This window comes from Legionella donaldsonii, from assembly GCF_900452385.1.
GTDB lineage: Bacteria > Pseudomonadota > Gammaproteobacteria > Legionellales > Legionellaceae > Tatlockia > Tatlockia donaldsonii.
In genome coordinates, this window is the sequence record NZ_UGOA01000001.1 from 230,686 (window position 1) to 288,356 (window position 57,671).

The window sequence follows — 57,671 nt, forward strand, 5'->3', positions numbered from 1 at the left end:
TGGCATTTAACCAGGCAAAGGGTTGTACGCAATGGGGATGGGAGCCTAAAATAGCCAGAGCACCAGCTTCTGCTAATTCTTGGGCAAATCGTTGCTGGATTTTATTGGGACGGCTTTGATATTCGATACCCCAGTGGGGAGTCACAATAACGGCATCATGTGTTTTAGCAAGTTCTGCTACCAGTTGTAACACCAGTTCTTTATCGCGCTGACATAGCAAGACTTGACGATGTTTATCAGCAATACCATTGGTGTCTTGGGTACAAGCTAACCAGGCTATTGAAAGATCGTTTGTTTTGGTTTCTGTATACCAGGCATCTTCGCTGTTCTGCCTGCGAGTGCCTGTAAAAGCCAGTTCGCTCTCATGGAGGGCCACAATGGTTTTGTTAATGCCGATAGCGAAGCGATCCAGAGTATGGTTATTGGCTGTGGAAACAATATCAAAGCCAGAGGCTTTTAAGGCACCAATCAATGCTGGGGGGTAATTAAACATAGGATAGGCGGTATAAGCTTTGCTGATACTGGTTGTTGTTTTGCCGTGCTGGTCAACCATTTCCGCCGCAGGTCCTTCTAAATTCCCATAAGTCAGATCAGCTTCTTTCAAGGCAGGTATTACCGGCTCCCAAAGCGTACTAAATCCATCAGCAAGACCTTTGTGTTGTAAAGGAGGGTGTAAAAGCACATCCCCTACGGCAATAATATGGACCTTGGTTGCATGTAAAGAAGAAATTAGCAACAGGTTAAGCAAAGCATAGCGCATCTGCATAACTGGCTCTCGGCAATCGATAGGTAAATTAATTTTTATACAAGCAATATGCCAAGGTTTAGAACATTATCTTTTAAATCAGGCGGTAGAGGCCAATTATCAACACACCCTCGTACCGATCCTGTTGAAAAGCGCTTATTTGCGAAATAGTAGTGTAATATCAATGGCATCAAAGCTGTAGTGCTTATTACAAAAGTCACAACTGACTTCTATTTTTCCTTGCTCTGCCAGTAATTGCTTGGTTTCTTCTTCACCAAGAATAGTTAAAACCTGTTTCATTTTTTCTTCGCTACAGCGGCATTTGAAGTACACGGGACGGTTGTCAAAAAGGCGTAATTCGGTTTCATGATAAAGACGATATAACAGGGTTTGATTATCGAGTGTTAAGAGCTCTTTATCGCTCACGGTTTGACCCAATTGGACGGCATACTCCCAAAATTGTTCACGTTGGACAGTATCTTGTCCTGGCATTAATTGCAGCAACATACCGGCCGCCATGTCATCACCAATAGCCAACCAGACTCGACTGGCAACCTGTTCTGATTGCGCAAAATAATGCATTAAATTTTCGCTCATTGAGGTAGCCTGAATAGGGACAACACTTTGATAAGTTTGAGTTTGCTTGTATTGATTAATGGTTAATACCATCTGTCCATTTAAAAAGGCCTCAGCATAATCACTTATCTCAAGATTTTCTTCATACTTGGCAAAAGCACGCAGCTGTAATTGATTATCACACTGTACTAACAATAGCGGTAAACGCTTGTCACCTTGGAATTGTAAACTTAATTCCCCTTCGAATTTGATACTGCCTGCCAAAAGCAGGCAAGAGATCAAGGCTTCGCCGAGTAAGTGTTTTACCATAGCTGGATAGGGGCGCTGAGCCATGATGGTTTGATAACTTTCTTTGGCGTGGGCTATTTCACCGCGAATACTGGCATGTTCAAATAAAAAGCGTTGAAGAGAGTCAGTTTCTTTCATCTTGGACCTTAAGGGCAACAAATCGATTAATTCTACCATAAAGTAGATTGCTTGCCTGCCTGCGAGTGACAAGCGATAATAGCCTTTTTCGAAACGCATTGGTTTCGAAGGATCTAAATGTTTCATTTTTGTTCGAGAATAACGCATGCTTAATCCACAGCAAAAGGCGGCTGTCCGATATATTGATGGGCCTTTATTAGTGCTGGCTGGTGCTGGTAGTGGTAAAACGCGAGTGATTACTCAAAAAATAGCCTATCTTATTGAACACTGCGGTTATACAGCCAACACGGTCTGTGCAGTTACCTTTACCAATAAAGCGGCTAATGAAATGCGTGCGCGAGTCGCTGCTGTCTTGCCAGCTGCTAAGCGGCATGGTTTAAGAGTAGCTACCTTTCATACCCTGGGCTTGAGCATTATTAAACGGCATGTGGCCTTATGTGATTTAAAAACCGGATTTTCCATTTTTGATAGCGAGGACTGTCTGCAATTGTTGCGTGGATTTTTACCGGTTGGTAAAGCCAATGAGCGTGATTATCTTATGCAGATACAACAACAAATTTCACGTTGGAAAAATGATTTACTCGAGCCTCATGAGGTGAGTGGTTGTACTACCGATTTGCCGATTTACGAAGAAGCCGCTTTAATTTACCCTCGTTATCAACAAGCTTTAAAAGCCTATAATGCCGTCGATTTTGATGATTTAATTCGTTTGCCGGTCCGTCTTTTAAGTCATCATGCTGAGTTACGAGAATATTGGCAAAATAGAATTCGTCATTTACTGGTAGACGAGTATCAGGATTCTAATACCAGTCAGTACAGTCTGGTCAAGCTTCTGGTTGGTGTACGTGCGCACTTTACGGTAGTAGGTGATGATGATCAATCTATTTATGCCTGGCGGGGGGCTAAGCCAGAAAACCTTGCTCAGTTACAACGCGATTACCCCCAATTAAAACTAATAAAATTGGAACAGAATTATCGTTCCACTAGCCGAATCTTGCATGCCGCCAACCATTTAATTGCCAATAATACGCATTTGTTTAGTAAAAAATTATGGAGCGAATTGGGGCATGGTGAACTGTTACGTGTTTTGTGTTGTAAGGATGAAAATGATGAGGCCGAGCAGGTGGTCGCGGATTTAATCAGTCAAAAATTACGTCAGGGCACTCAGTATGGGGATTACGCTATTTTGTATCGCGGGAATCATCAATCACGAATTTTTGAAAAAATGTTACGTCATCATGGTATTGCGTACCATATTAGTGGAGGGCAATCCTGGTTTGCACGCCCGGAAGTTAAGGATATTTTTGCCTACCTTAAATTACTTTGTAATGAGGCTGATGATGCGGCTTTTTTAAGGGTAATTAATACGCCCAAACGGGGTATTGGTGAGACAACCTTGGATGCCTTAGGGCATTATGCTCAAACACGAGGTCAAAGTCTTTATCTCTGCTGTGATCATCTGGCACTGAGCAGCCAGATTGCCGATAAGCCACGGATGGCTTTACAAGTATTTAAAGGATGGATGGATACCATAAAAACACGTATTCAAACCGAGCCAGTATTGGAAGTTTTACGTGAAATGATAGAGGACAGTGGTTATGAGGCTTATGTTTATGAGCAAAGCGATACACCGGCCAAAGCTCAAAAACGCATGGACAATGTTTGGGAGTTAATAGAATGGGTTGGACGTTTACTGGCTAAAGATGCTACCCAGCAATTAGCGGATGTTATTAATAAATTGATTCTTATTGATATTTTAGAACAAGCAGATGAACACGATGCTAATACAGTGCAACTAATGACGCTGCATGCTTCAAAAGGTTTGGAGTTTCCTTTTGTGTATCTGGTCGGTATGGAGGAGGAATTATTGCCACATCGGGTGAGTATCGATACGGAGCAAATAGAAGAAGAGCGGCGTTTAGCTTATGTCGGTATTACCCGTGCACAAAAGAGCCTCTGTTTAACGTTGGCTAGACAGCGTCGTCGTGTCGGTGAATTGCAGGAATGCCAACCCAGTCGCTTTTTGGATGAATTACCGCAAGATAGCCTGGAATGGTATGGTAAGAGCGGTGAGCGTAACGAGGCCAAATCAAAGGCCCTGGCGCAGTCTCATTTGGCAGGATTAAAAAACTTATTGGCTTAATTCTTAAATAATCTTACATTGGTTATCAGTCTTATTATTTCAGGGCTTACAAAAATTTGAGGTCGAGGCAACATTTGCTTTTAATGAGAGAGTTTAGTCATTACGAAATGACCTAATTAAAAGCGAATTTTAACGAAGGGATCGGAGTTTTATAGAAGCCCGGTATTCTTAATAATTACTGTGAAAAGAAGGACCTGATCAATGAAGCAAAGCGCGAATTCGACGGATTTATTTCAGCCTACTGGTTTAGGCTCACTTAAGCTAGCTAATCGTATTGTTATGGCACCGCTAACACGTAGTCGTGCAGGTAAAGGGGATGTGTTAGGTCCGATGAATGCGGAGTATTATGCGCAGCGAGCCAGTGCAGGGCTAATCATCAGTGAAGCAACTCAAATTTCACAACAAGGTAAAGGTTATGCCTTTACTCCGGGTATTTATACTGAAGAACAGATTGCCGGTTGGAAATTGTCTACTAACGCCGTGCATGCCCAAAAAGGCCTTATCTTTGCGCAATTATGGCATGTGGGGCGTATTTCCCATCCTGATTTGCAGCTTGACCATCAATTACCGGTTGCCCCTTCTGCAATCAAGCCTGAAGGAAAAGCGTTCACGGAAACTGGGTTTAAAGATCTTGTTACCCCTCGTGCCTTGGAAACAGAGGAAATTCCGGGCATCGTCAAAGACTATGTCCATGCGGCTCGCTGTGCCAAAAAGGCAGGCTTTGATGGGATTGAAATTCATGCCGCCAATGGCTATCTCATCGATCAATTTATGCGCGATAAAACCAACAAACGAACGGATCGTTATGGTGGTAGTTTGGAGAATCGCGCTCGCCTCTTATTAGAACTGGTCGATGCCCTCAAAGAGGTCTGGCCAGGGGATAAAATAGGTATTCGGTTCTCACCAGTTAGCCCGGCTAATGATATTGCCGATAGTAATCCAATGGCTACTTTTTCTTATATGGTCAGTGCGCTTAATGAGTTTGCTTTGGCTTATATCCATTGTGTTGAAGGCGTTACTATTGGGCCGCGTACTATCCCTGCAGATTTTAGCTTTGCTACCCTGCGCGCTTTATTCAAAGGCCAGTATATGGCCAATAATGGTTATGACTTGCCGCTTGCCGTGCAAGCTCGCGAGAAAAATCTGGCTGATTTAATCTGTTTTGGTCGCCCTTTTATCGCCAATCCTGATTTAGTTGAACGTTTGCAAACTGGAGCAAGGCTGAACGAAGCGCCCCGGGAGTTATGGTATGGCGGTGGGGAACATGGTTATACCGATTGGCCGACCTTGGCTGAGGAGTTAGCTAAAAAGAAGGCTGAATGAAAGTTAAAGGGCAGTATTGGTTTACCATACTGCCCTTTAATTGTTATGCGGCTGGGGAACTAACTCGGTGAGATAAATCGGTCAGGAAATCTTCCGTGGTTGTCGTTTTATGGGAAAATAATCCAAAAATACCATTCGTGCGATGGATCTTATAGATAGGTTGTTGGGCTTCCTCTCTAATGATTGCTGCCGCAGTCTGATCGCCTCCCTTTTGACGTAACTTGTCATGTTGTAATGAGGTCAACTGCTCAGCTTTGCCTTTGGCTAGGGTTTGTCCCATCACAACATGACTCAAATGTGCATCTTTGAAGCGTTTAATGCGGAAATCAGCTTGATGACGGCGCCAGTCTTCCGAAATTGTGTCAACATCTTTTTGATCCAGTTCCACGCGGGGCGCAACAGACGGTTGGCCAGTTTGTTTATCCCAGGCTGTACCTAGCCCTAATCGTTGCTTAGGATTGTTGAATTGGCTGAATGCACTATCCCAGAGTGTTGCTAAACCATAGATTGGAAGAGTAATTAATTTGAGTATGCGTGTTGGTAGATCAGCACTGTGATCATGGCCATGGCCAGCTTCCAGGCGCTCTTCTAAAAGCCCTTTGGTGGAGTGGCTATGTACATGCTCATGAGGGAGGAAATAATGGACATCTTCAAAGCCCTCGCTGACAATGCCCAGAATTGCAGAGACAATTTCTGGAACCCCTGGCATCCTATCAGCAGTCACTCCGATACTGACTAAGTGACCAAGGAATAGCAGAACACGTAGAGGTGTGATAGTAACGGCTAATACTAAGCGAGCAGGGTTAACTATTTGCCCCCAGTTTTCTCGTTCTCTAAAGGCCTTAAACGCTTGAACGATTTTTTCCCCTCTGGTTTTTAGAGGATGTTCCCTTAACCATGTACGTAACTTTTGTTCATCCTCATTCACCAGCTCACCTTCCGTTGGAGCCAATTGTTTGGCAAGAAAGGTTTCCAGTCTATTCAATTCGTTAATAATTTGCTTCTTTTGAACCAGATCTTCTTGGCTTAGATGTTTGTAACTGTAATGGTGCAGTAATTTCAATTGAGCTTTATAGTCTTTGAAAAATTGTGGGCAATCCTTGTCTTTAGTGTTGGGGAAATTTTCCAACAGATAGGCGTTTCTCGGGAATTTAGACTCCGTCATTTCCTCAATCATTTCTAGCGATTCGCTAGTATTTTCCATATTAAAAACAAGCGCGGACATACTGGTAATTAGGGGATTGAGAAAACCCATTACATAGCTGGGTACGTTTCCCATCCATGCGAAAAGAGGGCGTGTATTTTGCGCAACGGTCCACCAGGTACCTGCCGTGCAAGCAGTCAGAGCCAGTGTAAGACTAAGAAGAAAGAGTGCAGTTGCCGTAATAAATAGGTTGCGTGGCGTGAATCCTTCTTCCTGAACATTTCGTTTAATTTTATGATACCACTTACGCACAGTGTCGTTATTAATCATATCGGTAACAGCGTTAAAGGTTAGAAAACCATAGGCACTACCAGCAACGATAGCCATGGGAACGATCAACATCGGTAAGCTTGCAGCCGGGATAGCAACCAGGAATGGAATGACCTCAAAGGCTTCGACGAGCAGGTAAGTTGTGCCATAGCCCATAAAGAAGCCGGCAAATAGACTGAATATCTTTACTGTATTGTAGGTAGCGCGGCGCTGTTCTAATAACTCAATTTGTTCGGCTTGACCATTCAGAGCCAACCAATCACGTAGCTCTTGCTCATACTCGCTGAGTTCCCTGCGGTCACCTGCCTTGGGGAATAATTGGGTAGCGAACCATTTTTCCATGTCACCTAAGGTTTTCTCGATCTGTTTTTTTCTGGCTGCATCTTCTTTGCTTAGCCGTTTATGACCGAATGTGTGTAATAAATGTAATTGGGCTTCGTAATCCTTGAAAAATTGTGGACATTTTACTTTCGTATCAGGGAATTTTTCTAAAAGGTATTCGTTGGCGAGATGATTTTGTAAATAATCGTTTTTAAAAAATAATTTTTTTAGGGCGCCACTGATGTTTTGTAAATAAATTTCACCCTCGTAAGCGACTGATAAAGTAAGCGCCATTCCTGCAACAGTCAGAGTGGGGAATAAAACAAACATACCACCAAAGCTTAATAAGCCTAAAATCAAGCTCGCGCCGGTAGCAAGAAGGAGGAGGAGGAGGTAATAGGGAATTTTTTTTGCTTTTACTTTCATTGTTCACCACACAAGCAAACCAAAGGAAGTGGAACTTTATAACAAATGAAAATGATTATCAATAACCTTACGAACAAAAAAAAATCATATTGTTTTATAGAGAGATTTATCCCGATAAAAAATGGGTATAAAAAATAACAGATGACCAATATTGCTTGTTATCGATCATAAAAATAACAGTTGCATCCTGGGAACCTTTCTGTAGGATCTAGCCTGTTAGACTTAACAGGGAGTTACTATGCGTTTTTATTCGCGGATGATTTTTCTGATAGTTGTCTTTATTTTCTCGGCCAATCCGTTGTTTGCGGAAGCCAAGCCTGTACTGGAGCAGCTACAGATACCTCAATGCTTGGCAGCCAAATTATCTGCAGAGTTCAGCATACTCGCTCAAAATAGGCATTTTAAAATTATTGAGCTTCATACAAAGGAATTGGATAAACTTGCTTTATTAGCTGATGAAGCACATTGTGGTCGTTTTGTGAATGTGAGTCACTATTTTGTTAACAGCAAAGCGACTGACAAACAAAAAATTTCCCGGCAGTTATTAGCAAAACCGCCAGTCTTTAAAACAGCGTTTCTCTCTTCGCCGCCTTATAAAATAAATCAGGAAAGAAAAGTTAATGACGCTTTGGCAAGAATTGATGCTGACCATATTATTCAAGTCGTATCCCATTTGAGTAACTATTACAATCGTTCTGCAAGTGGGGATAGCGGCGTACAAACAGCAAAATGGTTACAGACACAATTTGATGGATTAGTACATGCCTACGGTCGCAGTGATACGAAAAGTTATTTTGTAAAGACAGGAAATTACATTCAACCTTCCTTAGTTACTGTAATAGGCAAGGATATCCACGCGCCCGCGATAGTACTTGGTGCGCATATGGATACCCTGGACGGCTTTATGCCAGGTGCTGGCGATGATGCAAGTGGCTCTGCCTCACTGATGGAAGTGGCCCGAGTGCTATTGGCCTCATCGCTGACATTTGAGCGGCCAATCTATTTGATCTGGTATGCAGCGGAGGAGCGTGGTTTGGTTGGCTCCCAATATGTAGTGCGAAAGTTCCTGCGTAAAAAGATTCCGGTTAAAGCAGTCATTCAATTCGATATGACAGGGTTTCGTAATGATGCCAATGATCCCACCATGTGGGTCTTTCGTGATTATACCGATAAGATGTTGAGTGATTACATTGCTGAACTTATCAAAACCTATATCAAGGTCCCTGTCGCTTATTCCCGTTGTGGCTATGGTTGTAGTGATCATGCCTCCTGGATGTCTGCGGGTATTCCCGCTGCTTTTCCCTGTGAAACCAGCTTTGAACGGCATAATCCTTATATCCACTCTGCAGCAGATACGATGGATTTATTGAACACCGATCATATGGTTAATTTCACTAAACTGGGATTAGCCTTTGCAATAGAACTGGCAAGCGATTAGGCGTGGCATCTGGAGGCGAGGTGAAAATAACCTTGCCTTTATGGATTCAACTGCTCAAGCGATGAATCCATAATAACCGATTCCGCAGATGACTGCCAAAATCAAGACTCTCAGGTAGACACCAGAACGGGGGTTTTTATAGAGCGCTGCTAAATAAGACAGCGGATGACGGTAAATAAGACGGCGCATGATTTTTTTACTGACATTAACTGGAATGCCCGATACAGGTGATTCATGAATGCGGATACTGGGGCCTGCGTTAGCCTCAATAATAACACCAGCGGTAGATTGGATGGGTCGGTTAATATCCGCACATTGTACATCAAAGCCTACAAGCTCGAGACATAAGGCTTTCGCTGCAGCAGCCATTAGGCGACGATTTTCTTTGCATATTTTGTTGCCTAAAGAAGTGTAGGTACCTCCCCGTGTGGCATTACAGGTATAACCTAAGGTAAGCCATTCACCCTTGTAGGGGACATAGTCCACGGTGAGCCCCAGCTCATCGAGCCTAATCAAACACTCCTCATCAACAGTAATTGGACCGAATGCATCGCTGATTTGTGTTCGCTCAAGGTTCGTTATTTCGATCAGTTTTTGAATAGTATGAATTCCATCACCTATTATATGTGCTGGATAGCGTTGGATAACTCCTAGTACACGGCCGTTCAGTACCAAGACACGGTAAGAGTTTAAATTGCCATGAAACTCCTCGATCAGGAGATAGTCATCAGACTGGAAACCTTTAACCATATAATTCTTTAACTGGGTGAGTGTTTTAATATTGCATAAAACGCCTCTGCCTAGTTTACCTTCTTGAGGTTTTGCTACGAGAGGAAAAGAAAGGGGAGCTATTTTTTTTTCCATTTTTCCCTGGAGGTATTCATTAACATGAACGAAGTCACTTTTGGGAACAGGTAAGCCGGCTTGCTCGAGAATTTTGTTCATACAATATTTATGACGTGCCACATGAGCACTACCGCTATTATTAAGTGGAGAACTACTGCCATAAAAAAAGTAATTTTTTTTACCTAGCTTTAAAGTAAACCCTTCTATTTCAGGTGTTTCTTCAACAGGAAGAAGGAGTTTTAAGGCGGCCTCATAGTAACAACGCGCATTTTTGTTCATAACAGTTCACAAGCCAGGTTATCCTCACTCCTTTATACTGGATTATTGTGCAAATTCGGTAAAGGAGCAAGGTACTATTAATTACTGTTCTGCCCTATCAGAACAGAGTGACACAGATATAAATCAAGCCTAAAAAGATTAGTAATAGGGCACTTTTTATAGAGATAGCTACATGACCCTCTTTACACAGAGTATTTAAATATGCAAAAGGATGTCTATAGAGGATACTGAGTATTATTTTTTTAGAAACCATAACCGGTGTTCCCTCCATTGGCTTTTCGTGGATCCTGATGCTCGGAGTTGGGTTAGCTTCAATAATAACGCCTCCAGAAGCCTGTATAGGAATATCAATATCAGGACATTCAACATCAAATCCAACGATATTCAAATTTAATGCTTGGGCAGCACGGAGAAAAAATTGCTTGTTCTCTTTACTAATTTTTTTATATATTGTTTGATATACTCCGCCGCGAGTTGCATTCGATGCATAGCCTAAAGTAACTCTTTCATCCACTGCAGGAATATATCCCAAATCAATCTGGAGTTCTTGCAAGCGAATGTGGAGTTCTTCGTCAATACAAATGGGCCCTAAAAAATCACGGAGTTTATTTCGATTAATATTAGTGATTTCGATAAGCTCATGCAAAGTATGGCTACCATCACCTATAACAAAAGAGGGCTCACGAATAACAACACCAATTATTTTGTTGTAGAGAACAAGAATACGGTAGGATTTTAAATTGCCATGAAATTCTTGTACGATTAAACAGTCATTCGTTGCAAATTTATTGTGGAGATGTGTCTTTAACGCCGTTAAATTTTGAATATTACAGATGACATCCCTGCCTAGGGTCCCATCTCTGGGTTTTATCACTAATGGAAAAGTCAAATTCTTGATACAGGTTTCTAGTAGTCCTTGATTGAATTCCGAAGCGTATATTGCTATCGATTTAGGGACAGGAAAACCTGCTTTCTCCAAAACTTTATTTGCAGTATGTTTATCATGTGCTATTAAAGAGCTCGTATTCAGGTTTAGTGGAGTTCTGGGGCCATAAAAAAAATATTGGCGCTTCCCGAGTAATAGTTTAAACCCGTCGATTAAGGGTTCCTGTTCTATGAGAAGATTCAGTTTTTTAGCGCTTTCATAGTAGCATTCTGCATTCTTATTCATAATATAAAAAATTTTTCTTCCTATGTTATTGTTACTATTATCGTGGCTTTATTGCAACAGTGAAGTAACCTTCCCGACCATCTAAACGCAAGCCTTCGGGGAGATCCGCCCGAGCAAAAACATAGCTTTCTTCAATTACAAAACCGACTCGACCTAACTCTCGTGAGAGTACTTTTTCGTCAAGAAAGTTAAGTGTATCAGGAATAAAAGCAGCATATTTTTTCTCCACCAATTTTTTCAAATTAGGGAAATAGCCCGGCCATAACTCATTATATAATAATCGTTGTTCATAAACAGGAATAAGATTTTTGAATACTCTAGTATAAGGAGTGCCGCTGATAATAAACAATTTGGAACCAGGACACAGGGTAAAAAACAGTTTCTCAAATCCCTGTCGTAGGGCCATGAAATCCAAATGTCCAAGAGTACGAGAAGCAAAAAATCCTCGTAAACTGTTCGCAGGCAGTTGTAATACTTCGGGGAAGCAACCGGGAAGTATTGTTAAGCGTGAGCGGATTTCCTGAGGAGTATTATTATAGAGAATTTTTAAATGTTGCTCTTCAATATCGTTGGCAATCACTGTGGCGCCAGCCTGTAAAGCAGCTAGAGTTACTGTACCATAAGCGGCTCCAATTTCTAAAACGGGGCCTGGTTGATTTGCGGCATATTCGATAAATTGTTGCGCGCGGTTATCAATATAAATAGACGTTACGCCCTGGTTATTGATTGTATAACGTAAATGAATTTCTCTGCGTCTATGTGTATTGCTCATAGGTAAGCTCTTTTTTAATGCTGTTAATCTAAGTTTACAATAATAGAGTTAAAAAGCAGGAGATTATCTATCAGAACCTGTGGTTTATTTATACTATATTTACATGAGCGAATGGATACTTATGAGAGTAGTCCCTGGTTGATGCCAGCTTTGTATAATGGATAGTTTTCTTCATGATTCATATGGATAATTTATGGCAAATTTTGATTTCACGTATACCTTCTTAAACAGAGAAAAATTACCTCTATTAATTCAGCCCACATCTGAGAGACAGGCAAATGTGGATACATTAATCCACTTTCTTAATGAGGAAAATGCATTTTTTAAAGAACAATTGTTGCAATATGGAGCGATTAGGTTTCACGGATTTCATGTTAATTCAGCCGAGCAATTCGCAGCTGTTATTAGTGCCTGCTCCTTAGGTATGCTTTTCAATTATGATTTGTGTGCAGTTCCTCGCACTAAAATTCAAGAGGGTATCTATACTTCAATCAACATCCATGAAAGTTTTAGTGTTCCTATGCATAATGAAAAATCTTATGATCCTGAATTTCCAAATTACATTTTTTTTAACTCCTTAAAAACGCCTGGGTTCGGAGGAAATACTCCTTTAGCTGACGGACATAAAATATGGCTTTCCCTTCCGGATTCTTTACAGCAAAAATTAGAAGCCAAAGGGATGTTATATCGCCATTTTTTTTATGGTAAAGGTCTTAGGCAGAGATTCGTTCGACTCATCGGTAAAGGCCTGAATTGCAGAACATGGATGAGCGCATTTCAAACAGAAGATAAAAACGAGCTCGAGAAGATTTTGCATAATCTGAATTTACAATTTAGATGGACGTCTAAAGGGAATGGCTTAATTACAGAAAGAGCGCTACCTGCTTGCCGCCGTCATCCTATTAATAATAAAGTGGTTTGGTTCAATCAAGCCGCTCACAATAACTTGTATTATAATAAGAGCTTTGTTGCCATAAATCGTACAGTCAAAAATCCTATTGCACGCTTTATTCTGTCACATAGAAATTTTCTGCCCTATGTTGTTTTTTATGGCGATGGTGAGCCTATATCAAAGGAAGAAGCGGATTTAATGCATTTTGCCATTAAGAAAAATATTGTATCTACTTCTTGGCAAGTCGGTGATCTTATGGTTGTTGATAATTACTCATGCATGCATGGTAAGGAGCCGCATAAGGGAGAGCGATTACTCTTGGCAGCGATGACAAAATAGTTGCTCCCAGTGATAAACCAAGCTATTGTTTTGCTTATATTTTAATTAATAAGAAACAATAATCTTTATGCCTATAAAAAATCCTGAGCGATACAGCCATGTTGTAGTGCAAAAAGAATCTATAGTCGAAGAGCGCCTTCATCGCAAACAACGATTAGCCGCAGCCTTTCGTATTTTTGGCAAGCTAGGTCTAAATGAAGGTGTGGCTGGGCATATTACGGTTAGGGATCCCGAATATATCAATTATTTTTGGCTTAATCCTTTAGGTATTTCTTTTAACCAAATCAAAGTATCCGATTTAATCTTATGTAATGATGAAGGTCAAATTATTGAGGGCAAGCATACTCGACTTAACCGAGCTGCTTTTGCTATCCATTCAAGTATCCATAAAGCAAGACCTGACGTTGTCGCAGCTGCTCACTCGCATTCGCTCTATGGGACAACTTGGTCTACAACAGGGCGGTTATTGGAACCGCTTAGTCAATCTGGCTGTGCTTTTTATGAAGATCATAGTCTATTTGATGATTATACCGGAGTAGTTGTTCAACTCTCTGAAGGTGAGCGTATAGCCAAGGCGCTCGGGGATAAGAAGGCTATTATTCTGAAAAATCATGGCCTGCTTACTGTTGCTGATACGGTTGAAGCGGCAGTTTGGTGGTTTATTTCCATGGAGCGCTGTTGTCAAATGCAAATACTGGCTGAATCAACCAGACAAGCGATTGAGCCTATTAAGCGAGAGGTAGCGCTAAGAACTCGCAATAATGCTGTTGGATTTCCCTTGGCTGGATGGTCTAGTTTCCAGCCTCTATGGCAGGATATTATTACTGCTCATCCCGAGTTGCTGGATTAAAACAAAATATTAAAAAGACGCCGATTTAAAATCGGCCTTGAATTTACCTTGTTTACGCAATAAAAATTTTTCCCTTGATGGGCTTTTTGTTTAAGGATATTAGTGTTTGCTACGAGCCAAATTTAAATTATTTCCTTAGGACTGTGTTTATTGCTTGGCAGAGGAGGGCAGTGGTATTCCGCGGTAATTTGTCCTTGTGTATCGACAGCCTGCATAATGACTGGAAATTTCCATAGCGAATGGAGATGCCTTAATACCTCATTGGTATTTTCCCCGAGCGGGGTGCGATTTTGCTGTTTGTACTGTAAAGTCAACGAACGATTTCCTTCCATATCAACGGAGTAGACTTGAATGTCTGGCTCCAAATAGCTCAGATTATACTGGCGAGAAAGGGCTTCACGGATCATTTGATAACCTTGTTCATTATGAATGGCGCCGACCATTAAATCTGGATGTCTGTCATCATCCACAATATGGAATAATTTCATTTCGCGTATTAGACGCGGTGATAAATATTGGGCGATAAAACTTTCATCTTTAAAATTACGCATAGCGCTGTCAAGACTACCTAGCCAATCGGTATTGGCTAGGTAGGGGAACCACTGTTTATCTTCAGCAGTAGGATTTTCACAAATCCGTTTAATATCTTGCATCATATGATAACCGAGCGTGTAAGGATTAATGCCACTGAAATAAGGGCTATTGAAAGCTGGTTGCATGATAACATTGGTGTGATTTTGCAGAATTTCCAGCATAAATTCATCGGTTACTAAACCTTCGTCATAGAGGGCATGTAAAAGCGTGTAATGCCAAAAACAAGCCCAACCTTCATTCATAACCTTGGTTTGCCCTTGAGGGTAAAAATATTGCGCAATTTTTCTGACAATACGAACAATTTCACGCTGCCAGGATTCTAGTAGTGGCGCATTTTTTTCAATGAAATAGAGAATGTTTTCTTGCGGTTCTTCCGGAAAGCGTTTTTTGCGGCCATTGGCATCAATTTGTTTGCTTTGTGGAATAGTGCGCCATAATTCGTTGACCTGGGATTGCATATACATTTCGCGATTTTGTTGGCGAATTTTTTCTTCTTGAATTGATAAACCGGTTGGGTGTTTGTAGCGGTCGACACCATAGTTCATTAAAGCGTGGCAGGCATCAAGAATTGCTTCTACTTCGTCAATGCCGTGACGTTCTTCGCATTCGCTAATATAATTTCTGGCAAAGACCAGGTAATCAATGATGGCATCTGCAGAGGTCCACATTTTAAACAGATAATTATTTTTAAAAAAGGAGTTATGTCCATAGCAGGCATGAGCTATCACAAGAGCTTGCATTGCCATGGTATTTTCTTCCATCAAATAGGAGATACAAGGATCGGAGTTAATAACCAGTTCATAAGCTAACCCCATTTGTCCTCGTTTATAACTCTTTTCCACCCCAACAAAGTGTTTACCAAAAGACCAGTGGTGATAACCAATGGGCATGCCTACTGACGCGTAAGCATCCATCATTTGCTCGGCAGTGATGATTTCAATTTGATTGGGATAGGTATCTAATTTGAATTCTTTGGCCAGGCGCGCAATTTCTTTATCATAGGCTTGAATCAATTCAAAGGTCCATTCAGCGCCGGTGGATAAAGGTTTCTTTCTCATGCGGTTTTCCTTTTGAACAATTCGCGAAATACAGGATAAATATCAGCGATATTATCGATATTTTCCATGGCGAAATTAGGGTATTGATTACGTACTTGCTGATAAACCTCCCACAGGCTTTGATGATGGCGAGGCATAATTTCAATGTAAGCGAAATATTGCAGCAAGGGCATGATTTTTTCTTGTAGTAATTCCTGGCAATAGGGCGAATCAGCGTTCCAGTTATCGCCGTCAGAGGCTTGCGCAACGTAAATATTCCAGGAGGCAGCCGGATAGCGTGAGTCAATAATGGCACTCAATAATTCCAGGGCACTGGAGACGACGGTACCGCCTGTTTCACGTGAATAGAAAAACTCTTCTTCATTCACTTCTTTGGCAGAGGTATGGTGACGAATAAAAACCAGTTCAATTTTCTCGTAATTTTTAGTTAAAAATAGATACAACAAAATGAAAAAACGTTTAGCGATATCTTTTTTGGCTTCATCCATAGAGCCTGAAACGTCCATTACACAGAACATAACGGCTTGTGTTGATGGGGCAGGAATTCGGACTCGATTATTATAGCGTAAATCAATTGTATCAATGAAAGGGACAGCACCGATTTTCTTTTTTAAAAACTCAATGTCGCTTTGCAAACGCAGCAACTCTAATCTATCTGGATTAGGGGATGCTTCCAGACGTGCTAATTCTTCTTCTGCACGGCGCAGATCACGTTTATAGGGCGATGCTAAAGCCACCCGCCGCCCGGTCGCTTGCCGCATGGAGCGGACGACATTAATATTGGAAGGAATACCGCTGCTAGTCACCCCGGCACGTATGGTTTTGTAAGTAGTCATGCGCGCCAATTCTTTTTTTACAAGATCAGGGAGCTCTAAATCTTCAAAATATAATTCCAGGAACTCTTCTCGTGATAATTGAAAAACGAATTCGTCTTCACCCTCACCACTATTAGAGGCTTGGCTGCCACTGCCGCCATCGCTGTTGCTGCTGGGACGTTTAATCCTGTCCCCTGTCATGAATTCATCATTCCCGGGTAAGATCCTTTCTATTCGTCCACCTTGTCCACGGTGAAAGCGCGGTTCGGAAATATCGCGGGCAGGGATACTGATTTGTTCGCCTTGATCAATTTCGGTAATACTGCGTTTACCCACCGCATCGGATACGGCACGTTTAATTTGGTTTTTGTAGCGGCGAAGAAAGCGTTGGCGATTAACCGTACTTTTCTTGCCGGCGTTCTGTCGTCGGTCAATCAATTGCGACATAACTACATCCTTATCAGCTGTTGCCTTGTAAGCCCATAGTAAATTGGCGTTACAAGACAAACTTAGATTTTGTTATTGCGATTTACGTACTCGCAAATACCATTCACAGAGCAATCTTACTTGTTTGCGGGTGTAACCTTTATCTACCATGCGTGCAATAAATTCCTCATGTTTTTTCTTATCATCTTCAGAGGCTTTCGCATTGAAGGAAATCACCGGCAACAGATCTTCTGTATTGGTAAACATCTTTTTCTCAATGACTGATTTCAATTTTTCATAACTATTCCATACGGGATTTTTGCCATGATTATTAGCCCGTGCCCGTAATACGAAATTGACAACTTCATTACGAAAATCTTTTGGATTGGAAATACCGGCCGGTTTTTCTATTTTTTCCAACTCAGAATTAAGTGAGCCGCGATCAAAAATTTCGCCAGTATCCGGATCACGATAGTCTTGATCCTGGATCCAGAAATCAGCATAAGTAATGTAGCGGTCGAAAATGTTTTGTCCATATTCAGAATAGGACTCGAGATAAGCGGTTTGGATTTCCTTACCAATAAATTCAACATACTTGGCGGTCAGATGCTCCTTCATGAAGGTTAAATATTTTTCATGTAACTCTTGAGGAAATTGTTCCTGTTCAATTTGCCGCTCAAGTACATAGAGTAAATGGACAGGATTGGCGGCAACTTCAGAATGATCGAAATTGAATACTTTTGACAGGATCTTAAAGGCGAAACGGGTGGAAATTCCACTCATACCTTCATCTACACCGGCAAAATCACGATATTCCTGGTAAGATTTTGCCTTAGGATCGGTATCCTTTAAACTTTCACCATTGTACACACGCATTTTGGAATAGATACTCGAATTTTGTGGTTCTTTTAGTCGAGTCAAAACTGAAAATTGCGCTAGCATATCAAGTGTTCCTGGTGCACAGGGAGCCTCTTTAAGCGAACTGTTATCCAGCAATTTTTGGTAAATCCTGATTTCTTCAGAAACGCGCAGGCAATAAGGCACTTTAACGATATTGATACGGTCGATAAACGCTTCGTTATTTTTATTGTTACGGAATGATTGCCATTCTGATTCATTCGAGTGTGCCAGAATAATGCCTTCAAAAGGAATCGCAGATAATCCTTCAGTGGCATTGTAATTTCCTTCTTGAGTAGCTGTAAGTAAAGGATGCAATACTTTAATCGGGGCTTTAAACATCTCGACAAATTCTAACAAGCCCCGGTTGGCTCTACACAGGCCACCAGAATAACTATAAGCATCGGGATCATCCTGGGAAAATTCTTCCAGTTTGCGAATATCGACCTTGCCTACCAGTGAGGAAATATCCTGGTTGTTTTCATCTCCGGGTTCAGTTTTGGCGATGGCAATTTGTTTTAGGCGTGAGGGTTTAACTTTTATTACACGAAATTGGCTGATATCGCCGTTAAATTCCTGCAAGCGCTTCACCGCCCAGGGAGACATGATATAACGTAGATGGCGTGATGGAATACCATAGCGCTCATAGAGTAATTCCGCATCCTCTTCCGGGTTAAACAGCGATAGTGGCGAATCAAAAACGGGTGAGCCTTTGATGGCATAAAAAGGAATTTTCTGCATCAAATCTTTCAATTTTTCTGCCAGTGATGATTTTCCACCACCAACCGGACCTAATAAATAGAGGATCTGTTTCGTTTCTTCCAGGCCTTGTGCGGCATGTTTTAAGAAACCAACGATTTGTTCAATAGGTTCTTCCATGCCAAAAAATTCTTTAAAAACAGGGTATTGGTGAATAATTTTATTGGAAAACAAGCGAGATAATATTGGGTCGTGGCGGGTGTCGACTATCTCTGGCTCACCGATAGCCAACAATAATCGTTCAGCTGGATTGGCATAAGCGGCAGGGTCTGTACGACACAGTTCCAGGTACTCATCCAGACTTAACTCCTCTTCTTTGTTGTCTACAAAGCGTCTTGTGTAACCTGCTAAAAAATCTTGTGTGCTCATAAAGTCATCCCCTTTTACTGAATCCCTTTGTGGGAAAAAACGCTCTTTCTTACTTTATAATTTTGCATTTCGCTCATAAACTCTTAGACTTGTAAAAGCGAGATACTGTCTCCCTAGCTTTAGTATAGAGTCTTTTTATATAAAAATATTAAAAAATTGCACATAATCAAACTATTATTTTTTTTGTTTGTTACCCTTTCGATACCGGAGCAAAGTTCATGCCAGACACGACTATTTATCTGAAAGATTATCAAGCCCCTGCCTTCACGGTAGATACAGTTGCTCTTGAATTTGATCTGCATGATGATCATGCGTTGATCACCAATCAAATGCAACTAAAACGGCAGGGTGAAGGGGCTTTGCATTTGTATGGTGATGAACTTGAATTGATCAGTTTGCATCTAAACGGGGAAATCCTTGGCAAAGCGGCTTATCGTTTGCAAGATGGCGACTTATTGATTGAGCAATGTCCGGCAGAATTCACCTTAAAAGTGGTGACTCGAATTCGCCCACAGGATAATAGTAAGTTGTCAGGCCTTTATCGTTCTAATCAACTGTTTTGTACTCAATGTGAAGCGGAGGGATTTCGCCGGATCACCTTTTTTCCTGATCGACCGGATGTGCTGGCGTCCTATACCACGCGTATTTGTGCAGATAAAACCAAATACCCGGTTTTACTTTCCAATGGCAATTTAATTGATGCCGGTGATGCAGAAAATGGCAGACATTGGGTTGTTTGGCAGGATCCTTTCAAAAAGCCTTCTTATTTATTTGCTTTGGTTGCCGGTAATTTGGCGTGTGTCAAAGATGAATTTGTGACTGGTTCGGGGAAAAAAATTGATTTACGGATTTATGTAGAACCAGGTAATGAAGATAAATGTGGACATGCCATGCATTCTTTAAAGAAAGCAATGCGTTGGGATGAAGAGGTGTATGGTCGAGAATATGATCTGGCTATTTTCATGATCGTTGCCGTCAGTGATTTCAATATGGGGGCAATGGAAAATAAAGGGTTGAATATTTTTAATTCCAAATACATTCTTGCTCGGCCTGATACAGCAACTGATCAGGATTTTGCCGATATTGAGGGTGTAGTAGGACATGAATATTTTCATAACTGGACTGGTAACCGCGTTACCTGTCGGGACTGGTTTCAATTAAGCTTGAAAGAAGGATTGACTGTTTTTCGCGATCAGGAGTTTTCACGCGATATGAATTCTCGTGACGTTAATCGCATTATGGATGTTAAAATGCTACGCAATACCCAGTTCCCTGAAGATGCTGGTTCGATGGCTCATCCGGTTCGCCCAGACTCTTATCAAGAAATTAATAATTTCTATACCGCAACCATTTATAATAAAGGTGCTGAAGTAATCCGCATGCAACATACCTTGCTAGGTAAAGAAGGGTTTCGCCGCGGAATGGATTTATATTTTCAACGCCATGATGGACAAGCAGTCACAATAGATGATTTCGTTGCTGCCATGGAAGATGCCAATGGTGTTGATTTTAGTCAATTTAAACGCTGGTATAGCCAAGCCGGAACACCGGAAGTGCAATTAAAGAGTGATTATAGTCACGGTCGCCTGAGTTTGACGCTTATCCAATCCTGCCTTCCAACACCGGAGTGCCAGGATAAAAAGCCTTTTCATATTCCTTTGCGGATAGCACTCTTTGATCTTAATGGTCAACGTCTTCCTTTAAAGGAAGACGTTTTGGAGTTACGTGAAACACAGCAACTATTTCATTTTGACGGTTTGCCCTGTAAACCGATTATTTCCTTATTACGCGACTTTTCAGCGCCGGTAAAATTACAACGCGAAATAAGCCAAGAAGAACTGCTTGCTTTACTGCGTTTTGAAACCGATGGTTATGCAAAATGGGATGCCGCTCAGTGTTTAGCACTGAAATGTATCCATAGTTATCTCAGCACCCCGGAAAAATCATGGGAAATTCCAGTACCGCTTATTGCTGCTTATCGCCACGTCCTGGTTGATGAGTCATTGGATTTAGCGTTGCGTGCTGAAATTTTAATGCCGCCAAGTTTTGAAGAAGTTATTGCTGATTTAACCTTGGTAAACGTTGATGCTGTGGAGAAAGCACGCGATTTCTTCCGCGCCGAATTGGGCAGAAATCTTTTACAACAAGCGTCTGAAATCTACGAGAACTTATGGCAACAAGAGAAACACGCGATGGATGCTCGTGCTTTTGGACAAAGAAAACTACGGAATCTATGTTTGTGGTTAATGATGAAAGCCGACGAGCAAAACACCCTGGAGCGCTGTCATCAGCAATTTGTTACGGCACACACCATGACTGATCAGATTGCCAGTTTTGCCTTATTAAATAATTGTGTACAGGGTACTGTTCGGGAACAAGCCATTGATAGTTTTTACCGGCAATGGTCTCAAGATGAGCTTGTCCTTGATAAATGGTTTGCCCTACAGGCCAGTAGTGAACTGCCCGATACGTTGGCACGAGTAAAAATTTTGCTGCAACACCCTGCTTTCCACATCAAAAATCCGAACAAGGTGCGGGCAGTGTTAGGCGCATTCTGCCAGGCTAATCCGCGTCATTTTCATGCAATTAATGGTAGTGGTTATGCTTTTTTGGGTGAAATGCTTGCTAAATTGGATAAGATAAATCCACAGATTACCGCACGATTGGCAACGCCTTTTACCCGCTGGCGTCGTTTTGATCAAAAAAGGCAAACCTTGATAAAGCAACAATTGGCACAGTTGGCTAAGCTGGATTTATCACGCGATCTTCGGGAAGTTGTTATGAAAAGTCTGGCTTAACGAAAGCTAGCCTATTGTTAGGCTTGGTGTTTCGCCAATTTCATGACGAAACACTAAGAAATCTTCCATAAATAACTAGCGAGAGAGCGGATATGTCAAGTCGTTGTGCTGTCATGGGGAATCCTATAGCCCATAGTTTGTCTCCCTTCATTCATCAATGTTTTGCTGAACAAACCGGGAAGCAGTTGAGCTATGAAAAAAGGTTAGTTGCGGAAGACGCTTTTGAGTCCCAGGTAACGGTTTTTTTTGCCCAAGGCGGGCTGGGATTAAATATTACTTTACCCTTCAAACAACGAGCCTTTGCTATGGCAGATCTAAGTACACCCCGTTGTCAGCGAGCCAAAGCGGCCAATACCTTATGGATGGAGAAAGAGCGTCTGCATGCGGATAATACGGATGGTGCGGGTTTGATAAAAGATTTAAGTCGTTATCTCGATTTAAATGCTAAAAAAATTCTCCTGATAGGAGCAGGTGGGGCTGCGCGTGGCATTATTGCTCCATTATTAGCGGCCAACATCGCTCAGCTAACAGTAACGAATAGAACAGAGGAAAAGGCAACGATCTTGCAGACTGATTTTCCCGAGATAAGCTATTGTCGCCTGGCTGAATTACAAGCGGAGTATGATGTGCTGATTAATGCTACTTCAGCCAGTTTAACAGGGGAGGCGCTCCCCTTGTCTGCCTCGTTATTTCAAGCAGCAACCTGTTGTTATGATTTGGCTTATAGTGCTAAAGGAGAGACGGCCTTTGTTGCTTGGGCACGTGCGCAGGGTTGCCGACAGGCAGTGGATGGTTTGGGGATGTTGGTAGAGCAAGCTGCAGAATCGTTTTTTATTTGGCATGGGATAAGACCGGATACAAGGCCCGTATTAATGGCTTTAAAAGCTAAGCAAAAAACTTGATGACGTCAGTCGCAGTTGCTAGCGTATCTTGATAGCCTAATTCGATTAATTCACGTGTGAATTCTTTTTCAAAGAGTAGAAAGCTAAGTAAATCACCGGAGTGATCTTTGGCGCCGAGAACATTCAGCAAAAAACGAAGCAAAGCAGGCATGTTCAGGTACTGTGCTTGTGCCATGGCCGCTACATCGACACTGGGTTTCAGATGAAGCGTTTCTATGGGACGCCAAGGTGAATGGCGCTTTTTCCACATCGAAAGCAGACGCGCGATATCATTCATTCGGTTTACCATTTCAATGTCGCGATCAAGGTTATCGAGAAATAAGCCATTTAACATCCCACCTAAAACGCGAGCAAAACCAATATCACCATTGCGTAATAACTCAGGATCAGTAAATGCCGGCAATGGGCGTGTGCCTAAAATCAGAATACGCTCAACTTGAAAACGGATGGCTCCGCGTAAAGGAGAAACTAACCCTATACTCCCATCGCCATAGTGAAACCCATCAATCTTTGCGGTGGGAAAAAATAATGGCAGTGCACTGGAGGCTAAAATATGCTCCATAGTCAGTGTCGCACGTTGACTGATATGCCGGGGATAATGCCAATCCTCAAATGAAAGATGATCATGCTGATAGAAAGAAATGGTTTGCTGGGTTTCATAGCAATGACTAATTACTTCCATTGCCTCTAATTGGCCACTGCTTATATTAGTCTCTATAAGTTCGAAATTAATGCTGTTGGTAATAAACTCTCTCAACGGCGTCGTGTCAAGAAGGTGCCCAGATTGGCGTTGTTTCACGATTAAATGACTCAGATTGCGTAACACGGATTTGCTGAGTTCATAATTGCTGGCATTAAAAATTTTTTGACAGTGAATGTCGCTCCAAATAGCCTCCAGTTTTTCAAGGCCAGCAGGAAAATCGTGGGCTTGCTCGGCTAAGATTGCAGCATTAATACTCCCGACGCTGACGCCACTAATCATTTCAAAAGGAAGTTTTTTCACTTGTAAAATATGGCCGATGGCTTTTAGTACACCAGCTTGATAGGCGCCACGGGCACCACCACCTGCTAAATAAAGGGCTTTTTTAGCCATAACTACTTATTTTTTTGATAGATTATAGAAATATAGTGACTCACAGGGAGGTTGGCAAGAGTGCTGAACAGTCTTATGAGTCAAAAATTAGAAAAGAAGTAGGGGCTGTTTACATTTTCTACTATCTTGGCGCTTATGCCTTGAGTTGCTGTGCTTCGCGGTTCACCTGCTCGCTTGTATGCTCCGCTGCGATGCTCAAAGCATAGCGACTCAAGCTAGCGAAATGTAAATGGTTACCGGTTTGCATTCGTTGATAAAGTGGTATAGCGTTTTGATTTTAATTTCCCAGATAAAGAGGAAAAATGCTGGCCTTGTTTCGTACACAGCCGCCTGCTTTTCGCATGATTTTTATGTTAGAAGTCTGGGAGCGTTTTGGTTTTTATACTGTTCAAGGTATTTTGACGTTGTATTTCATTCGTTTTCTTGGATTTAACGACACCGAGGCCTACTACACCTTTGGGGCTTTCTCGGCCTTGGTCTATGGGATGGTTGCTTTAGGTGGTTATCTAGGAGATAAAATATTAGGTACCAAACGCACGATTGTATTAGGGCTAATAACACTTGCTTTGGGTTATCTGGCGCTCGCTTTGGTGAATAAAGAACAGGTTTTTTTAGCCTTGGGCCTTGTTTGTGTGGGTAATGGCTTATTTAAGGCGAATCCTTCCAGCCTGTTGGCAAAATGCTATGAGAAAAATGATCCGCGCCTGCATGGTGGATTTACTCTTTATTACATGGCTATCAATTTAGGGTCTACCTTTGCGTTATTTATCGGACCTGCCTTAGCGAGTAGTTTTGGTTATGCCTATGCTTATTTTATTAGTTTTATAGGTTTGGTTTTAGGTTTGGCTAATTATTGGTTTCAACACCAACATGTCGCTAATATCCATACCAATGCAGATGAGAAAACTATTCCATTAGTGCACTGGTGTTTTGTGGTCCTTGGGATAGTACTTGCCACGCTTGTAGCTGCTTACTTATTGCAACATGTATTGTTTGCCCAAAGTTTGGTATGGCTAATTACAGCAGTGGTTGTTGCTATTTATTTGCTCTATATGCGCCGTGAGAACAAAGGCGCGTGTATTCGAATGCTAGTGGCCTTGGTCTTGATGTTGGAGGCAATTGTCTTTTTTACTTTGTACCAGCAAATGCCCACCTCCTTAAATTTATTTGCTGTTAATAATGTTAGGCCGATCTTGCTGGGTATTACTCTTGATCCACAGAGTTTCCAAGCCCTAAATCCAATTTGGATTATTATAATGAGTCCTGTATTGGCGATGCTTTATCATAAATTGCAACAAAGAGGATTGGCTTTTTCCATTCCTTATAAATTTGCAGTTGGTATGCTGTGTTGCGGTTTTAGTTTTACCTTATTGTATTTTGCCCGCTACTTACATGATAACGGTGGGATGGTTTCATCTTGGTGGTTAGTAGCCAGTTATTTTTTTCAGAGCACAGGGGAATTGTTTGTATCTGCTTTGGGTGTAGCGATGGTTGCTGAATTAGTTCCTGTCCATATTACCGGCTTTGTGATGGGGATGTGGTTTTTAACCTCTTCTATTGCAGGGTTCGTAGGTGCCTCGGTGGCTTCTTTAACGGCTTTACCAGCCACTGTAAAACCGGGAATGGAATCATTGGTAATTTATACGAAGGTTTTTGCTTATATAGGCTTAGTAACACTGGGCATTGGTGGCCTAATGTGGGTGGGGGCAGCTTTTTTGAGTCGTTATATTAAAGCAGAGCAGCCTTAGGAGGATGACGAATGTTATTTTTCTACCCCATTATTCCTGTTAATTATTAATTCGTCGATTTCTATGTCTAGTAAAATCATCGCAATTAGTGGTACTTCTGGTGTTGGAAAGACTACCTTAACGAAGGCATTAGCAAAAGCTTTGGATGCAACCTGTCTTTTCTGGGATGACTTTGATGAGCTTGCAAGTGGTCCAGACGATTATCTTGCCTGGTACGAGCGCGGCCAAAATTATGCGGAATGGAATTATAAAGCCCTTGCCGAGGTTCTTGCTAAACTTGGAGCAAATCAAGTAGTAGAACACCCGGCACTAAAAAAACAGTTGCAAGCGACAGACTATATTATTTTAGATGCCCCTTTAGGACGTTTACATCAGCAAACGGCTAATTATATTACTACGTTTTTTCACATTGTTACTCCTTTAGATGTTTCTCTAGTTCGCCGTTTACTTCGGGATTTTAAAGACGTTAATACATCCAAAGAGGATTTATTGAATGAATTGGAATCTTATCTTACGCGTACAAGGAAACTTTTTTTTGATGGAGAGTTGAAGAAAACTGCCGATTTACTTATTCATGGCCTTCTTTCTACCGAAGCTCAAGTTGATTTAATTCAGAGCTATTTAAGAAATGGAAAAGATAAGCAGCCTGGGTGAATGCTTGTAAGAACGTAACCCGGGTTCACTGCACTCGGGCTACTTCCCCAAGGTATAAGCGAGATTCCCCGCATAAAGCGCGGAAGAGAAGTGATCTGTTGTTATTTTAAGTTGAGGTTATTCTGTCGCTCAACCTATTGCTGCTGTACATTGAACTTCTACCAGTAAGCCAGGCATGGCAAGTTTTGAAATCCCAATGGATGCACTCGTATAGGAATTGACAGGCATTATTTTTGCACGGGCGGCAAAAAAATCAGGGCCATTTTTTTCAATATCCACAATGAAACAGGTCATTGCAAGCATGTTGGTCAAATCAGAGCCAGCGGCAAGAAGCAATGTTCGGATGTTATCAAAGGTTTTAAGAGCCTGTTGTTTTATATCAGGGCCCACTAATTTCCCTTGCTCATCGATGCCTGCTTGTCCAGTAACATAAGCGATGCCATTATAAACTACACAATTGGAAAAGCCATAATGGGCATAATCAAAGACATTTTTGGCGGCAATAATTTTCTTTTCCATAATGTATGTTCCTTTCATAATGAAATCTCGGGCTTACAAGCTTCAAATAGCCTGCAAACTTTTCTAACAGTATAGCAAGCTAACCATGGAGGCTGAATTTTCGGTTCTTTTCATTTTAGCCTTCATTATTTGCACTATTGTTACAAATCCTTAAGCTTTGATTAATAAAGTGTCATTACTATAGTGCTATTATTGTTTGCCGATTTGCTCTTAGGTAGTAAATCCCCCATTTTATGTAATTGAGGTAATGAAGTGGCGAGAAAAATAGCTCTAAGCGATAAAACGAAGCAGTTAATGGCTAAATTAGCTGATACTCAAGCACTCTCCCAGGCATTAATTGCAGCGCAACAGAGCAATATAATCGAGCAAGCGGAATTAGTGCGATGGCTGAATACAAGGCCACAAGGCGATAAGAGGAATGAATTTCTCCTTGAATCATTATCTGCTTCATTATTAAATGATTTGCATAACACTTTATTCACGCAGCAAGAGCAACATAAAAAGAAATCCGATAGATCCAAGAAATTTACCTATTGGTTGTTAGCAATTGCTGGAATAATTTTTTTCGGTTGCGAAGGCTTTGATGGCATTACCGCGATGCTGGAAGTATTTACACTCACCCCTGCGGCAATTTTGGCTACGGGCGTGGTTTTTGCATTGCTTGCGATTACTGTCTTCTGTGCCTTTGATTTAGTTGAAATTGGGAAAAATCTAGGGGTAAAAAATAAAAGCGCGCCGCAACTTCTGGATATTTACTTAAAAGAAGTTAAATTAATTACTAAGATTCGCGAGTATATTCTTGCCGAGCACCTCTCTCGAGACGATATGCCTGTTGAGGAATTACAGGAAAATCTTAACCTGGTGAAGATGTTACAGGCAAAGCAGGGCGACCTGGATGTTGCACGCGCTACGATGCAAAACTTAGGTCGCCGCCCAGCTTTGCAAACAGCAAAATCAATCACGGCGGCTGTAGCAGGCATTATCTTTTTTAGCGGGGGTTTTTTTGCTGGTCAAACGGTTGCTTTAAAAGTTGCTGAACTCTGTTTGATACCAGTTGTTGCCAGTTCCCTACCTATTATTTTTATGAGTCTTTTGACTGGTGCAGCCGCTTTTAGTGTTTATTGGTATGTCGAACGTCTTGGTATCGAAAACCTTATTGCGAGCTATGTTGGCTTGGATCAAGAAAAAATCGATGAGTTCTGTGGGGAAAAAATTGTGGCGAAAGAAAAGAAAAATTTGACACTCTTACACAGCGGTCTTACAAAAGAGCTCCGTACTGCTACAGAAAAGCTTAAAGATCGAGTGATAGTAGTCCCTCCTCACGAAGAGTCAGAGCCTGTCTCACGAGCAAGAACACTGCCTGTAGCTAATGAAGATATAGTTCTAGCTACTAACCGTCATGGTTTTCATGCTAATAAATTGGGAATAAGAAGAGTGGCCTCAGATGGCGATTTGTTTGGCATGTCTCCTGCGCCGTCAATAATTCCTCAAGAGGCCTCCTCTGGCGTGTACCTATAAAGCACCTTCTCCAGGGCAGACCAGTAGTGCACTGCTGGTCTAGTAAGAAACGTGGCTAACCTTAAATACTCAAAATTGACTTAACAAAAGGGATAGTAATTTTTCGTTGGGCTATTAGAGACGCTTCATCGAGCTGGTTAAGTATAGCGTGTAAATCATGCATATTGCGTGCGCAACGATTAAGCAGAAACTGCCCAACACTGATTGGTAATTTGAAACCGCGTTTACTTGCATGTTGTTGTAGGGTTTTGATTTTTAAATCATCTTCTAACTCATTAAGTTGTACAACCAAGCCCCAGGCAAGGCGAGAGCGAAGATCCGGTAAATGGATGGGGGAAGAAGACAGTGGGTGTTGACTCGTGATCAACAGAATAGTTTTTCCATTATCACGAACTTTATTATAGAGATGGAATAGTGCTTCTTCCCAGGCTGTATCATTTGCAATCGTATCGATATCATCAATGGCAATCAAATCTTGCTCTGCTATCCCTTCAATACTCTCTGGTCCCCATTCTTTAAGAATTTTCAAAGGCAAATAAATGGTTGCTGCTGCATGAATGCTCATTGCCTGGCAACAGGCTTGTAATAAATGTGATTTACCGCAACCGGGATTCCCCCAGATGGTGAATAAGCGTTCCCCTTTCCCTTGTAGAGCCATGGTTAACTGTTGTTGTAATAGCGTATTAGACCCCCAACAAAAATCGGTTAAGGTTGCTTCATCATTCAGCTGAATTGCTAGTGCCAATTGACGATTCATTTGGCGAGATGATTGATTGAACACGCTCTTCTGCCCCACGTAAACACATAGTCAATGTAAGTAGCGGCAGTGGTTAGCGCTGTGAGCGCAATGAGTGTATTGATTAAATAAGGCGAAAAAGCAAAAAAAGCCAATTCAAATAGACAGGAAATAACTAGTATTATCTGCAGTGTAGTGTTAATTTTGCTCAACAGGGTTGGTTCAAAATCCAGTTTACGCTGAATGAGCCAATACCAAGCTATAACACCAATCGAGATGGTTAAATCACGAAGAAAAACCAAAATAACCAGCCACCAAGGTAATTCCCCGATAAGCGCTAGCGAAATAAAACTCGATGCAACGAGCAATTTGTCTGCTAAAGGATCGATGAATGAACCAAAAAAACTTTGCCAGTGAAAATGCCTGGCCAACCAACCATCAATGCCGTCAGTTAGGCCAGCTAGCAGAAATGTGTAAAAAGCATTTACATATTCCTGTTGGTAAAGAAGCATTAAAAAGGGCACTATTAATACCAGGCGAAATAGGGTAAGTGCATTCGGTATGTGTTTTAGTATCATGGGTAAAACGGTAAATTTAACATGCCTTCATCCGTCGCGACAGCATTAAGGGTTACGCCAACGCGCCTTGGCGCCTGTGACGGTATTTTGCTATAAAGTGTATACAATAGTCTCGCTACTGTCACGCTGTTGCCATTCATTTAAGAAACTGGATGCTCATGGTTTTGCGGGCGTACTGTCCATTTGCTGGCCTGATTTTGCTGAAAAGGAATGCCTCAAATTAAATTAGTTCTAAAAAACAATCAGTTATAGAATGAATGTAAAGGGTTGGTAATACGTTTAGATAGACCCTCATTGCGATTAGTTAGAAACATGCTCAATTGGCACTGGCAGTGCCAGGGTTCTGCTAATAGGCGATCGCTTTGCTGCTTGAAAATGCCTGATTCAATTGAAGGGGAGAGTTTCTTTAAAGCAGTTTGCAATTCATTATAAACGACCCGCCAAAGCGTTTCTGCCCTAAGAGAAAAATAACGATTAAGCAGACACAGCCAATAAGCCAGATTATTTTGCAAATTACCTTCAATAAATTGTTGGCAGAGTAGGGCTAAATTATCGGTTGTTATTGCCGAGCCAGTGTGAAAAACGGGTTTAACCACGTGCTGATAACAGGGATGGATACAAACAAGACCCTTAGCTTGTTCCCGCACGATGAGTGCTTCTGGTTTGTTGTCAGTAAATATTACAAGCGTATTTTGTTGATGCGAGTCGATAGCTACACCGTAATGAAGTAACAAATGTAATTGACCGGTTAAAACCTGGCGACAGTACAATCTAAAATAATCAATGGGGTTTAAACCGCTACTACTTATAATCTCGATGAGTAGAGGAAGATTACTAAGGGGGGATTGCGTAAAAAGAGCCGCCAAGGGAACCATTTTTTGCCACGGCTGCAGGAAACTGCCGGGGTTTTTACGTAGGGTTAAAACAAATTGTTTATCTTGTGTTGTAGAAATGGGTTTCTCCTGGACACTTAATCCCGCCAGCTCTTCGGCAAGGAAAAGGCTTTGTTCATAATGCTGATTCTGATGGAGTAACTGGCTAAGCCATACAGAGAAAGAGAAACTGTCAGTTGTTGACGTTGATAATAATGCCGGGTCGGTGCTCGCTGTAGAAGCAAATTCTAGATGGCAAGCGTTATTTCTTAATGGCATCGTTGTTCGAAAAGACATGGATGGTTTTACCAGTTGATGATGGGGTATTAAAATCAGTTCCTTCCTGTCAATTAATGAAGAAAAGGTGTTTTGTAGTTGATTGCGCCATTGCCAGGGATGCATCGGCATAGGGTAGTATTCTGTGATATCGACTTGCTTAAAACGCAGTTTTTCTTGCCATAGTTTGTATTCTTTGGGGAATTGATTGGCTATCAATTCAGAGTAGTTTATTTGATTGGTGGTGAGCTGGGCTTGTTGTTTACGTAGAGCACACCAGTGCAGGCTGATTTGTGCATTAAATTCGGGTGAGTATTGTAATACTTCACGACGACTGAATCCTATTTTGGCGCGAAACTGAGGTTGGCTGGGATGACCGAGGCAACCCCATTGTTCAAGCAGCTGTATTATATCTTGGCAGTTTTGTTCAGTGCTTAACCACATCCAGAAACTGGTGTAATTCTTTGCTTGCCGTTTTAGTCCTGCTTGCCAATGTTGGCGATAAGCTTGCGCCATCGCATCGTTAGCAATGGATTCATCCAGTTCATCTCGTAAACGCTGCCAGTGAAAAAAAACAGAAGCTGGTTGATTGGTTTTAAGTTTTGCTTGTAATTGGGCGAGAAAATCGTGCACATGATGGCTGATGATAGGTTCTGCTATAAGACCCTCCCTCATTACTGCCTGCTGTAGACGCTGCAAGCATTGGCGATGAGCAAGAGAGATAAAATGCTCAATAGCACGTTGTGGTAAACCAATTCCTACTTCAAAAAGGAGAAATCGTAATTGGTGACTTAATTCCTGGAAATTACTGTGAGCTAAGGCCATTCTTCACTCCTGATTAAGCGATAGAACAAGAATTGAATTCAATATAAATGATAATCATTCTCATTTGCAAGGGGTGACAGCAAACCGATTCGATTTGCAAATAACCAGGTGGTGGAAAACTAGCCCTAAGACATAACAAGAAGTGCGTATGGTTTGCTGTGTAAATAAAGCACTATAAGGATAATCAATGAATTGCAAAACGGTCCTAGCGCAGCTAACCCGCTTTATATCAGGTTACTACGCTGCTTATCAGGCTACGATAAAACGGAGTCGAAGTTATTCTTCGTTTTGACGGTAAATGATGGCTGTGTTGCCAATTAATTGCACTAAATCAGCGTGCAGTTGCGTGCAAAGTTCAGTTGCCATTTTTTGTCGATCTTCTTTTTCAGCACCAGCAATTTTAATTTTGATGAGTTCATGGGCTAGTAATGCTATATTTGTTTCCTCAACGACTGCTGGTGTAAGTCCCTTAGCGCCCAAAAGGACCACTGGCCTTAAATGATGGGCCTTTGCTTTTAAAGATTGTTTGAATGCAGTGTCCATAATAGCCATCCTGATTATTAAAACGACAAATTATTGCACGTTTTGCTGGGAAAAGGTAGCAAATTTCAGTATCATGCACTAATTCCTTTATTGATTTAATTGTTATGCCTCGTTCCAAAAGTAGTAAACGCTGGTTGCAAGAACATTTTGATGATGTTTATGTCAAAAAAGCCCAGGCTGAAGGGTACCGCAGCCGTGCAGTATACAAACTAAAAGAAGTCGATGAGAAGGAGCGATTGTTGCGCCCCGGTATGACAGTCGTTGATTTAGGAGCGGCTCCGGGTGGATGGACACAGTATGTGACTGAAAAACTGGATGGACATGGTACCATTATTGCATTAGATCTCTTGTCTATGGATGCTTTGCCAGGTGTGGATTTTATTCAGGGTGATTTTCGTGAGGATGCTGTTTTGCAGCAGCTGATGGATTTAGTCCCAGAGCGTGGGGTAGACTTGCTTTTATCAGATATGGCCCCAAATATGAGTGGTTCGGCAGCAGTGGACATCCCCAGTGCCATGTATTTGGCAGAACTGGCTTTCGATTTTGGCAATAAAATGTTAAAACCAGGAGGTACATTGCTCATGAAAATATTTCACGGAACAGGGTTTGATGAGCTTGTAAAACAAGCTCGCGGGCAATTTGACAAAGTGGTCATTCGTAAGCCTGCAGCGTCTCGTGCCCGCTCACGAGAAACCTATTTGCTGGCGAAGGGCTATAATTTATAGTAACTTTATCGTTCTAACGTCGTAGAAATACGTCACAATCGAGGTTAATGCTTTGAACGACATGGTAAAAAATTTATTTTTGTGGTTGATTATAGCAATTGTGCTGGTCTCCGTGTTCAGTAATTTTGGCCCCCGCCATACTTCCGCCGAGAAACTTTCTTATAGTCAGTTTTTAAGAGAAGTCGAGCAAGGCACGGTTAATTCCGTCACCATTGAGGATAATAAAATTATCAAAGGGGTGACCAAAAATAATCATCGTTTTGTGACTTATATGCCTATGCAGGATGATGCCTTGCTGGGTGAATTGCTAAAATCAAAGGTTGATATTAGTGGTCAGGAAAAGCAACAAGAGAGTTTCTTGCTTCATTTATTTATCAACTGGTTCCCAATGCTTCTCTTAATTGGCGTTTGGATTTTCTTTATGCGCCAAATGCAAGGTGGTGGTGGCCGCGGGGCAATGTCTTTTGGCCGTTCACGCGCCCGCCTGTTGGGTGAAGATCAGGTCAAAGTTACTTTTGCTGATGTAGCTGGTGTTGATGAAGCTAAAGAAGAAGTGAAAGAACTTGTCGATTTTCTGCGTGATCCCAGTAAATTTCAGAACCTGGGTGGCCGTATCCCTCGAGGGGTTTTATTAGTTGGTCCCCCTGGAACAGGTAAGACTTTGTTGGCGAAAGCAGTGGCTGGCGAAGCAAAAGTTCCCTTTTTCACGATTTCTGGTTCGGACTTCGTCGAGATGTTTGTGGGTGTCGGTGCTTCACGGGTCCGAGATATGTTTGAGCAGGCAAAAAAACACGCACCTTGTATTATTTTCATCGATGAGATCGATGCGGTGGGGAGACATCGTGGCGCCGGGCTCGGTGGAGGGCACGATGAGCGTGAGCAAACCTTAAACCAATTGCTGGTAGAAATGGATGGTTTTGAAGGCAATGAGGGTGTGATAGTCGTATCAGCAACTAACCGACCTGATGTCCTTGACCCTGCTCTTTTGCGTCCTGGTCGTTTTGACCGTCAAGTTGTTGTGCCTTTACCCGATATTCGTGGACGTGAACAGATACTGAAAGTGCACTTACAAAAAGTGCCTATCGATAAGCAAGTTGAAATAATGCCTATTGCTCGAGGTACACCAGGCTTTTCTGGTGCAGATTTAGCGAATTTGGTAAATGAGGCCGCATTATTTGCTGCACGTGCTAACAAGCGCAAAGTAGGCATGATTGAGCTTGATAAAGCGAAAGATAAGATCATGATGGGTGCCGAACGGCGTTCGATGGTCATGGATGAGAACGAGAAAAAATTAACAGCCTATCATGAAGCTGGTCATGCTATTGTAGGTTTGTTGGTTCCTGAACATGACCCTGTTTATAAGGTAACCATTATTCCTCGTGGTCGTGCGCTTGGTGTAACTATGTTTCTGCCCGAGCAGGATCGCTATAGCCATAGTAAACGGCGTTTGGAAAGCCAGTTATCCAGCTTGTTTGGTGGTCGTATTGCTGAGGAAATAATTTTCGGTGTTGAAAGCGTAACGACAGGTGCATCAAACGACATTATGCGTGCGACTGAAATTGCTCGTAAGATGGTTACAACTTGGGGATTATCAACGCTCGGTCCGCTGACCTTTGGCGAAGAGGAAGGTGAAGTATTTCTCGGTAGAAGTGTTAGTCAGCATAAGGAAATTTCTGACAAAACAGCACAACAGATCGATGAAGAAGTCAGACAGATTGTAGACAGGAATTACCAACGGGCTAAAGAAATTCTTAATGCCAATCTGGATAAGTTACATTTGATGGCTGATGGTTTGATTAAGTATGAAACCATTGATGCGAAGCAAATACAGGAAATTATGTCAGGGCATGAGCCTTCTCCGCCAGAGGATTGGGAAGCAAACAAGGCTACCCAGAAGGATAAAAAAGGCGAAGATCCCACATCAAAACCGGTAAATGGCAAACCTGTTGACCACCCTGCTGGGGAACACTAAATCTAATCTTAATCATTATTATCATCAAGCTGCTGGCAAAGGGCTTGATGAATTTTTTTTGAGAAATATATAGTGAATAGAGAACAGCTTGAACAATGGTGTGAATTTCACCAATCTACCAATGACAGAAAGGTGTTGCGAAAACCCTTGATTATGGGGGTTTTGAATATTACCCCTGATTCTTTTTCAGATGGCGGACAATACTATAACGCACCGGAAAAAGCGGTCGCCCGCGCGCAACAAATGATTGCAGAAGGTGCTGATATTATTGATATCGGGGGGGAATCTTCAAGACCAGGGGCCTTGCCTGTTAGCAGTGCCGAGGAATTGGCAAGGGTGATTCCCTTAATCAAAGCGTTGCGAGCAGAAAGTGATGTGTGTATCTCTATCGATACGACTAAAGCAGACCTTATGGCAAATGCAGTTGCTGCTGGCGCTTCTATGATTAACGATATCAGTGCTTTAGCAGGCGATGAGTCATTGGAAACAGCAGCTAGTTTAGGTGTACCCGTATGTTTGATGCATATGCAGGGACGACCCGAAAGTATGCAAAATAATCCCCATTACAGTGGCAGTGTCGTGGATGAGGTGAACTTGTTTTTTCAGCAACGCGTAGAATGTTGTCTAGCTGCTGGAATTAAAACTAAGCACCTTATTCTTGATCCTGGCTTTGGTTTTGGAAAGACGCCTGAGCATAATCTCTTCATGGTTAAACGTCTTGCTGCTTTTAGGCAGCATAACTTGCCTTTGATGCTTGGTGCATCACGCAAAAGTACACTCGGCTATTTGACGGGCAAGCCAGTTAATCAACGTTTGGCCAGTGGCTTGGCAATTGCTCTTTTTGCCATGTTACAAGGGGTTGGAATTATTAGAACCCATGATATTGCTGAAACCTATCAAGCCCTACTAACAATGCAAGCTATTAATCAGGCTGATAAAGAATAACGAAAGAGGAAATACGGATGAATCAACGAAAATATTTTGGTACAGACGGGATTCGAGGACAGGTTGGTTTATCCAATGTTAACCCAGAATTTATGTTGAAGCTGGGATGGGCTGTAGGGCGAGTCCTTGCAAATGGGCAGCGTAAAAAAGTGATTATTGGGAAAGATACGCGTATCTCCGGCTACATGCTTGAATCGGCACTGGAGGCTGGTCTTTCAGCGGCAGGGGTTGATGTTAGCTTGCTAGGGCCAATGCCAACGCCAGCGGTTGCTTACCTGACCCAAACCCTGCGTGCCAATGCGGGAATCGTAATAAGCGCCTCACATAACCTCTTTGAAGATAATGGTATTAAATTCTTTTCCGCTGATGGTAGTAAATTACCGGATGAGGTGGAATTAGCAATTGAAGCTGAAATGGAAAAACCGTTACAAACGGTTGCCTCAGCAAAATTAGGAAAGGCGATGCGTATTAATGATGCGCCTGGCCGCTATATTGAATTTTGTAAATCGACTATCCCTTCATTGACTCGCTTGTCGGGCCTTAAAATAGTGGTGGATTGCGCTAATGGTGCGACTTATCACATTGCTCCCAATGTATTCAGTGAGCTAGGAGCGGAAGTGATTACAATTGGGGATAAACCTGATGGATTTAATATCAATCAGAAATGCGGTTCAACAGAGCCAGAGGCTTTAAAACGGCATGTTTTGGCCAAAGGTGCGGATCTTGGGATTGCTTTAGATGGTGATGGTGATCGACTGATCATGATTGATGCCGCCGGTAATATAATTGATGGTGATCAGGTTATTTATGTTATTGCGAAAGATCGATTTCAAAGAGGATCATTACAAGGTGGTGTTGTTGGGACCTTAATGAGTAATTATGGTTTGGAGAAGGCTATTACAACAATGGGCGTACCCTTTTTGCGTACAAAAGTCGGTGATCGCTATGTGTTAGAAACCCTAAAAAAACAAGAATGGAAAATTGGTGGTGAATCCTCAGGCCATATTGTTTGTCTCGATAAAACAACCACAGGCGATGGTATAATTGCTGCCTTACAAGTCTTGGCTTGTATGGTAAAACAAGAGAAAACCCTGCAGCAGTTAGTCGAGGGTGTTCAATTACTTCCGCAATCACTAGTCAATATTAAAACCGAAAAAGCAGTATTACTGGCTGAAGATCCCCGGGTTTTAGAAATTGTTGCTGCTTTAAGCAACCAACTACAAGGTGAAGGACGTGTTTTATTACGTCCCTCAGGAACTGAACCCTTATTACGTGTCATGGTTGAAGGGGTTGATAGTCATCAAGTAAAGTCACAGGCTGAACAATTGAGCGATGAAATTAGGCATATTGAGCAGAAAATTGCTGGTACACCTCTTTGAGTGCGCAAGTCTACTAATCCGAGCAGATTTTAACTGATTTAAGAGGCTAGCAGCGTGTAACGAGTAAAGAATCAACACTGTTTAATAAAAGGCAAATCTAAAGCTAGGATTTCACAGTACTTTGTTGTATATTCCGCACGGTGATTTGGGGGGCAAATGAGGAAAAAAATTGTAGCTGGCAATTGGAAAATGAATGGTCGATGCGATCAGGTAAAATTTCTATTGCAACAATTACTAGCACTTACCCAGGGAGAGGCGTTAGGAGCTCAATGTGTTGTTATGCCACCTGCGATTTACTTGCCATTGGTTAAAGACTATCTGCAGAGCAGCAACATCAGTTGGGGCGCCCAGAATGTTTACCCAAAAGATGCCGGGGCGTTTACCGGGGAATTATCCGGACCTATGCTTGCCGATTATGCCTGCAAATATGTGTTAGTGGGGCATTCAGAGCGTAGACACCTATTTAATGAAGATGAAAAATTTGTTGCAGATAAATTCCACCATGTAAAAGAACATGGTATGATACCGATTCTTTGTGTGGGTGAGACTATCACAGAGCGTGAGCAAGGGCTTACGCAAGAAGTTCTTGCCAAGCAATTACTCGCAGTGACAAGTATTGGCAAGCGATGTTTTAACGGGTGTGTTGTTGCTTATGAGCCGGTATGGGCAATAGGAACTGGGAAAACAGCTTCGCCCGAGCAGGTGCAGGAAGTGCATTCTGCAATCAGGACCTTGGTCGCTGAATTTGATAGTGATGATGCTAGGCATTTAACCATCGTTTATGGTGGTAGTGTGAATGAAAAAAATGCGCGCTCGTTGTTTGCGATGCCGGATGTTGATGGTGGTTTAGTTGGTGGAGCATCCCTTAATGCCCAACAGTTTGTGGATATCTTGAAATGTATCAATTAATTTTAATGGTTCATGTGCTGGTCGCCCTGGTCTTAATTGGCTTGGTTTTGATCCAGCATGGTAAAGGTGCCGATATCGGTGCAGCATTTGGTTCCGGGGCATCTAATACGGTGTTCGGTAGCCAGGGGACAGGTACTTTTCTGTTCAAATTAACTGGTGGTTTGGCACTGACTTTCTTTGTCACTAGTTTGTCACTGTCATACATGGTGTCAACACAGTATAAAAAAGCGGAACAACAAGTTATCCCTCATCAAACCAGTGTGCCGGAAAATAAAATTCCAGTACCGGTTGATAGCAGTAAGAGCGGAAAATAATAACTAACATGCCGAAGTGGTGGAATTGGTAGACACGCCGTCTTGAGGGGGCGGTGGCGTAAGCCGTGCCGGTTCGAGTCCGGCCTTCGGCACCATTAATCCGAGCAATGCGAAATGATGCTATCACAATACTTACCAGTACTTATTTTTATTATAATCGGGCTTGTTATAGGCCTTGTAATGCTGACCGCGGGTTCTTTGCTTGGTAAGCATAACCCTGACCCTGCCAAAAATTCGCCTTATGAATGCGGATTTGGTGCCTTCGAAAGTTCGCATTTACCCTTTGATGTAAGATTCTATCTAATTGCTATATTATTTATCATATTTGATTTGGAAACTGCTTTTTTCTTTCCTTGGGCCTTGGTGTTGCGCAAGATTGGGTGGTTTGGTTTTTCTGCCATGATGATGTTTCTTGGCCTGTTGGTGATTGGCTTCATCTATGAATGGAAACGGGGCGCGCTTGAATGGGAATGAGTGTTTTCGTTTTGTAGAAAAGCAACATCACGTTATTATTTGTTAACCCAGAATATTTAGAGGCTTGCTATGGCGGTTGCAGAATTGCAAAAAACTGGCTTTGTTACAACCTCGGTGGATAAACTGCTTGGTTGGGCGCGTAGCGGTTCAATGTGGCCTATGACCTTTGGTCTTGCCTGTTGTGCCGTAGAAATGATGCATGTCGGTGCTGCTCGTTATGATTTGGATCGATTTGGCATTATTTTTAGACCTAGCCCGCGACAATCAGATGTCATGATTGTAGCCGGAACCTTATGTAACAAAATGGCGCCTGCTTTGCGTAAAGTATACGATCAGATGCCAGAGCCTCGATGGGTTATCTCCATGGGCTCTTGCGCAAATGGTGGCGGCTATTATCATTACTCTTATTCGGTAGTGAGAGGTTGCGACCGCATTGTTCCAGTGGATGTCTATGTACCAGGTTGCCCGCCAACTGCCGAAGCGCTTCTCTATGGCATTATTCAGCTACAGAACAAAATCAGGCGCAAACAGATAATTGAGGCTTGAGACCAGCACAGGTGCATATCAGATGACAAAATTAACCGATTTGGCTGAAAAATTAACTTCAGAATTGAATGGCTTGTTTTCTTCAATTAGTGTAGCCAACGATGAAATTACCCTTGAGTGTGAGGTTGGCAAGCTTAAGACGACCTTACAGCAACTATGTATTCATGAATTATTTTTGTTTGATCAACTCATTGATTTGTGCGCTGTAGATTATTTGTCGTACGGCGAATACGATTGGGAGACAGAGTCAGCCACAGAAAGTGGCTTTTCGCGTGGAGTAGAACGGCAGGAAGCAAAAGCTTACGCATTGACCAAGCCGCGCTTTGCAGTAGTTTACCATTTATTATCGACTAAGAAGAACCACCGAGTGCGCGTAAAAGCCTTTGTTGAGGAATCCCATTTAGTTGTTCCTTCAGTACACGATATTTGGAAGGGGGCAAATTGGTTTGAACGAGAAGCGTATGACTTGTATGGAATTTTATTTGAAAACCACCCTGACCTGAGACGCATTCTTACTGACTATGGATTTATTGGTCATCCCTTCCGTAAAGATTTCCCGCTTAGTGGCCATGTAGAAATGCGTTATGATGCACAGTTGCAAAAAGTAATCTACGAACCAGTAGATATCGAACCAAGAATTTTAGTCCCTAAAGTAATACGAAACGACAATCGCTATCTTGACAAAAACGGAGCGAGCAATGATTGAATTAAAGAATTACACGCTCAATTTTGGTCCACAACATCCGGCAGCTCACGGGGTATTGCGCCTTGTTCTTGAGTTGGAAGGTGAAACCATTACCCGTGCCGATCCCCATATTGGATTGCTGCATCGCGCCACTGAAAAATTGGCTGAAACCAAGCCTTACCTACAAAGTATAGGTTACATGGATAGGCTTGATTATGTTTCCATGATGTGCAACGAACATGCCTATGTTCTTGCTCTGGAAAAACTGCTGGGCATAGATATTCCTTTACGGGCAAAATACATCCGCACTATGTTTGACGAGGTGACCCGTATTTTGAATCATCTGCTCTGGTTAGGAGCGATTGCCTTAGATATTGGCGCCATGACGGTATTTCTCTACTGTTTCCGCGAGCGTGAAGATTTGTTTGACTGCTATGAGGCTGTTTCCGGTGCCCGCATGCATGCTACTTATTATCGTCCCGGTGGTGTAGCACGTGATTTACCAAATACGATGCCAAAGTACAAACCTTCGCGTTGGCATAATGAGCGCGAAGTTGAAAAAATGAATGTCCACCGAGAAGGTAGTTTATTGGATTTCTTGTGGGCTTTTACCGAACGCTTCCCAAAATGTGTTGATGAGTATGAAACCCTACTTACTGATAACCGTATTTGGAAACAGCGTACAGTTGATATTGGTATTGTTTCACCTGAAGAGGCATTACAATGGGGATTTACTGGACCCATGTTACGCGGTTCCGGTGTGGCGTGGGATCTGCGTAAAAAACAACCTTATGCTGCTTATGATCAGGTAGATTTTGACATTCCGGTAGGTAAAACAGGCGATTGCTATGACCGCTACTTAGTACGAGTAGAAGAATTACGGCAATCAAATAACATTGTCAGGCAGTGTATTGAATGGTTGCGTGATAATCCTGGCCCGGTAAAAATTGATGATAACAAGATTACGCCACCAAAGCGTGAAAAGATGAAACATGATATGGAGGCATTGATTCATCATTTTAAACTTTTCACGGAAGGGTTTTGTTTGCCGCAAGGCGAAGTCTATAGTGCGGTTGAGGCTCCCAAAGGTGAATTTGGTATTTATTTGGTGTCAGATGGGGCTAACAAGCCTTACCGCATGAAAATTCGTGCGCCGGGGTTTGCTCATTTATCAAGTTTCGATGCGATGGTGAGAGGGCATATGCTTGCTGATGGAGTCGCGATTCTTGCAAGTCAAGACATTGTATTTGGTGAGATTGACCGATAGATTAATAGACTTCTCTCGAAACACGCTGCATTAAGAGCAGGGGGGAGAAGAAATGGCGTGCAGAACAACAGCGAGCATGTGAGTGAATGGGATTCGAGCAAGGTATCGACGAAGCAATGCTCCAATGAAGTAGAGTTTCGAAAGAAGTCTAATGAGCATGGTCTCATTATTAACACATTAAAGGTTAGAAAGAATGTCTGAGAATTCAGCTAAATTACTTCGTCAATTTGTTTCATCTGCGGGTATGGATGAAATTGACCATTGGATCGCCAAGTATCCAGCAGATCAACGGCAATCTGCTGTGATGCGTGCATTGATGATTGTCCAGGAAGAACAAGGGTCGTTGACCCCTGGTCTCATGGATGCGGTAGCAGATTATTTGGAAATGCCTGCTATTGCAGTTTACGAAGTAGCAAGTTTTTACACGATGTATGAACTAAAACCCACGGGACGGCATTTGGTAAATGTCTGCACCAATATTTCATGCAAACTGTGTGGTTCAGCAACGGTTGTGGAGCATTTGCAGAAAAAGCTGGGGATCAAGTTGGGTGAAACGACTGCTGATGGTCGATACACGTTAAGGTCAGTTGAATGCCTTGGTGCCTGTGTAAATGCGCCAATGATGCAGGTAGATAAAGATTATCACGAGAACCTGACCACTGATAAAATTGATAAAGTCTTGGAACAATACCAATGAATGATAGAGGTGGTTGTCATGGTTGAACAAAATCAAGTCTGTTACCGTACTTTCCATTTGCAAGAACCATGGACTTTGGCTGCCTATCAAAGTATCGGCGGTTATAGTGCATGGCGGCGTATTCTGAAAGAACAGACACCGCCGCAACAGATCATCGATGAATTAAAAACGTCTGCTTTACGTGGTCGTGGTGGTGCAGGATTTCCCACCGGCCTGAAGTGGAGTTTTATGAATCGTAACGCGCAGATCCAAAAATACGTGGTATGCAATTCTGATGAGGGAGAGCCGGGTACGTGTAAGGATCGAGAGATTTTAAGCCGTAACCCGCATCAATTAATCGAAGGAATGGCTATTGCAGGCTATGTAATGGGTGCTACCGTAGGTTACAACTACATTCGCGGCGAGTTCTGGGAGCCTTTCCTAAAAACAGAATCCGCACTGAAAGAGGCTTATGCCGCAGGTTTATTGGGTAAGAATATTTTAGGTTCAGGCGTTGATTTTGATCTTTATAATCACCTGGGCGCCGGTGCTTATATTTGCGGGGAAGAAACCGCTTTATTGAATTCCCTGGAAGGTAAAAAAGGACAGCCCCGATTTAAACCGCCTTTCCCAGCCAACTATGGTCTTTATGGTAAACCCACAACGATTAATAATACAGAAACATTCGCTTCTGTTCCTGTCATTATGGAAAAAGGGGGCGAGTGGTTTCTCCAGTTAGGTAAACCTAATAACGGCGGCGCAAAGTGTTTCAGCGTGAGCGGTCATGTTAACAAGCCAGCAAATTTCGAAATACCTTTAGGTACTCCATTTAAAACTTTATTGGAATTGGCAGGCGGTGTCCGTGAAGGGAGAAAAATCAAAGCAGTCATCCCTGGTGGAACATCTATGCCAGTATTACCAGGCGACGTTATGATGAACCTGGATATGGATTATGACAGCATCCAAAAAGCGGGTTCAGGTTTGGGTTCGGGTGCAGTCATCGTAATGGATGAGACCACCTGTATGGTCGATGCACTTTATCGTATTTCCGAATTCTATATGGACGAATCCTGTGGACAATGTACACCCTGCCGAGAAGGGACAGGTTGGCTGGTTCGCTTAATCCACCGAATCAAAGAAGGACACGGTGAACCTGGTGATATTGAAAAGCTGGTAAACGTTGCCGACAAAATTGAAGGTCGTACTATCTGTGCACTTGGCGAAGCGGCAGCATGGCCGGTACAAAGTTTCGTAAAGCATTTTTATCATGAATTTGATTATTTCATTAAGCATAAACGCTCGGTCGTCGCAGCATAATTGAAGAAGGTTTAAACAATGGCCACCATTGAAATTGACGGTAAAACATTTGAAGTCGAAAACGGTAAAATGATCATCGAGGTTGCTGATGAGGCGGGAATCTATATTCCCCGTTTCTGCTACCACAAGAAATTATCTGTAGCAGCCAACTGCCGTATGTGTTTAGTCCAAGTCGAAAATGGACGTAAACCAGTACCTGCTTGTGCGACGCCGATTACTAACGGCATGAAGGTGTTTACAAAATCCGAAGAGGCTATCCGTTCGCAAGAAGCGGTAATGGAGTTTTTGTTGATCAACCATCCCCTGGATTGTCCTATCTGCGATCAGGGTGGCGAGTGCGAATTACAAGATATCTCCATGGGATTTGGTTATGATGCGTCCGAATATGAAGAAACCAAGCGTTCCGTCGTCGACGATGATTTGGGTTCATTGATAGCTACCGAAATGACTCGCTGTATCCATTGTACTCGCTGTGTACGCTTTGGGGATGAAGTTGCTGGAGTCCCTGAGTTGGGTGCGACAGGTCGCGGTGAAAAAATGCAGATTGGCACCTACATTCAACACAGCCTGGTTTCAGAGGTGTCTGGCAATGTTATTGATCTTTGCCCAGTGGGAGCACTGACTTCCAAACCCTACCGCTTTACTGCCAGAGCCTGGGAAATGACTCAGCACGATAGCTTGGCTCCACACGATTGTTTAGGCTCAAATGTTTATTTACATGTCCGACGCGAAGAGTTAATGCGCGCAGTACCTAAAGAAAACGAAGCGATTAATGAAACCTGGATATCTGATAGAGACCGATTTAGCTACTTAGGGCTGAACAGCGAAGCACGTGCAAGCCAGCCGATGATTAAAAGAAACGGTCAATGGGAAACGGTAGATTGGCAAACAGCACTTAAATTTGCTGCTGAAGGAATAAGTCGTGTTATTAAACAGCACGGTCCAGAGCAGTTTGCTGCCTTCGCATCACCATCCTCCAGTTTGGAGGAGCTTTATCTGTTGCAAAAATTCATGCGGGAATTAGGGGTTAACAATTTAGACCATCGTCTCCAACAAACCGATTTCCGTGATCAAAACAATCAAGGAACGATGCCTACCAGTTCTTTGAAATATGCCGAGTTGGAAAACCAGCAGGCTATTTTGTTGCTGGGTTGCAACATTCATCGGGAAGTACCACTTGCTGGTATTCGAGCACGTAAGGCTTTCCGAAATGGAGCAAAATTATTTGCTATCAATCCAGTTGATTATGATTACCATTTTGATCTCGCCGGTAAAGCGATTGTTTCTCCACAGGAAATGCCTATGCAACTTGCCAAATTGGTATTGGCAATGACTGAAGACGTTAAAAAATTACCGGAAGAAGTACAGAAACTGCTGCTTGGCTTAGAAATTGATGAGACAACGAAGGCAATGGCTAAAGCACTGAGCCAACCCAAGGCTGCCATAATCACCGGTGCATTATGTGAAAATCACCCTGATGCCTCTTTGCTACGCACATTGGTTTATTTGCTTGAAGAAAACGGTGGTGTCAGCGTTTTAAGGCTTACCCAGGGGGCAAATAGCGCAGGTGCATGTCTCGCAGGCATGTTACCGCACCGTACTGTTGCCGGCAAAACTGTAGAGACTAGTGGCATGGATGTGCAAGCTGCACTGGATGCCAAATTAAAAGGATATTTTTTACTTGCAGTTGAGCCTGGATTTGATTTTGCTAATCCTTATCGTGCCAGGCAGTCTATGCTTGGTGCTGAATTTGTAGTGATGCTTTCGGCATTCCAAAATGAGTCCATGCAAGATTACGCAGATGTCATTTTGCCAATGGCACCTTATGCTGAAACGTCTGGTACTTACATTAATGTTGATAAATTATGGCAAACCGTAAAGGGTGCAAAGTCGCCACATGGTGAAGCCCGACCAGCCTGGAAAATTTTACGTGTACTTGCAAATTTATTGCAATGCAAAGATTTCCAGCAGGTTTCCTCTGAGGAAGTATTAGCAGAAGTAAAATCATTGGCAGGAATGGTTGCGGAAATCAAATATCAACCGTACTATCCGGAGTCGCTGCCTGTGATCAATAAACAGTTGGTGCGTGTGGGAGAATGGCCTTTATATCGCTGTGACAGCATCGTGCGTCATGCACAGGCACTGCAGTTATGTGCAGCATCTGAATCGGCCTGCATAAGGATTCATCCAACGACTGCTAACAGATTGAAATTAGATGAGGTTGCCACTGTATCTCAAGGTGATATTGAGATAACATTGCCGCTTAAACGTGACGAGCGCATGGCACCCGATGTTGTATGGGTAGCAAACGCAATGCCGGAAACAGCAGATTTAGGGCACTCTTTTGCTGCAATAACTATCAAGCGCTAAACAGGTAAAAATATGCTACAAGATATCGGCATTTTGCTCTGGATCATTATCAAGATCCTGGTTATAGTGATTCCACTCCTTATTGGAGTGGCGTATTTAACCTATGCTGAACGCAAGGTAATCGGTTATATTCAGGTTCGTATAGGACCCAATCGTGTTGGTATATTGGGGTTACTGCAGCCTTTTGCTGATCTCTTCAAGCTAATCACTAAGGAAGTTATTGTTCCTAGCAGATCAAATAAATACCTGTTTGTGATAGCACCTCTCTTTGCACTTGCTCCTGCCTTGGCAGGCTGGGCTGTTATCCCTTTTTCGCAGGGAATTGTTTTAGCAAATGTTAATGCTGGTGTTTTATATCTCTTTGCCCTAAGTTCCCTTGGTGTTTACGGAGTATTGATAGCCGGTTGGGCTTCAAACTCAAAATATGCCATGTTTGGTTCCCTGCGTAGTGCGGCGCAAACAGTATCTTATGAGATTGCCATGGGATTTGCTTTTGTTGGCGTATTGCTGGCAGCTGGCAGCATGAATCTAAGTGAGATTGTTTTATCCCAACGCGGCGGCATTTGGCATTGGTGGTTCTTACCTTTACTGCCCTTATTCATTGTTTTTTGGATTGCGGGGATCGCCGAAACAAACAGAGCACCTTTTGATTTGGCAGAAGGGGAATCAGAAATCGTGGCTGGTTTCCATGTGGAATATTCAGGAATTGGCTTTGCCTTGTTCTTTCTTTCCGAATATGCAAGCATGATTTTACTTTCTACCGTCATGGCTATTTTATTTTTGGGTGGTTGGTTATCACCTTTTGAGGGAATGCCGGTCCTTGGTGACATTTTCTTTTTTGTCCCCGGTTTTGTTTGGTTACTCGCTAAAATTTCATTCTTTCTTTTTGTTTATTTATGGGTCCGCGCCACTTTCCCACGTTATCGCTATGATCAACTTATGCGTTTAGGATGGAAAGTTTTGATCCCGGTGACCATTGTATGGGTTATTGTTACGGCCCTAATGGTTGTAGCTGAACTTAAACCTTGGTTTTAACCAGTCAACTGAGCAAACGAATGAAACAAGTATATCGCTATATCAGACATTATATTCGTAGCTTCCTGCTTCTGGAATTACTATCCGGTTTGAAGCTAACAGGGAAATATTTTTTTAAAAAGAAAGTGACCGTACAATTCCCTGAGGAACAGACACCGCTGTCTCCCCGTTTTCGCGGCTTGTTGGCATTACGGCGGTATCCAAATGGGGAAGAAAGGTGCATAGCCTGCAAATTATGTGAAGCAGTTTGTCCTGCTCTTGCTATTACCATTGAATCAGAACCACGAGAGGATGGATCTCGTCGGACTACCCGCTACGATATTGATATGTTTAAATGTATCAATTGCGGTTTGTGCGAGGAATCCTGTCCCGTCGATTCAATCGTAGTAACACCGATCCATCATTATCATATTAGTGAGCGTGGTCAGAATATTATGACGAAAGAGAAACTGCTTGCAGTGGGCAGCCTAATGGAAAAGAAATTGGCCGCAGACAGAGACGCTGATAAAGAATGGCGCTAATGGGGTAAAAAATGCATCAATTATTTTTAGACATAGTTTTCTACGTATTTGCAGGGTTGTCGATACTATCCGCCCTGATGGTTATTACACAAAATAATCCTGTACGCTGCGTCTTGTTTTTGGTCTTGACCTTTTTTGCAAGCTCTGTGCTTTGGATACTCGTTGAAGCAGAGTTTTTAGCACTTATACTTGTCTTGGTTTATGTTGGTGCTGTGATGACCCTGTTTTTATTCGTGGTCATGATGCTTAATATTGATACAGAGTCGATGAAAGCACATTTTGTTCGCTATCTGCCATTTGGTTTGATTTTGGTTGCGTTGCTGACAGGGTTGCTCTTGGTTGCTGTCCCTGAAGACACCTTTAAAACCGACGTGGAACAACCTGCACTGATGAGTGCACAAACAGGCTCAAGCACAACAATAGATGAGAGTAATGGCGTTGAGCCAGCGAAAGCATTATCCAATACTGAAAAAATAGGAATGGTGCTTTACACCGATTATGTTTTTGCATTTGAAATTGCCGCGGTTCTACTTTTAGTGGCGATCATTTCTGCAATTACTTTGGCGCATCGGGGAGCGATTCGTTCTAAACGACAGAATATTGTTGGGCAGATTATGACTCGTCGCGAGGATAGGGTCAAACTTGTCAAAATGAAGCCCGAGAAATAAACACTAGGAAAATTGATGATACCAGTAAACAATTATTTGATATTGGCTGCGATTTTGTTTGGTTTGAGCCTCGTAGGCATCATGCTGAATCGCAAAAATATAATACTGCTGTTGGTTTGTATTGAACTGATGCTGCTGGCAGTCAACACCAATTTTGTCGCCTTTTCCCATTTCTATGGTGGGGTTGCTGGTGAAGTATTTGTTTTCTTTATCCTGACGGTTGCCGCAGCTGAGGCAGCGATAGGTTTGGCTATAGTGATGTTGCTGTACCGTAACAGGGGCAATATCGATGTCGATAAGATGAATCATTTAAAAGGTTAACAACGTGAGCATTCAACAACTATGTCTTGTAATTGTTCTTGCACCGCTGCTCGGTTCAATCATTGCGGGGTTTTTCCGCAACCAGATTGGTCGTTCAGGTGCACATTCCGTAACCATTGCTGGTGTTGGTTTATCTTTTCTGTTATCGCTTTATGTTGCTGTACTCATATTAACTGGTTCGGCTGATTCAGTTAACAGTAATATTTATACATGGGCTAGTGGCGGAGATTTGTTCCCTTATGCGTTCCATATTGGGTTTTTAATTGATCCGCTAACTGTAGTAATGCTGGTTGTGGTGAATTTTGTATCTCTGCTAGTGCATATCTACAGTATTGGTTATATGGCCGAGGATGACGGTTATCAGCGATTTTTTAGTTATATTTCCCTTTTTACATTTATGATGTTGATGCTGGTTACCGCCAATAATTTTTTACAGCTGTTTTTCGGTTGGGAAGGTGTAGGCCTGGTTTCCTATTTACTTATCAGCTTTTGGTACGACAAAGAGTCAGCTATTGAAGGTGGTTTGAAAGCCTTTATAGTCAACCGTGTAGGGGATTTTGGTTTTGTGCTAGGGATAGGCATGGTCTTGGCTTATACCGGTAGTTTGGATTACGACACGGTTTTCCAGAGTGCAAATCATCTGTCTGGGACTACCGTTGAGCTATTTTCCGGCCATCCATGGTCATTGCTTACTGTGATTTGTTTGCTGCTTTATGTAGGGGCTATGGGTAAATCTGCTCAAGTTCCCCTGCACGTATGGTTGCCGGAGTCAATGGAAGGCCCTACGCCTATTTCAGCATTGATCCATGCGGCAACAATGGTTACCGCCGGGGTTTTCATGATCGCCCGTATTTCCCCCTTGGTTGAATTGTCAACCACAGCACTGAGCACCATTCTGATTATAGGTGCCACAGGAGCTCTGTTTACTGGAATTTTGGCTTTGGTGATGAATGACATCAAGCGGGTTGTTGCCTATTCTACTTTATCACAATTAGGCTATATGATGGTTGCGATGGGCGCTTCAGCTTATAGTGCTGGAATGTTCCATTTATTGACACATGCTTGCTTTAAAGCCCTATTATTTTTAGGCGCAGGCTCGGTCATTATTGGCATGCATCACGAGCAAGATATGCGCAAAATGGGTGGTTTGTGGAATAAAATGCCCATTACCTATGCCACTTTTGTCATTGGCAGTCTAGCGCTTTGTGCTATCCCTCCGTTTGCTGGTTTCTATTCAAAAGATACGATTATCGAAGCGGCAAAACTCTCAGAAATTCCTGGAAGTGGTTACGCCTATTTTTGTGTGGCTTTGGGTGCCATGGTTACGGCGTTATATACTTTCCGTGCTTTATTTATGACTTTTCATGGAAAGTGTCGAGCGGATGAGCATACGCTCGCTCACTTGCATGAGTCGCCTGGGGTGGTATGGTTCCCATTAGTGATGCTGGCAATTCCTTCAGTCATTATCGGGTATATTCTTTATATGCCAATGCTTTTTGATACACCGACGCTTCTTGGAAAATCCTTGTTTGTTTTACCTGAACATAATGTCCTTGCGGAATTGGCAAAAGAAGTCTCTTCCCCTTGGCAAGTGGCCTTGCATTCAGTCGGTTCACTAACTTTCTGGTTAGCTATTGCCGGTATTGTCATTGCCTGGGTTTGCTATATTGCCTTGCCTTCAATACCTGGTGTTTTGGCCAGGACCTTCGCTTGGCCCTACCGTATTCTGATGAACAAGTATGGTTTTGATGCATTTAATGATCATGTCATTGTGCGTGGTTCCAAAGCGATGGGACAATTTTTTTATCAAACAGGTGATCAACGACTTATTGATGGCATGCTCGTAAATGGTGCAGGTCGTACGATTAGGTGGTTCGCACAAAAAGGTCGCGCTATCCAAAGCGGCTATTTGTACCATTATGCAACTGTGATGGTACTTGGTCTTTTTGTTTTCCTATGCTGGTTATTGCTAGGCTGATTATAAGGTGAAGGTATGTATCATTTGCTCAATTTATTGATTTGGTTACCCATTATCGGAGGCGTTTTTGTATTCCTCACTGGCGATGATAATAACCCGAATGTATCACGTTATTTATCTTTATTTACCGTTATACTCACGTTACTAATCTGTATACCTTTGGTAACCGGGTTTGATGTCAATACCCCGGGTATGCAACATCTTGATGAAATTACGTGGATGCCGGCTTTAGGAATTAACTATAGTCTGGGAATTGATGGTTTGTCACTGCTATTAATCATTCTGAGCATATTTACCAATCTTATTGTGATCCTCGCAACCTGGGACAGTATTCATCAGCGCGTTGGCCAGTATATGGCTGCATTCCTGATTATGCAGGGTTTATTAGTCGGTGTCTTTTCAGCACTTGATGCGATTGTTTTTTATATATTCTGGGAAGCAACGCTTATCCCCATGTATTTGATTATCGGTATTTGGGGTTCAGATAATCGCGTCTATGCAGCAATAAAGTTTTTCCTGTATACCTTCTTGGGCTCGGTGCTTATGCTGGCCTCGTTCCTTTATATAGGCTATCAGGCAGGGTCATTTAAAATTGAAGCTTTCTATGCCATAAAATTAGGTATGACTGCACAAACACTCATCTTTATTGCTTTTTTCCTTGGTTTTGCAATCAAGATTCCAATGTTTCCTGTGCATACCTGGTTACCAGATGCCCATACCGAAGCACCTGCTGGTGGTTCAGTTGTTCTGGCGGCAATTTTATTGAAGCTTGGTGCTTATGGATTTATTCGTTTTTCTTTGCCAATAGTACCTGATGCATCTAGTAAATACGCGATGGTTATGATTGCCCTCTCATTAATTGCAGTAGTCTATGTGGGCTTGGTCGCTATTATCCAAAAAGATATGAAGAGACTTATTGCCTACTCATCAATATCCCATATGGGTTTTGTAACCCTTGGTTGTTTTGCTGTATTTGCTATAGCGAAACAGTCAGGACTGAGTAATGCGGGTTTGGTTCTTGAAGGAGCCATTATTGTGATGATTTCACATGCTTTTGTATCCAGTGCCATGTTTGCCGGCGTGGGTTATATCTATGACAGGATGCATACTCGACAGGTTAAGGATTTTGGTGGGTTAGTCCATTCCATGCCAATTTTCGCTTCCTTTTTCATGCTTTTTGCCATGGCAAACGCAGGATTGCCTGGAACTTCAGGTTTTGTTGGTGAATTTATGGTGATTTTAGGGAGCATTAAAGCAGGCTTCTGGATCGCATTTTGGGCTGCTACCACATTGATTATTGGTGCCGCATACACTTTGTGGATGTACAAACGCGTTATTTTTGGCCCGATAACTAATAAAAAGATTGAATCCTTAAGTGATATTTCCGGCTTCGAAATCAGTGCTTATGCACTCCTTGCTTTTATGGTGGTAGCAATGGGTGTATATCCAAAGCCCGTACTTAATTATATTCATCAAACAGTCAGCTACACCTTGGCTCAGGCTGATAAATCAAAATTATAACTAGCAAGGTTAAATAAACATGACAGTATCATTACTTGAGAATCTACACATCGCATTACCAGAGATGATTGTGTTAGTCACCGCCTGTATAGCCTTGTTGGGTGATCTTTTTTTCCGACATCGCTACGCTTCGATTGCATTTGCCTGTGCAATTGCTGGACTGGCTTTAGCCGCTGGTGTAAGTTTTATGTTACTTGGTAGTTTCAAGACGGTAATCCTTGGCGGTCTTTATGTAAGTGACGATATTGCACAGCTGATGAAATTATTTATTTATCTTAGTGTTTTTCTCTGTTTTTTCTATTCGCAGCGCTACATTGATGAGCGTCAAATGCCTGCAGGCGACTACTATGTTCTTGGCCTGTTTTCCATGTTAGGAATGATGGTGCTTGTTTCAGCTCATTCATTACTGACAATTTATCTAGGTCTGGAGTTACTTTCCTTGCCTTTATATGCGATGACTGCAATTCGTCGTACAAACAGCGACGCATCAGAAGCAGCCATGAAGTATTTTGTGATGGGGGCGATTGCCTCTGGCATGCTCTTGTATGGTTTGTCCTTGTTGTATGGCGCGACAGGGAAACTGGATTTGCTTGATATTGCTAATGCCATTGCTGCCAATTGGCAGCAGGACAGTACTCTACTGTCGTTTGCTTTAGTATTTATTATGGTGGGTGTAGGGTTCAAATTAGCTGCTATGCCGTTTCACATGTGGGCACCGGATGTCTATCAAGGTGCGCCAAGTGCAGTCACTCTTTTTATTAGTGCTGCGCCTAAAATAGCCGCGCTTGGCATGGCATTACGTTTGTTAACGCTAGGTTTGGCGGGTATTTCACCGCAATGGCAGCAGTTACTGCTGATAATGGCTTTGCTATCGACTGGACTGGGTAATTTGTTTGCAATTACCCAAGTTAATATTAAGCGACTTTTGGCTTATTCTGCTATTTCCCATATTGGCTACTCGCTTTTTGGTCTCTTGGCAGCGAGTGATGCTGGTTATGCTGCAGCGCTTTATTATGTACTGGTTTATTCGTTAATGACCGTTGCTGCCTTTGGATTGATTGTGATTTTATCAAATAAGGGTGTCGAAATAGATCAGGTCGATGATTTGAAAGGCCTCAATAAGAGAAATCCCTGGATTGCCTTCATGCTCTTGATAGTCATGTTTTCAATGGCAGGGGTTCCACCTACCGTGGGCTTTTTTACTAAGTTACTGGTTTTAAAGGCGTTGGTTGATGTTAACATGACTTGGGTTGCGGTACTTGGCCTTTTCTTCGCTGTTATTGGTGCTTATTATTATCTGCGCATTGTTAAAGTAATGTACTTTGATGAGGCTACTGATAGTACTCCGGTGCGATTTTCTATGCCAACCCAAATTGTATTTTCTTTGAATTGCCTGTCCCTACTGTTCTTGGGTATTTTCCCTTCAGCGCTAATAACTGCCTGTATTAACGCGTTTGCTGGCTAGGGGCTGCTGGGATTTCTACTTAGCCTGTATGGCTTGATTTTCTGGACTTCGCTGCAATGCTCTAATATCAAGCCATAGGCTGTGCAAGTAGGGGCGATTCGCCCCATCAGTGCAGTGGTTATGGAGGCCTGTCGGTTAAATTAGGCGGCTCGAATAACAGGCTATAAACAAGGCGGCTAGCGAAATCGCAACAACTCAAATTCGGAAGGAATAATTAATTTCTTAATATCGTCCAACTGATAAAAAAAGCTTGATAAATAAAGGGAGGGTGAGTATACTTGCCCTCAGTTGATGCGGGGTGGAGCAGCCTGGTAGCTCGTCGGGCTCATAACCCGAAGGTCGTAGGTTCAAATCCTGCCCCCGCTACCACTATTAAAAACCCCATCATTGGGGTTTTTTATTATGCTCAAACAGGTAATGAGCGATAAAAAGCTATCAGTCAGGCGATGGTGAATTACTCAAGCTCTGTTTTAAGATTATACTTGGGGCCATGGGCAATGATGTTCATTAGAGTAGTTCCCAAATAATCATTTCGAAAAATATGCCTGAATCAATGTCAATCCAGGAAAAGTAGGTAGTCGGGTAGCATATGATACAGAGCGAAATTGAACAAATATTAAAGCCGATAATCGAGGATTTGGGTTACGAGCTTTGGGGATGTGAATACTTATCACAGGGAAAACATTCGCTGCTACGTATATACATAGATAAAGTCGGTGGCATTGGTATCGAGGATTGTGAGCGAGTTAGTAAACAGGTTAGCGCGCTTCTCGATGTGGAAGATCCCATTTCGGGAAATTATAGTTTAGAGATATCTTCCCCAGGAATACCTCGCCCGCTGTTCAATAAAGAGCAGTATAAGCGTTATCTGGGGTGCGATATCCAGGTAAAATTGTTTAAACCCGTAGCAGGTAGACGTAAACTGTCTGGTACTCTTATGACTGTTAGTGATGATCAGTTGATATTAAAAGTGGGTGATGAGCAACTGGAAGTACTATTTTCCCAAATAGTAAAAGCAAATTTGACAGGCGAGTGAGGCGAACAATGAGCAAAGAATTGTTATTAGTTGCTGAGGCATTATCTAACGAAAAGGGTGTGAGCAAAGATGTTGTATTGCAAGCAATCCAAGCAGCGCTTGAATCTGCCACTCGTAAACTCACTGATAAAGATATTGGTGTGAGAGTAAAGCTTGATCCTCGTTCTGGCGAATATGAAACTTTCCGGTATTGGGATGTTGTTGCTGATGAAGAGATGGAGTTCCCTGAACGGCAATTAACGCTCGCTCAAGCCAAGGAGCGCCAGCCAAAAATTGAAATGGGCGGACGTATTGAAGAACCTATGCCGTCAGTTGAATTTGGTCGCATCGCTGCGCAAACTGCCCGTCAAGTTATTATGCAAAAAGTTCGTGAGGCAGAAAGGCAACAAGTGGTTGATCAATTCAGGAATAAGCTGGGTCAACTTGTTTATGGTACAGTCAAAAAAGTCACACGAGATAACATCATTATTGATTTGGGTGGTAAAGCAGAAGCATTTATGCCACGTAACGAAATGTTACCTAATGAAATGTTTAGACCGAATGACAGAGTACGTGCCTATCTATACGAGATAACACCTCAGGCACGTGGGCCACAACTGTATGTTAGCCGTACTCGCAATGAAATGTTGGTAGAACTGTTTCGAATAGAAGTACCTGAAATTGGTGAGAATGTTATTGAGGTTAAAGCTGCTGCGCGAGAGCCTGGAAATAGGGCTAAAATCGCTGTTAAAACCAATGATGGACGTATTGATCCCGTGGGTGCTTGTGTAGGAATGCGTGGCGCTCGCGTTCAGGCTGTTTCCGGCGAGTTAGGTGGTGAGCGTGTTGATATCATTTTATGGGATGACAATCCAGCACAACTAGTGATTAATGCTATGGCACCTGCAGATATCACCTCGATCGTTGTTGATGAAGATAGCCACACAATGGATCTGGCAGTACAGAAAGATCAGTTATCACAAGCGATTGGCCGAAGCGGACAAAATGTAAGGCTAGCCAGTCAACTGACCGGTTGGACTTTGAACGTAATGACGGTTGAAGAATTTAATAACAAGAGTCAGGAAGAGTCGAGCAAAATTGTTAATCTCTTTACTACAACGTTGGAAATTGATGAAGAAATCGCCAATCTTTTGGTGACACATGGATTTTCTTCTCTGGAAGAGATTGCCTACGTTCCCAAAGAAGAATTACTTGCTATTGAAGAATTTGACGAAGAAATTGTTGATGAATTAAGAAACAGGGCAAATGATACTCTATTGACCCAGGCGTTAACTTCTGGGCAAGGCCTGGCAGGCACTCCCACTGAGTCACTTCTGGAAATGGACGGGATGACGGAGGCTTTAGCTATTAGCTTGGCAGCTAAAGGGATTACAACGATGGACGAGCTTGCCGAACAATCGGTTGATGAGTTGCTTGATATTCATGGTATGACAGAAGAGCAAGCTGCCAAACTGATTATGACGGCGCGTGAGCCGTGGTTTCGATAAGAATTAATGAGATTGTTCGGGGTTGGAAAATTTCAACTTCAAACATTAGCAGATTATCAAGGTGTTTGCTTATAGTACTTTGATTATAAAGTGAATTTTGAGCTCATAGTATTTAGAATTAGAGCAGTTTCTATGTGGGATTGCTGAAAGGGGATTAAATTATGGCGGATGTGACGGTTAAACAATTGGCTCAAGTCGTTGGTATCCCTGTTGAACGCCTATTGAACCAGTTACAGGAAGCAGGGTTATCTTTTAGTGATGAACAACAGACAGTCAACGAAGAACAGAAACGTATTCTGTTAACTCATCTTAAAGGTAGCTCTAACCGAGAAACACGCGCAACTCCGGAGCGAATTACTCTTCGTCGCAAGAGCCTTTCTCAAGTAACTGTTGGCCATGACGTGCACAGTGGCAAAACAGTGAATATCGAAGTCCGTAAAAAGCGCACTTACGTCAAACGTAGTAGCTTGCTTGATCAGCAAAGTGAAACTGAGCATGAAGAAGATATTGCTGCACCAGTTGAAGATATTGTAGCACAATCTTCTGATACTGAAGTTGTTGCTGAATCTGGAGCTGAAATTGAAGCCTTACCTGAAGAGCTAAATGTGCAAGTGGAGTTAGCTGCTGAAGAACCGGAATTAGTTGCTGAAGCAGAAGAAGTGATTAGCCCAGAAATTCTCCCCCTAGCCGATCAAGTTCTGACGCAACCTGTTGCTGAAGAAAAAGTTGAGAAGGCTGCTAAAAAGAAGCCGGGTGATAAAAGCGATAGGGGTGATTCTGAGGTTGAGTCCGATTTCAAAAAAGGGCGGGGCAGCAAGAGAGGTAAATATCAGGCTCCTGAGCGTGAAGACGAGGAAGGCTCTGGAATGCGTCATAAGCGCAGTAAAGTTAAGAAGCGCAGGGGTAGTGAAAAATCAGAGAAATATCGCGAGGCCGAAGAGGCATTGACCCATGGTTTTGCTATGCCAACTGCACCTATGGTACATGAAGTATTAATACCGGAAACAATCACTGTAGCTGAATTGGCTAAACGTATGTCGGTAAAAGCTGCTGAAGTTATTAAAATAATGATGGGCCTTGGTGCTATGGCGACCATCAACCAGGTTATCGATCAAGATACGGCTGCCATTGTTGTTGAAGAAATGGGGCATAAGTCAAAAATAGTAAAAGAAAACGCTATCGAAGATACACTGGGCGATGTATTGAATAAAGGAAGTAAAACGGAAGCTCGTGCTCCTGTTGTAACCATTATGGGGCATGTGGATCACGGTAAAACTTCTTTACTTGACTATATCAGACGTACCAAGGTTGCCGCCGGTGAAGCGGGTGGTATAACCCAACATATTGGTGCTTACCATGTGGGCACACCAAAAGGTGAAATTACTTTTCTTGATACGCCGGGTCATGCTGCCTTTACTGCAATGCGTGCTCGTGGAGCCCAGGCTACTGACATCGTCATTCTGATTGTTGCGGCAGATGATGGTGTTAAACCACAAACCGTTGAAGCTGTACAACATGCCAAAGCGGCTAACGTGCCAATTATCGTCGCTGTTAATAAAATGGATAAACCTGATGCTGATCCAGATCGGGTTATGAACGAGCTATCAGCCTATGATGTAATTCCTGAGTCGTGGGGCGGAGATACAATGTTCGTAAAAATTTCGGCTAAATCTGGATCAGGTATAGACGAATTACTGGATGCTGTTTTGTTGCAGTCGGAAGTGTTGGAATTAACAGCCAATACTGATGGTGCAGCAAAAGGGGTGGTGATTGAATCACGACTCGATAAGGGGCGTGGTCCTGTGGCTACTGTGCTCGTACAAAATGGAACTTTGCATAAAGGTGATATCTTACTTGCTGGCTTGCAGTATGGTCGTGTTCGCGCCTTAGTCAGTGATAATGGCAGCCTGGTTGACAGTGCTGGTCCTTCCATTCCAGTTGAGGTGCTTGGTTTATCCGCTATTCCGCACGCTGGTGATGAAGCAGTTGTTGTTCCTGATGAGAAACGAGCCCGGGAAGTGGCTTTATTCCGTCAAGGAAAGTTCCGTGATGTTAAGCT

The 57,671-nt window shown here is 42.4% G+C and carries 47 protein-coding genes, 2 tRNA genes and 2 pseudogenes (2 of these 51 only partly in view); 36 read left to right on the forward strand and 15 right to left on the reverse strand.

Annotated elements, in window-relative coordinates:
- Together DYC89_RS01070 and hslO are read right to left on the reverse strand one after the other, a co-directional pair.
- Positions 1 to 766: the 5' portion of a CapA family protein gene (locus DYC89_RS01070; protein ID WP_115220125.1), read on the reverse strand. Its footprint begins 266 nt before the window's first position; the window shows 766 of its 1,032 coding nt (coding positions 1–766); it begins with the start codon at positions 764 to 766; its stop codon lies off the left edge, out of view.
- A gap of 135 nt (positions 767 to 901) precedes the next feature.
- Complete coding sequence (hslO, locus tag DYC89_RS01075) at positions 902 to 1,747, reverse strand: Hsp33 family molecular chaperone HslO (RefSeq protein ID WP_115222612.1); 846 nt, start codon at positions 1,745 to 1,747, stop codon at positions 902 to 904.
- Positions 1,748 to 1,892: 145 nt separating this feature from the next.
- On the opposite strand from hslO, the gene DYC89_RS01080 reads away from it, so the two are divergent.
- Together DYC89_RS01080 and DYC89_RS01085 are read left to right on the forward strand one after the other, a co-directional pair.
- Positions 1,893 to 3,890 (forward strand): UvrD-helicase domain-containing protein, encoded by a 1,998-nt coding sequence (locus DYC89_RS01080; protein ID WP_115220126.1) that lies wholly within the window; start codon positions 1,893 to 1,895, stop codon positions 3,888 to 3,890.
- Between the two features lie 201 nt (positions 3,891 to 4,091).
- The gene (locus DYC89_RS01085) at positions 4,092 to 5,213 is read left to right on the forward strand and encodes an alkene reductase (RefSeq protein WP_115220127.1); all 1,122 of its coding nucleotides are present in this window, start codon (positions 4,092 to 4,094) and stop codon (positions 5,211 to 5,213) included.
- Positions 5,214 to 5,256: 43 nt separating this feature from the next.
- Here the strand turns inward: DYC89_RS01085 and DYC89_RS16815 are convergent, their stop codons facing one another.
- On the reverse strand, positions 5,257 to 7,434 hold the full coding sequence (locus DYC89_RS16815; protein WP_115220128.1) for a hypothetical protein: 2,178 nt from the start codon (positions 7,432 to 7,434) through the stop codon (positions 5,257 to 5,259).
- A gap of 238 nt (positions 7,435 to 7,672) precedes the next feature.
- On the opposite strand from DYC89_RS16815, the gene lapA reads away from it, so the two are divergent.
- Positions 7,673 to 8,872: an aminopeptidase LapA gene (gene lapA, locus DYC89_RS01095; protein ID WP_115220129.1), complete on the forward strand. Its 1,200-nt coding sequence runs from the start codon at positions 7,673 to 7,675 to the stop codon at positions 8,870 to 8,872.
- A 54-nt stretch (positions 8,873 to 8,926) separates the two neighbouring features.
- Here lapA and DYC89_RS01100 read toward each other — a convergent pair whose 3' ends face one another.
- The 3 genes from DYC89_RS01100 to DYC89_RS01110 form a co-directional block, all read right to left on the reverse strand.
- Positions 8,927 to 9,997 (reverse strand): UDP-N-acetylmuramyl peptide synthase, encoded by a 1,071-nt coding sequence (locus DYC89_RS01100; protein ID WP_245953920.1) that lies wholly within the window; start codon positions 9,995 to 9,997, stop codon positions 8,927 to 8,929.
- 97 nt (positions 9,998 to 10,094) lie between these two features.
- Positions 10,095 to 11,168: a UDP-N-acetylmuramyl peptide synthase gene (locus DYC89_RS01105; protein WP_115220130.1), complete on the reverse strand. Its 1,074-nt coding sequence runs from the start codon at positions 11,166 to 11,168 to the stop codon at positions 10,095 to 10,097.
- 37 nt (positions 11,169 to 11,205) lie between these two features.
- Positions 11,206 to 11,940: a class I SAM-dependent methyltransferase gene (locus DYC89_RS01110; RefSeq protein WP_115220131.1), complete on the reverse strand. Its 735-nt coding sequence runs from the start codon at positions 11,938 to 11,940 to the stop codon at positions 11,206 to 11,208.
- 193 nt (positions 11,941 to 12,133) lie between these two features.
- Here DYC89_RS01110 and DYC89_RS01115 point away from each other — a divergent pair, with 193 nt between their 5' ends.
- Positions 12,134 to 13,171, forward strand: a complete 1,038-nt coding sequence (locus DYC89_RS01115) for a TauD/TfdA family dioxygenase (RefSeq protein ID WP_115220132.1) — start codon at positions 12,134 to 12,136, stop codon at positions 13,169 to 13,171.
- Positions 13,172 to 13,238: 67 nt separating this feature from the next.
- Positions 13,239 to 14,021, forward strand: coding sequence for a class II aldolase/adducin family protein (locus tag DYC89_RS01120; RefSeq protein ID WP_115220133.1), 783 nt, complete (start codon positions 13,239 to 13,241; stop codon positions 14,019 to 14,021).
- A 122-nt stretch (positions 14,022 to 14,143) separates the two neighbouring features.
- Here the strand turns inward: DYC89_RS01120 and DYC89_RS01125 are convergent, their stop codons facing one another.
- The 3 genes from DYC89_RS01125 to DYC89_RS01135 form a co-directional block, all read right to left on the reverse strand.
- Entirely contained in the window at positions 14,144 to 15,673 is a 1,530-nt protein-coding gene (locus DYC89_RS01125; protein ID WP_115220134.1) for a SpoVR family protein, read from the reverse strand.
- Positions 15,670 to 16,935 (reverse strand): YeaH/YhbH family protein, encoded by a 1,266-nt coding sequence (locus DYC89_RS01130; RefSeq protein ID WP_115220135.1) that lies wholly within the window; start codon positions 16,933 to 16,935, stop codon positions 15,670 to 15,672. Before DYC89_RS01130 ends, DYC89_RS01125 begins: the two co-directional genes overlap by 4 nt.
- Positions 16,936 to 17,007: 72 nt before the next feature.
- Positions 17,008 to 18,939: a PrkA family serine protein kinase gene (locus tag DYC89_RS01135; RefSeq protein WP_115220136.1), complete on the reverse strand. Its 1,932-nt coding sequence runs from the start codon at positions 18,937 to 18,939 to the stop codon at positions 17,008 to 17,010.
- Positions 18,940 to 19,157: 218 nt separating this feature from the next.
- On the opposite strand from DYC89_RS01135, the gene pepN reads away from it, so the two are divergent.
- Together pepN and aroE are read left to right on the forward strand one after the other, a co-directional pair.
- Entirely contained in the window at positions 19,158 to 21,737 is a 2,580-nt protein-coding gene (gene pepN / locus DYC89_RS01140; RefSeq protein ID WP_115220137.1) for an aminopeptidase N, read from the forward strand.
- Between the two features lie 92 nt (positions 21,738 to 21,829).
- A complete protein-coding gene (gene aroE / locus DYC89_RS01145; protein WP_115220138.1) occupies positions 21,830 to 22,639 on the forward strand; it encodes a shikimate dehydrogenase in 810 nt (269 codons plus the stop codon).
- On the opposite strand, the gene DYC89_RS01150 is transcribed toward aroE, so the two are convergent.
- Positions 22,623 to 23,732, reverse strand: coding sequence for a patatin-like phospholipase family protein (locus DYC89_RS01150; protein WP_115220139.1), 1,110 nt, complete (start codon positions 23,730 to 23,732; stop codon positions 22,623 to 22,625). The genes aroE and DYC89_RS01150 overlap by 17 nt on opposite strands.
- 302 nt (positions 23,733 to 24,034) lie before the next feature.
- On the opposite strand from DYC89_RS01150, the gene DYC89_RS01155 reads away from it, so the two are divergent.
- On the forward strand, positions 24,035 to 25,480 hold the full coding sequence (locus tag DYC89_RS01155) for an oligopeptide:H+ symporter (RefSeq protein ID WP_115220140.1): 1,446 nt from the start codon (positions 24,035 to 24,037) through the stop codon (positions 25,478 to 25,480).
- Positions 25,481 to 25,543: 63 nt separating this feature from the next.
- Positions 25,544 to 26,134 carry an AAA family ATPase gene (locus tag DYC89_RS01160; protein WP_115220141.1) on the forward strand — a complete coding sequence of 197 codons (591 nt, stop codon included), beginning with the start codon at positions 25,544 to 25,546 and terminating at the stop codon, positions 26,132 to 26,134.
- Between the two features lie 129 nt (positions 26,135 to 26,263).
- Here the strand turns inward: DYC89_RS01160 and DYC89_RS01165 are convergent, their stop codons facing one another.
- A complete protein-coding gene (locus DYC89_RS01165) occupies positions 26,264 to 26,653 on the reverse strand; it encodes a Rid family hydrolase (RefSeq protein WP_115220142.1) in 390 nt (129 codons plus the stop codon).
- Positions 26,654 to 26,905: 252 nt separating this feature from the next.
- On the opposite strand from DYC89_RS01165, the gene DYC89_RS01170 reads away from it, so the two are divergent.
- A complete protein-coding gene (locus tag DYC89_RS01170) occupies positions 26,906 to 28,171 on the forward strand; it encodes a hypothetical protein (protein WP_147285461.1) in 1,266 nt (421 codons plus the stop codon).
- Positions 28,172 to 28,232: 61 nt separating this feature from the next.
- Here DYC89_RS01170 and hda read toward each other — a convergent pair whose 3' ends face one another.
- From hda to yhbY, 4 genes are all read right to left on the reverse strand, one after another.
- A complete protein-coding gene (gene hda / locus DYC89_RS01175) occupies positions 28,233 to 28,928 on the reverse strand; it encodes a DnaA regulatory inactivator Hda (RefSeq protein ID WP_115220144.1) in 696 nt (231 codons plus the stop codon).
- Entirely contained in the window at positions 28,925 to 29,485 is a 561-nt protein-coding gene (locus DYC89_RS01180; protein WP_115220145.1) for a CDP-alcohol phosphatidyltransferase family protein, read from the reverse strand. Before DYC89_RS01180 ends, hda begins: the two co-directional genes overlap by 4 nt.
- A 242-nt stretch (positions 29,486 to 29,727) precedes the next feature.
- Positions 29,728 to 31,458, reverse strand: a complete 1,731-nt coding sequence (locus tag DYC89_RS01185; protein ID WP_115220146.1) for an IucA/IucC family protein — start codon at positions 31,456 to 31,458, stop codon at positions 29,728 to 29,730.
- A 276-nt stretch (positions 31,459 to 31,734) separates the two neighbouring features.
- On the reverse strand, positions 31,735 to 32,001 hold the full coding sequence (yhbY, locus tag DYC89_RS01190; RefSeq protein ID WP_115174311.1) for a ribosome assembly RNA-binding protein YhbY: 267 nt from the start codon (positions 31,999 to 32,001) through the stop codon (positions 31,735 to 31,737).
- A 104-nt stretch (positions 32,002 to 32,105) separates the two neighbouring features.
- Between yhbY and rlmE the strand changes: the two genes are divergently transcribed.
- The 26 genes and pseudogenes from rlmE to infB all read left to right on the forward strand — a co-directional run.
- Positions 32,106 to 32,726 (forward strand): 23S rRNA (uridine(2552)-2'-O)-methyltransferase RlmE, encoded by a 621-nt coding sequence (rlmE, locus tag DYC89_RS01195; RefSeq protein ID WP_115220147.1) that lies wholly within the window; start codon positions 32,106 to 32,108, stop codon positions 32,724 to 32,726.
- A gap of 61 nt (positions 32,727 to 32,787) precedes the next feature.
- Positions 32,788 to 34,698: an ATP-dependent zinc metalloprotease FtsH gene (gene ftsH, locus DYC89_RS01200; RefSeq protein WP_181879435.1), complete on the forward strand. Its 1,911-nt coding sequence runs from the start codon at positions 32,788 to 32,790 to the stop codon at positions 34,696 to 34,698.
- A gap of 72 nt (positions 34,699 to 34,770) precedes the next feature.
- Entirely contained in the window at positions 34,771 to 35,643 is an 873-nt protein-coding gene (gene folP, locus DYC89_RS01205) for a dihydropteroate synthase (RefSeq protein WP_115220149.1), read from the forward strand.
- A gap of 17 nt (positions 35,644 to 35,660) precedes the next feature.
- Positions 35,661 to 37,022 (forward strand): phosphoglucosamine mutase, encoded by a 1,362-nt coding sequence (gene glmM, locus DYC89_RS01210; RefSeq protein ID WP_115220150.1) that lies wholly within the window; start codon positions 35,661 to 35,663, stop codon positions 37,020 to 37,022.
- 156 nt (positions 37,023 to 37,178) lie between these two features.
- Positions 37,179 to 37,931 carry a triose-phosphate isomerase gene (gene tpiA, locus DYC89_RS01215; RefSeq protein ID WP_115220151.1) on the forward strand — a complete coding sequence of 251 codons (753 nt, stop codon included), beginning with the start codon at positions 37,179 to 37,181 and terminating at the stop codon, positions 37,929 to 37,931.
- Positions 37,919 to 38,245 (forward strand): preprotein translocase subunit SecG, encoded by a 327-nt coding sequence (gene secG, locus DYC89_RS01220; RefSeq protein WP_115220152.1) that lies wholly within the window; start codon positions 37,919 to 37,921, stop codon positions 38,243 to 38,245. The genes tpiA and secG overlap by 13 nt, the downstream gene beginning before the upstream one ends.
- A gap of 10 nt (positions 38,246 to 38,255) precedes the next feature.
- Positions 38,256 to 38,340 (forward strand) — tRNA-Leu (locus DYC89_RS01225).
- A 22-nt stretch (positions 38,341 to 38,362) separates the two neighbouring features.
- Positions 38,363 to 38,719 (forward strand): NADH-quinone oxidoreductase subunit A, encoded by a 357-nt coding sequence (locus DYC89_RS01230; protein ID WP_115220153.1) that lies wholly within the window; start codon positions 38,363 to 38,365, stop codon positions 38,717 to 38,719.
- Between the two features lie 69 nt (positions 38,720 to 38,788).
- A complete protein-coding gene (locus tag DYC89_RS01235; RefSeq protein WP_019215905.1) occupies positions 38,789 to 39,265 on the forward strand; it encodes a NuoB/complex I 20 kDa subunit family protein in 477 nt (158 codons plus the stop codon).
- A gap of 22 nt (positions 39,266 to 39,287) precedes the next feature.
- Complete coding sequence (locus DYC89_RS01240) at positions 39,288 to 39,971, forward strand: NADH-quinone oxidoreductase subunit C (RefSeq protein ID WP_115220154.1); 684 nt, start codon at positions 39,288 to 39,290, stop codon at positions 39,969 to 39,971.
- Positions 39,964 to 41,217, forward strand: coding sequence for an NADH-quinone oxidoreductase subunit D (locus DYC89_RS01245; protein WP_115220155.1), 1,254 nt, complete (start codon positions 39,964 to 39,966; stop codon positions 41,215 to 41,217). Before DYC89_RS01240 ends, DYC89_RS01245 begins: the two co-directional genes overlap by 8 nt.
- Positions 41,218 to 41,410: 193 nt before the next feature.
- The gene (gene nuoE / locus DYC89_RS01250) at positions 41,411 to 41,914 is read left to right on the forward strand and encodes an NADH-quinone oxidoreductase subunit NuoE (protein WP_115220156.1); all 504 of its coding nucleotides are present in this window, start codon (positions 41,411 to 41,413) and stop codon (positions 41,912 to 41,914) included.
- An 18-nt stretch (positions 41,915 to 41,932) separates the two neighbouring features.
- Positions 41,933 to 43,210 carry an NADH-quinone oxidoreductase subunit NuoF gene (gene nuoF, locus DYC89_RS01255; protein WP_115222614.1) on the forward strand — a complete coding sequence of 426 codons (1,278 nt, stop codon included), beginning with the start codon at positions 41,933 to 41,935 and terminating at the stop codon, positions 43,208 to 43,210.
- A gap of 18 nt (positions 43,211 to 43,228) precedes the next feature.
- Complete coding sequence (gene nuoG / locus DYC89_RS01260) at positions 43,229 to 45,580, forward strand: NADH-quinone oxidoreductase subunit NuoG (protein WP_115220157.1); 2,352 nt, start codon at positions 43,229 to 43,231, stop codon at positions 45,578 to 45,580.
- A gap of 12 nt (positions 45,581 to 45,592) precedes the next feature.
- Positions 45,593 to 46,615, forward strand: coding sequence for an NADH-quinone oxidoreductase subunit NuoH (gene nuoH, locus DYC89_RS01265; protein WP_115220158.1), 1,023 nt, complete (start codon positions 45,593 to 45,595; stop codon positions 46,613 to 46,615).
- A gap of 20 nt (positions 46,616 to 46,635) precedes the next feature.
- On the forward strand, positions 46,636 to 47,136 hold the full coding sequence (gene nuoI / locus DYC89_RS01270; RefSeq protein WP_115220159.1) for an NADH-quinone oxidoreductase subunit NuoI: 501 nt from the start codon (positions 46,636 to 46,638) through the stop codon (positions 47,134 to 47,136).
- Between the two features lie 11 nt (positions 47,137 to 47,147).
- Entirely contained in the window at positions 47,148 to 47,804 is a 657-nt protein-coding gene (locus tag DYC89_RS01275; protein WP_115220160.1) for an NADH-quinone oxidoreductase subunit J, read from the forward strand.
- A gap of 15 nt (positions 47,805 to 47,819) precedes the next feature.
- Positions 47,820 to 48,125, forward strand: a complete 306-nt coding sequence (gene nuoK, locus DYC89_RS01280) for an NADH-quinone oxidoreductase subunit NuoK (protein ID WP_058446156.1) — start codon at positions 47,820 to 47,822, stop codon at positions 48,123 to 48,125.
- Positions 48,126 to 48,129: 4 nt separating this feature from the next.
- Positions 48,130 to 50,103 (forward strand): NADH-quinone oxidoreductase subunit L, encoded by a 1,974-nt coding sequence (gene nuoL, locus DYC89_RS01285; protein ID WP_115220161.1) that lies wholly within the window; start codon positions 48,130 to 48,132, stop codon positions 50,101 to 50,103.
- Positions 50,104 to 50,118: 15 nt separating this feature from the next.
- Positions 50,119 to 51,624: an NADH-quinone oxidoreductase subunit M gene (locus DYC89_RS01290; protein WP_115220162.1), complete on the forward strand. Its 1,506-nt coding sequence runs from the start codon at positions 50,119 to 50,121 to the stop codon at positions 51,622 to 51,624.
- Between the two features lie 19 nt (positions 51,625 to 51,643).
- The gene (gene nuoN / locus DYC89_RS01295; RefSeq protein WP_115220163.1) at positions 51,644 to 53,089 is read left to right on the forward strand and encodes an NADH-quinone oxidoreductase subunit NuoN; all 1,446 of its coding nucleotides are present in this window, start codon (positions 51,644 to 51,646) and stop codon (positions 53,087 to 53,089) included.
- Between the two features lie 292 nt (positions 53,090 to 53,381).
- A tRNA-Met gene (locus DYC89_RS01300) sits at positions 53,382 to 53,458 on the forward strand.
- A 220-nt stretch (positions 53,459 to 53,678) separates the two neighbouring features.
- A complete protein-coding gene (rimP, locus tag DYC89_RS01305; protein WP_115220164.1) occupies positions 53,679 to 54,125 on the forward strand; it encodes a ribosome maturation factor RimP in 447 nt (148 codons plus the stop codon).
- An 8-nt stretch (positions 54,126 to 54,133) separates the two neighbouring features.
- Positions 54,134 to 55,612, forward strand: a complete 1,479-nt coding sequence (gene nusA, locus DYC89_RS01310) for a transcription termination factor NusA (protein ID WP_115220165.1) — start codon at positions 54,134 to 54,136, stop codon at positions 55,610 to 55,612.
- 161 nt (positions 55,613 to 55,773) lie between these two features.
- Positions 55,774 to 56,083, forward strand: a pseudogene (locus DYC89_RS16905) (translation initiation factor IF-2 associated domain-containing protein); the annotation flags it as partial.
- 245 nt (positions 56,084 to 56,328) lie between these two features.
- Positions 56,329 to 57,671: pseudogene (gene infB, locus DYC89_RS01315) on the forward strand (translation initiation factor IF-2) (its annotated part continues 673 nt past the right edge of the window); the annotation flags it as partial.

Excerpts from the sequence above, each read along its gene's own strand:
- DYC89_RS01275 (WP_115220160.1), top strand. The coding sequence starts at position 47,148 with ATGCATCAATTATTTTTAGACATAGTTTTCTACGTATTTGCAGGGTTG.
- DYC89_RS01125 (WP_115220134.1), bottom strand. The coding sequence starts at position 15,673 with ATGAGAAAGAAACCTTTATCCACCGGCGCTGAATGGACCTTTGAATTG.
- yhbY (WP_115174311.1), bottom strand. The coding sequence starts at position 32,001 with ATGGACACTGCATTCAAACAATCTTTAAAAGCAAAGGCCCATCATTTA.
- DYC89_RS01155 (WP_115220140.1), top strand. The coding sequence starts at position 24,035 with ATGCTGGCCTTGTTTCGTACACAGCCGCCTGCTTTTCGCATGATTTTT.
- nusA (WP_115220165.1), top strand. The coding sequence starts at position 54,134 with ATGAGCAAAGAATTGTTATTAGTTGCTGAGGCATTATCTAACGAAAAG.
- DYC89_RS01180 (WP_115220145.1), bottom strand. The coding sequence starts at position 29,485 with ATGATACTAAAACACATACCGAATGCACTTACCCTATTTCGCCTGGTA.
- DYC89_RS01290 (WP_115220162.1), top strand. The coding sequence starts at position 50,119 with ATGTATCATTTGCTCAATTTATTGATTTGGTTACCCATTATCGGAGGC.
- DYC89_RS01150 (WP_115220139.1), bottom strand. The coding sequence starts at position 23,732 with ATGGCTAAAAAAGCCCTTTATTTAGCAGGTGGTGGTGCCCGTGGCGCC.
- glmM (WP_115220150.1), top strand. The coding sequence starts at position 35,661 with ATGAATCAACGAAAATATTTTGGTACAGACGGGATTCGAGGACAGGTT.
- nuoK (WP_058446156.1), top strand. The coding sequence starts at position 47,820 with ATGATACCAGTAAACAATTATTTGATATTGGCTGCGATTTTGTTTGGT.
- DYC89_RS01085 (WP_115220127.1), top strand. The coding sequence starts at position 4,092 with ATGAAGCAAAGCGCGAATTCGACGGATTTATTTCAGCCTACTGGTTTA.
- nuoH (WP_115220158.1), top strand. The coding sequence starts at position 45,593 with ATGCTACAAGATATCGGCATTTTGCTCTGGATCATTATCAAGATCCTG.
- DYC89_RS01185 (WP_115220146.1), bottom strand. The coding sequence starts at position 31,458 with ATGGCCTTAGCTCACAGTAATTTCCAGGAATTAAGTCACCAATTACGA.
- tpiA (WP_115220151.1), top strand. The coding sequence starts at position 37,179 with ATGAGGAAAAAAATTGTAGCTGGCAATTGGAAAATGAATGGTCGATGC.
- rimP (WP_115220164.1), top strand. The coding sequence starts at position 53,679 with ATGATACAGAGCGAAATTGAACAAATATTAAAGCCGATAATCGAGGAT.
- secG (WP_115220152.1), top strand. The coding sequence starts at position 37,919 with ATGTATCAATTAATTTTAATGGTTCATGTGCTGGTCGCCCTGGTCTTA.
- DYC89_RS01100 (WP_245953920.1), bottom strand. The coding sequence starts at position 9,997 with ATGAACAAAAATGCGCGTTGTTACTATGAGGCCGCCTTAAAACTCCTT.
- DYC89_RS01235 (WP_019215905.1), top strand. The coding sequence starts at position 38,789 with ATGGCGGTTGCAGAATTGCAAAAAACTGGCTTTGTTACAACCTCGGTG.
- DYC89_RS01105 (WP_115220130.1), bottom strand. The coding sequence starts at position 11,168 with ATGAATAAGAATGCAGAATGCTACTATGAAAGCGCTAAAAAACTGAAT.
- pepN (WP_115220137.1), top strand. The coding sequence starts at position 19,158 with ATGCCAGACACGACTATTTATCTGAAAGATTATCAAGCCCCTGCCTTC.
- DYC89_RS01240 (WP_115220154.1), top strand. The coding sequence starts at position 39,288 with ATGACAAAATTAACCGATTTGGCTGAAAAATTAACTTCAGAATTGAAT.
- rlmE (WP_115220147.1), top strand. The coding sequence starts at position 32,106 with ATGCCTCGTTCCAAAAGTAGTAAACGCTGGTTGCAAGAACATTTTGAT.
- nuoG (WP_115220157.1), top strand. The coding sequence starts at position 43,229 with ATGGCCACCATTGAAATTGACGGTAAAACATTTGAAGTCGAAAACGGT.
- ftsH (WP_181879435.1), top strand. The coding sequence starts at position 32,788 with ATGGTAAAAAATTTATTTTTGTGGTTGATTATAGCAATTGTGCTGGTC.
- DYC89_RS01230 (WP_115220153.1), top strand. The coding sequence starts at position 38,363 with ATGCTATCACAATACTTACCAGTACTTATTTTTATTATAATCGGGCTT.
- nuoI (WP_115220159.1), top strand. The coding sequence starts at position 46,636 with ATGAAACAAGTATATCGCTATATCAGACATTATATTCGTAGCTTCCTG.
- nuoN (WP_115220163.1), top strand. The coding sequence starts at position 51,644 with ATGACAGTATCATTACTTGAGAATCTACACATCGCATTACCAGAGATG.
- DYC89_RS01130 (WP_115220135.1), bottom strand. The coding sequence starts at position 16,935 with ATGTCGCAATTGATTGACCGACGACAGAACGCCGGCAAGAAAAGTACG.
- hslO (WP_115222612.1), bottom strand. The coding sequence starts at position 1,747 with ATGAAAGAAACTGACTCTCTTCAACGCTTTTTATTTGAACATGCCAGT.
- aroE (WP_115220138.1), top strand. The coding sequence starts at position 21,830 with ATGTCAAGTCGTTGTGCTGTCATGGGGAATCCTATAGCCCATAGTTTG.
- DYC89_RS01245 (WP_115220155.1), top strand. The coding sequence starts at position 39,964 with ATGATTGAATTAAAGAATTACACGCTCAATTTTGGTCCACAACATCCG.
- lapA (WP_115220129.1), top strand. The coding sequence starts at position 7,673 with ATGCGTTTTTATTCGCGGATGATTTTTCTGATAGTTGTCTTTATTTTC.
- DYC89_RS01115 (WP_115220132.1), top strand. The coding sequence starts at position 12,134 with ATGGCAAATTTTGATTTCACGTATACCTTCTTAAACAGAGAAAAATTA.
- DYC89_RS16815 (WP_115220128.1), bottom strand. The coding sequence starts at position 7,434 with ATGAAAGTAAAAGCAAAAAAAATTCCCTATTACCTCCTCCTCCTCCTT.
- DYC89_RS01160 (WP_115220141.1), top strand. The coding sequence starts at position 25,544 with ATGTCTAGTAAAATCATCGCAATTAGTGGTACTTCTGGTGTTGGAAAG.
- DYC89_RS01080 (WP_115220126.1), top strand. The coding sequence starts at position 1,893 with ATGCTTAATCCACAGCAAAAGGCGGCTGTCCGATATATTGATGGGCCT.
- DYC89_RS01135 (WP_115220136.1), bottom strand. The coding sequence starts at position 18,939 with ATGAGCACACAAGATTTTTTAGCAGGTTACACAAGACGCTTTGTAGAC.
- DYC89_RS01110 (WP_115220131.1), bottom strand. The coding sequence starts at position 11,940 with ATGAGCAATACACATAGACGCAGAGAAATTCATTTACGTTATACAATC.
- hda (WP_115220144.1), bottom strand. The coding sequence starts at position 28,928 with ATGAATCGTCAATTGGCACTAGCAATTCAGCTGAATGATGAAGCAACC.
- DYC89_RS01165 (WP_115220142.1), bottom strand. The coding sequence starts at position 26,653 with ATGGAAAAGAAAATTATTGCCGCCAAAAATGTCTTTGATTATGCCCAT.
- nuoE (WP_115220156.1), top strand. The coding sequence starts at position 41,411 with ATGTCTGAGAATTCAGCTAAATTACTTCGTCAATTTGTTTCATCTGCG.
- nuoF (WP_115222614.1), top strand. The coding sequence starts at position 41,933 with ATGGTTGAACAAAATCAAGTCTGTTACCGTACTTTCCATTTGCAAGAA.
- DYC89_RS01120 (WP_115220133.1), top strand. The coding sequence starts at position 13,239 with ATGCCTATAAAAAATCCTGAGCGATACAGCCATGTTGTAGTGCAAAAA.